Source organism: Frigoribacterium sp. Leaf415, assembly GCF_001424645.1.
In the GTDB taxonomy this organism is placed as follows: Bacteria; Actinomycetota; Actinomycetes; order Actinomycetales; family Microbacteriaceae; genus Frigoribacterium.
In genome coordinates this window covers 112373-167112 of sequence record NZ_LMQR01000001.1, presented here as the reverse complement: position 1 = coordinate 167112, position 54740 = coordinate 112373, and the positions used below count along the sequence as shown (strand labels likewise).

58 protein-coding genes (2 of these 58 running past the window's edge) are annotated in these 54740 nt (G+C 72.5%); 29 read left to right on the top strand and 29 right to left on the bottom strand.

Annotated features, from left to right (window positions below):
- Positions 1 to 1042, bottom strand: the 5' portion of a protein-coding gene (locus tag ASG28_RS00835; RefSeq protein WP_162235689.1) for a glycosyltransferase. Its footprint begins 176 nt before the window's first position; only the first 1042 of its 1218 coding nucleotides appear in the window; the start codon lies at positions 1040 to 1042; its stop codon lies beyond the left edge, outside the window.
- Positions 1043 to 1250: 208 nt separating this feature from the next.
- On the opposite strand from ASG28_RS00835, the gene ASG28_RS00830 reads away from it, so the two are divergent.
- The 6 genes from ASG28_RS00830 to ASG28_RS00805 all read left to right on the top strand — a co-directional run bounded on the left by ASG28_RS00830 (position 1251) and on the right by ASG28_RS00805 (position 6854).
- Positions 1251 to 2198 (top strand): WcbI family polysaccharide biosynthesis putative acetyltransferase, encoded by a 948-nt coding sequence (locus ASG28_RS00830; protein ID WP_055970985.1) that lies wholly within the window; start codon positions 1251 to 1253, stop codon positions 2196 to 2198.
- Positions 2195 to 3436 (top strand): hypothetical protein, encoded by a 1242-nt coding sequence (locus ASG28_RS00825; RefSeq protein WP_157485597.1) that lies wholly within the window; start codon positions 2195 to 2197, stop codon positions 3434 to 3436. Before ASG28_RS00830 ends, ASG28_RS00825 begins: the two co-directional genes overlap by 4 nt.
- Positions 3433 to 5031, top strand: coding sequence for a glycosyltransferase family 2 protein (locus ASG28_RS00820; protein ID WP_235477445.1), 1599 nt, complete (start codon positions 3433 to 3435; stop codon positions 5029 to 5031). The genes ASG28_RS00825 and ASG28_RS00820 overlap by 4 nt, the downstream gene beginning before the upstream one ends.
- Positions 5032 to 5341: 310 nt before the next feature.
- Positions 5342 to 5890: a DUF805 domain-containing protein gene (locus ASG28_RS00815; protein WP_157485596.1), complete on the top strand. Its 549-nt coding sequence runs from the start codon at positions 5342 to 5344 to the stop codon at positions 5888 to 5890.
- 111 nt (positions 5891 to 6001) lie between these two features.
- The gene (locus ASG28_RS00810; RefSeq protein WP_055970979.1) at positions 6002 to 6265 is read left to right on the top strand and encodes a hypothetical protein; all 264 of its coding nucleotides are present in this window, start codon (positions 6002 to 6004) and stop codon (positions 6263 to 6265) included.
- A 61-nt stretch (positions 6266 to 6326) separates the two neighbouring features.
- Complete coding sequence (locus tag ASG28_RS00805) at positions 6327 to 6854, top strand: GNAT family N-acetyltransferase (protein WP_055970978.1); 528 nt, start codon at positions 6327 to 6329, stop codon at positions 6852 to 6854.
- An 831-nt stretch (positions 6855 to 7685) separates the two neighbouring features.
- Here the strand turns inward: ASG28_RS00805 and ASG28_RS00800 are convergent.
- A complete protein-coding gene (locus ASG28_RS00800; RefSeq protein WP_055970976.1) occupies positions 7686 to 8315 on the bottom strand; it encodes a maleylpyruvate isomerase N-terminal domain-containing protein in 630 nt (209 codons plus the stop codon).
- Positions 8316 to 8392: 77 nt separating this feature from the next.
- Here ASG28_RS00800 and ASG28_RS00795 point away from each other — a divergent pair, with 77 nt between their 5' ends.
- A complete protein-coding gene (locus tag ASG28_RS00795) occupies positions 8393 to 9028 on the top strand; it encodes an SRPBCC family protein (protein WP_235477440.1) in 636 nt (211 codons plus the stop codon).
- Positions 9025 to 9708 carry a DUF4166 domain-containing protein gene (locus tag ASG28_RS00790; protein ID WP_055970974.1) on the top strand — a complete coding sequence of 228 codons (684 nt, stop codon included), beginning with the start codon at positions 9025 to 9027 and terminating at the stop codon, positions 9706 to 9708. The genes ASG28_RS00795 and ASG28_RS00790 overlap by 4 nt, the downstream gene beginning before the upstream one ends.
- A 253-nt stretch (positions 9709 to 9961) precedes the next feature.
- On the opposite strand, the gene ASG28_RS00785 is transcribed toward ASG28_RS00790, so the two are convergent.
- Both ASG28_RS00785 and ASG28_RS00780 read right to left on the bottom strand, forming a co-directional pair.
- Positions 9962 to 10648, bottom strand: a complete 687-nt coding sequence (locus ASG28_RS00785; protein ID WP_157485594.1) for a DUF6518 family protein — start codon at positions 10646 to 10648, stop codon at positions 9962 to 9964.
- A 187-nt stretch (positions 10649 to 10835) separates the two neighbouring features.
- Positions 10836 to 11507 (bottom strand): DUF4232 domain-containing protein, encoded by a 672-nt coding sequence (locus ASG28_RS00780; RefSeq protein WP_055970972.1) that lies wholly within the window; start codon positions 11505 to 11507, stop codon positions 10836 to 10838.
- Between the two features lie 208 nt (positions 11508 to 11715).
- Here ASG28_RS00780 and ASG28_RS00775 point away from each other — a divergent pair, with 208 nt between their 5' ends.
- The gene (locus ASG28_RS00775) at positions 11716 to 12921 is read left to right on the top strand and encodes a GDSL-type esterase/lipase family protein (protein WP_055970971.1); all 1206 of its coding nucleotides are present in this window, start codon (positions 11716 to 11718) and stop codon (positions 12919 to 12921) included.
- Between the two features lie 90 nt (positions 12922 to 13011).
- Here ASG28_RS00775 and ASG28_RS16295 read toward each other — a convergent pair whose 3' ends face one another.
- Complete coding sequence (locus tag ASG28_RS16295; protein ID WP_157485593.1) at positions 13012 to 13188, bottom strand: CsbD family protein; 177 nt, start codon at positions 13186 to 13188, stop codon at positions 13012 to 13014.
- Positions 13189 to 13367: 179 nt separating this feature from the next.
- Between ASG28_RS16295 and ASG28_RS00770 the strand changes: the two genes are divergently transcribed.
- Positions 13368 to 14534 carry a LysM peptidoglycan-binding domain-containing protein gene (locus ASG28_RS00770; RefSeq protein WP_055970968.1) on the top strand — a complete coding sequence of 389 codons (1167 nt, stop codon included), beginning with the start codon at positions 13368 to 13370 and terminating at the stop codon, positions 14532 to 14534.
- Between the two features lie 101 nt (positions 14535 to 14635).
- Positions 14636 to 15322 carry an alpha/beta fold hydrolase gene (locus ASG28_RS00765; protein ID WP_055976616.1) on the top strand — a complete coding sequence of 229 codons (687 nt, stop codon included), beginning with the start codon at positions 14636 to 14638 and terminating at the stop codon, positions 15320 to 15322.
- Positions 15323 to 15377: 55 nt separating this feature from the next.
- Here ASG28_RS00765 and ASG28_RS00760 read toward each other — a convergent pair whose 3' ends face one another.
- Positions 15378 to 17084, bottom strand: coding sequence for a RecQ family ATP-dependent DNA helicase (locus ASG28_RS00760; RefSeq protein WP_055976613.1), 1707 nt, complete (start codon positions 17082 to 17084; stop codon positions 15378 to 15380).
- A 205-nt stretch (positions 17085 to 17289) separates the two neighbouring features.
- On the opposite strand from ASG28_RS00760, the gene ASG28_RS00755 reads away from it, so the two are divergent.
- Positions 17290 to 17487 (top strand): hypothetical protein, encoded by a 198-nt coding sequence (locus tag ASG28_RS00755; RefSeq protein WP_055970966.1) that lies wholly within the window; start codon positions 17290 to 17292, stop codon positions 17485 to 17487.
- Positions 17488 to 17548: 61 nt separating this feature from the next.
- On the top strand, positions 17549 to 17791 hold the full coding sequence (locus ASG28_RS00750; protein ID WP_055970964.1) for a hypothetical protein: 243 nt from the start codon (positions 17549 to 17551) through the stop codon (positions 17789 to 17791).
- Positions 17792 to 17808: 17 nt separating this feature from the next.
- Here the strand turns inward: ASG28_RS00750 and ASG28_RS00745 are convergent, their stop codons facing one another.
- Complete coding sequence (locus ASG28_RS00745; protein WP_055970962.1) at positions 17809 to 18660, bottom strand: alpha/beta fold hydrolase; 852 nt, start codon at positions 18658 to 18660, stop codon at positions 17809 to 17811.
- A gap of 66 nt (positions 18661 to 18726) precedes the next feature.
- Positions 18727 to 19851 carry an AI-2E family transporter gene (locus ASG28_RS00740; RefSeq protein WP_055970961.1) on the bottom strand — a complete coding sequence of 375 codons (1125 nt, stop codon included), beginning with the start codon at positions 19849 to 19851 and terminating at the stop codon, positions 18727 to 18729.
- A 174-nt stretch (positions 19852 to 20025) separates the two neighbouring features.
- On the opposite strand from ASG28_RS00740, the gene ASG28_RS00735 reads away from it, so the two are divergent.
- Complete coding sequence (locus tag ASG28_RS00735) at positions 20026 to 20979, top strand: manganese catalase family protein (protein WP_055970959.1); 954 nt, start codon at positions 20026 to 20028, stop codon at positions 20977 to 20979.
- 84 nt (positions 20980 to 21063) lie between these two features.
- Here the strand turns inward: ASG28_RS00735 and ASG28_RS00730 are convergent, their stop codons facing one another.
- The 6 genes from ASG28_RS00730 to ASG28_RS00710 form a co-directional block, all read right to left on the bottom strand.
- Complete coding sequence (locus ASG28_RS00730; protein WP_055970957.1) at positions 21064 to 21663, bottom strand: DUF3618 domain-containing protein; 600 nt, start codon at positions 21661 to 21663, stop codon at positions 21064 to 21066.
- Complete coding sequence (locus ASG28_RS00725; RefSeq protein WP_235477437.1) at positions 21660 to 22094, bottom strand: phage holin family protein; 435 nt, start codon at positions 22092 to 22094, stop codon at positions 21660 to 21662. The genes ASG28_RS00730 and ASG28_RS00725 overlap by 4 nt, the downstream gene beginning before the upstream one ends.
- On the bottom strand, positions 22091 to 23047 hold the full coding sequence (locus tag ASG28_RS00720; RefSeq protein ID WP_055970955.1) for a hypothetical protein: 957 nt from the start codon (positions 23045 to 23047) through the stop codon (positions 22091 to 22093). Before ASG28_RS00720 ends, ASG28_RS00725 begins: the two co-directional genes overlap by 4 nt.
- Positions 23048 to 23287: 240 nt before the next feature.
- A complete protein-coding gene (locus tag ASG28_RS16290) occupies positions 23288 to 23443 on the bottom strand; it encodes a hypothetical protein (protein ID WP_157485592.1) in 156 nt (51 codons plus the stop codon).
- Between the two features lie 37 nt (positions 23444 to 23480).
- On the bottom strand, positions 23481 to 23777 hold the full coding sequence (locus tag ASG28_RS00715; protein WP_082454161.1) for a hypothetical protein: 297 nt from the start codon (positions 23775 to 23777) through the stop codon (positions 23481 to 23483).
- Positions 23774 to 24934, bottom strand: coding sequence for an inorganic phosphate transporter (locus ASG28_RS00710; RefSeq protein WP_055970951.1), 1161 nt, complete (start codon positions 24932 to 24934; stop codon positions 23774 to 23776). The genes ASG28_RS00715 and ASG28_RS00710 overlap by 4 nt, the downstream gene beginning before the upstream one ends.
- A 303-nt stretch (positions 24935 to 25237) precedes the next feature.
- Here ASG28_RS00710 and ASG28_RS00705 point away from each other — a divergent pair, with 303 nt between their 5' ends.
- Positions 25238 to 25921 (top strand): GAF and ANTAR domain-containing protein, encoded by a 684-nt coding sequence (locus ASG28_RS00705; protein ID WP_055970949.1) that lies wholly within the window; start codon positions 25238 to 25240, stop codon positions 25919 to 25921.
- Between the two features lie 43 nt (positions 25922 to 25964).
- Positions 25965 to 26678, top strand: a complete 714-nt coding sequence (locus tag ASG28_RS00700) for a GAF and ANTAR domain-containing protein (RefSeq protein ID WP_055970947.1) — start codon at positions 25965 to 25967, stop codon at positions 26676 to 26678.
- Between the two features lie 255 nt (positions 26679 to 26933).
- On the opposite strand, the gene ASG28_RS00695 is transcribed toward ASG28_RS00700, so the two are convergent.
- Positions 26934 to 28529: a 3'-5' exonuclease gene (locus ASG28_RS00695; protein WP_055970945.1), complete on the bottom strand. Its 1596-nt coding sequence runs from the start codon at positions 28527 to 28529 to the stop codon at positions 26934 to 26936.
- A 155-nt stretch (positions 28530 to 28684) separates the two neighbouring features.
- Between ASG28_RS00695 and ASG28_RS00690 the strand changes: the two genes are divergently transcribed.
- The 7 genes from ASG28_RS00690 to ASG28_RS00660 all read left to right on the top strand — a co-directional run bounded on the left by ASG28_RS00690 (position 28685) and on the right by ASG28_RS00660 (position 35977).
- On the top strand, positions 28685 to 29392 hold the full coding sequence (locus ASG28_RS00690) for an MOSC domain-containing protein (protein ID WP_055976607.1): 708 nt from the start codon (positions 28685 to 28687) through the stop codon (positions 29390 to 29392).
- A gap of 73 nt (positions 29393 to 29465) precedes the next feature.
- Entirely contained in the window at positions 29466 to 29822 is a 357-nt protein-coding gene (locus ASG28_RS00685; RefSeq protein ID WP_055970943.1) for a PRC-barrel domain-containing protein, read from the top strand.
- Positions 29823 to 29944: 122 nt separating this feature from the next.
- Positions 29945 to 30544, top strand: coding sequence for a hypothetical protein (locus ASG28_RS00680; RefSeq protein WP_082454159.1), 600 nt, complete (start codon positions 29945 to 29947; stop codon positions 30542 to 30544).
- 121 nt (positions 30545 to 30665) lie between these two features.
- Positions 30666 to 31337, top strand: a complete 672-nt coding sequence (locus ASG28_RS00675; RefSeq protein ID WP_055970938.1) for a YcnI family copper-binding membrane protein — start codon at positions 30666 to 30668, stop codon at positions 31335 to 31337.
- Positions 31334 to 32839 (top strand): PepSY-associated TM helix domain-containing protein, encoded by a 1506-nt coding sequence (locus ASG28_RS00670; RefSeq protein WP_055970936.1) that lies wholly within the window; start codon positions 31334 to 31336, stop codon positions 32837 to 32839. Before ASG28_RS00675 ends, ASG28_RS00670 begins: the two co-directional genes overlap by 4 nt.
- A gap of 357 nt (positions 32840 to 33196) precedes the next feature.
- Positions 33197 to 34711, top strand: coding sequence for an MFS transporter (locus tag ASG28_RS00665; RefSeq protein ID WP_055970934.1), 1515 nt, complete (start codon positions 33197 to 33199; stop codon positions 34709 to 34711).
- A gap of 96 nt (positions 34712 to 34807) precedes the next feature.
- The gene (locus ASG28_RS00660) at positions 34808 to 35977 is read left to right on the top strand and encodes an acyltransferase family protein (protein WP_055970932.1); all 1170 of its coding nucleotides are present in this window, start codon (positions 34808 to 34810) and stop codon (positions 35975 to 35977) included.
- 91 nt (positions 35978 to 36068) lie between these two features.
- Here ASG28_RS00660 and ASG28_RS00655 read toward each other — a convergent pair whose 3' ends face one another.
- Both ASG28_RS00655 and ASG28_RS00650 read right to left on the bottom strand, forming a co-directional pair.
- Positions 36069 to 36671, bottom strand: a complete 603-nt coding sequence (locus ASG28_RS00655) for a response regulator transcription factor (RefSeq protein ID WP_055970930.1) — start codon at positions 36669 to 36671, stop codon at positions 36069 to 36071.
- Entirely contained in the window at positions 36668 to 37831 is a 1164-nt protein-coding gene (locus ASG28_RS00650; RefSeq protein ID WP_082454157.1) for a sensor histidine kinase, read from the bottom strand. The genes ASG28_RS00655 and ASG28_RS00650 overlap by 4 nt, the downstream gene beginning before the upstream one ends.
- 131 nt (positions 37832 to 37962) lie before the next feature.
- Between ASG28_RS00650 and ASG28_RS00645 the strand changes: the two genes are divergently transcribed.
- Both ASG28_RS00645 and ASG28_RS00640 read left to right on the top strand, forming a co-directional pair.
- Positions 37963 to 38904 (top strand): ABC transporter ATP-binding protein, encoded by a 942-nt coding sequence (locus tag ASG28_RS00645; RefSeq protein ID WP_082454683.1) that lies wholly within the window; start codon positions 37963 to 37965, stop codon positions 38902 to 38904.
- A 34-nt stretch (positions 38905 to 38938) separates the two neighbouring features.
- Complete coding sequence (locus ASG28_RS00640) at positions 38939 to 39727, top strand: ABC transporter permease (protein ID WP_200925230.1); 789 nt, start codon at positions 38939 to 38941, stop codon at positions 39725 to 39727.
- Positions 39728 to 39873: 146 nt separating this feature from the next.
- Here ASG28_RS00640 and epsC read toward each other — a convergent pair whose 3' ends face one another.
- From epsC to ASG28_RS00610, 6 genes are all read right to left on the bottom strand, one after another.
- Complete coding sequence (epsC, locus tag ASG28_RS00635) at positions 39874 to 40428, bottom strand: serine O-acetyltransferase EpsC (protein ID WP_055970926.1); 555 nt, start codon at positions 40426 to 40428, stop codon at positions 39874 to 39876.
- Between the two features lies 1 nt (position 40429).
- On the bottom strand, positions 40430 to 41368 hold the full coding sequence (gene cysK, locus ASG28_RS00630) for a cysteine synthase A (protein WP_055970924.1): 939 nt from the start codon (positions 41366 to 41368) through the stop codon (positions 40430 to 40432).
- Between the two features lie 171 nt (positions 41369 to 41539).
- Entirely contained in the window at positions 41540 to 42037 is a 498-nt protein-coding gene (locus ASG28_RS16285; protein ID WP_157485591.1) for a hypothetical protein, read from the bottom strand.
- A gap of 798 nt (positions 42038 to 42835) precedes the next feature.
- Entirely contained in the window at positions 42836 to 44533 is a 1698-nt protein-coding gene (locus ASG28_RS00620) for an FAD-binding oxidoreductase (RefSeq protein WP_326937848.1), read from the bottom strand.
- A complete protein-coding gene (locus ASG28_RS00615) occupies positions 44530 to 45489 on the bottom strand; it encodes a lysophospholipid acyltransferase family protein (RefSeq protein ID WP_082454155.1) in 960 nt (319 codons plus the stop codon). Before ASG28_RS00615 ends, ASG28_RS00620 begins: the two co-directional genes overlap by 4 nt.
- The gene (locus tag ASG28_RS00610) at positions 45486 to 46265 is read right to left on the bottom strand and encodes an SDR family NAD(P)-dependent oxidoreductase (protein WP_055970919.1); all 780 of its coding nucleotides are present in this window, start codon (positions 46263 to 46265) and stop codon (positions 45486 to 45488) included. The genes ASG28_RS00615 and ASG28_RS00610 overlap by 4 nt, the downstream gene beginning before the upstream one ends.
- Positions 46266 to 46363: 98 nt before the next feature.
- On the opposite strand from ASG28_RS00610, the gene ASG28_RS00605 reads away from it, so the two are divergent.
- The 4 genes from ASG28_RS00605 to ASG28_RS00590 are packed head-to-tail and all read left to right on the top strand — an operon-like array spanning position 46364 to position 50735.
- Entirely contained in the window at positions 46364 to 47185 is an 822-nt protein-coding gene (locus ASG28_RS00605; protein ID WP_055970917.1) for a hypothetical protein, read from the top strand.
- Positions 47182 to 49533, top strand: a complete 2352-nt coding sequence (locus ASG28_RS00600; protein ID WP_082454153.1) for an SDR family oxidoreductase — start codon at positions 47182 to 47184, stop codon at positions 49531 to 49533. The genes ASG28_RS00605 and ASG28_RS00600 overlap by 4 nt, the downstream gene beginning before the upstream one ends.
- A gap of 21 nt (positions 49534 to 49554) precedes the next feature.
- Entirely contained in the window at positions 49555 to 50391 is an 837-nt protein-coding gene (locus tag ASG28_RS00595; protein WP_055970915.1) for a hypothetical protein, read from the top strand.
- Positions 50388 to 50735, top strand: a complete 348-nt coding sequence (locus ASG28_RS00590; RefSeq protein ID WP_055970912.1) for a helix-turn-helix domain-containing protein — start codon at positions 50388 to 50390, stop codon at positions 50733 to 50735. Before ASG28_RS00595 ends, ASG28_RS00590 begins: the two co-directional genes overlap by 4 nt.
- A gap of 161 nt (positions 50736 to 50896) precedes the next feature.
- On the opposite strand, the gene ASG28_RS00585 is transcribed toward ASG28_RS00590, so the two are convergent.
- The 6 genes from ASG28_RS00585 to ASG28_RS00560 all read right to left on the bottom strand — a co-directional run.
- Entirely contained in the window at positions 50897 to 51235 is a 339-nt protein-coding gene (locus tag ASG28_RS00585) for a hypothetical protein (protein ID WP_200925228.1), read from the bottom strand.
- Positions 51232 to 51576: a hypothetical protein gene (locus ASG28_RS00580; protein WP_055970910.1), complete on the bottom strand. Its 345-nt coding sequence runs from the start codon at positions 51574 to 51576 to the stop codon at positions 51232 to 51234. Before ASG28_RS00580 ends, ASG28_RS00585 begins: the two co-directional genes overlap by 4 nt.
- Positions 51573 to 52064 (bottom strand): nucleotidyltransferase family protein, encoded by a 492-nt coding sequence (locus ASG28_RS00575; protein WP_082454151.1) that lies wholly within the window; start codon positions 52062 to 52064, stop codon positions 51573 to 51575. Before ASG28_RS00575 ends, ASG28_RS00580 begins: the two co-directional genes overlap by 4 nt.
- A gap of 56 nt (positions 52065 to 52120) precedes the next feature.
- Positions 52121 to 53329 (bottom strand): GAF domain-containing protein, encoded by a 1209-nt coding sequence (locus tag ASG28_RS00570; protein ID WP_055970906.1) that lies wholly within the window; start codon positions 53327 to 53329, stop codon positions 52121 to 52123.
- 137 nt (positions 53330 to 53466) lie between these two features.
- Positions 53467 to 54081 (bottom strand): hypothetical protein, encoded by a 615-nt coding sequence (locus ASG28_RS00565; RefSeq protein ID WP_055970904.1) that lies wholly within the window; start codon positions 54079 to 54081, stop codon positions 53467 to 53469.
- A gap of 139 nt (positions 54082 to 54220) precedes the next feature.
- Positions 54221 to 54740, bottom strand: partial view of a type 1 glutamine amidotransferase domain-containing protein gene (locus tag ASG28_RS00560; RefSeq protein WP_055970902.1) — the 3' portion only. It continues 47 nt past the right edge of the window; only the last 520 of its 567 coding nucleotides appear in the window; its start codon lies off the right edge, out of view; it ends in the stop codon at positions 54221 to 54223.

Genomic DNA, 54740 nt, shown 5'->3' with positions numbered 1-54740 from the left:
CGGTCTCGTCGACGGCGTGCGGGCTGACCAGGGCGATCACGGCCGCGGCGAGCGAGGCGGGGTCGTCGAGGTCGAACGACGCGGTCGTGCCGGGCTCGGGGTGCTGCGCGGCGGTGTGGCCGACGCGAGGCGCGGCGACTGGCACGGCGAGGTCCCAGCACAGCTCGACCCAGCCGGAGTGCGTGCCGTGGCGGTAGGGCAGCACCGAGACGTCGAGGTCGGCGAGCGACCGCTCGAGCTCGGCGTCGGTCAGGCGCGGGTGCTCGGCGAGGGCCGCCCACGGGCCGGCGGCACGGACGAGCTCGCGGATGCGGTCGGCCTGCTCGGGGTCGCGCACGCGCTCGTTCAGGTCGACCCGCGCCTCCACGGCGGCACCGGTGGCGCGCAGGGCCTCGACCGCGGCGAGCAGGGTGCGGACGGTCTCGACGCCGGCGACGTTGGGCCGCAGGTCGCGCAGGTGGACGCCGACGACGATCGCGGCACCCGGTGCGCCGACGGGCAGCTCGGCGTCGGGGTCGGCGATGGCCGGGTGCGCGATGACGGTCGGGCGGCGCCCCCACCGGGCCTCGATCTCGTCGGCGGCCGCGTCGGTCAGGGTGATCAGCTCGTCGGCGGCCGGGATCAACACGTCGAGGTGCTCGAGGTGGGGCGCCTGGTCGACGAGCTGCGGGTTCGTCAGGTCGTGCACCGTGTACACGAGCGGCAGGCGCAGGTCGCGCAGGGCCTCGACGACGGCGACGAGGTGATCGGTCGGGTACGACTCCGTGCCGAAGTGCACGTGCAGCAGGTCGACCTCGGGGGCGTGCGCCCGCAGCCAGGCGGCGTCGAGCACGACCGGGGGCCACCAGCGGGACGGCTCGGCGGGGTCGGGCAGCGGGTCGGCGAGGTGCACGACGCGACGGGAGGCGTCGAGGGGGTCGAGCAGCGAACGGACGTACGGGTGGCCGGCCGGGACCGACGCGACGCGGAGGGGGGCGACGACGACGGGCGTGGCGGGCGTCGGGGCCGTGGTCGACGGCGACGTCGGGGCGTCATGGGTCATCGGGGCCTCCTCGGCGTGATCAGGTCGCTCGCCGTGCCGGACCGGCACAGGGCCTGTCTCGCGGGACGACGAGCACCCGCGACGATGCGGGTGAGGTGTGCCGGGGCTGGCGGCGGGAAAGGATGACGCGACCGGGGAAGTCGCTGTTGACTCAACATAGGCCCGCGCGACCCCCTTTGTCCGTTCCGAGTGCGGGCCGGAGGGAAGCATGTCCGAACAGCGAACCGAACCCGACGGCCGCACCCGTCACTACGGCGACTTCTACGGTCTGAGCGAGCCCGAGGGCGACGGGGCGATCGCCCTCGTCGTGGGCAACTGCCAGGCCGAGTCGCTGCGCATCTTCCTCGACGGCGCGGGGCTCACGACCGTCCGCATGCCACCCGTGCACGAACTCACGGCCGCCGACCTGCCGCAGCTCGAGCGGTGGCTCGGCCGGGCCGGCCTGCTCGTCTCGCAGCCGGTGCGCGACGACTACCACGACCTCCCGCTCGGCACGGCCCAGCTGGCCGCGATGCTGCCCCGGGAGGCGCGGGTCGTGCGGGTGCCCGTCGTCCGGTTCGCGGGCCTCTACCCCGCGCACGTCATCGTCCGCCCGCCGAGCGACGTCTCGCTCGTGCCGCCCGTGGTCGAGTACCACGACGTCCGGTTCATCGCCGAGGCCGCCGGGCGGCCGCTCCCGACCGACGCCCTGACGCCCGCCGTCGTGCGGTCGGTCGCCGAGCTGTCGCTGGCCGAACTGCGTAAGCGCGAGGTCGCCCACGACACCGTCGTCGCCTCGGACCTGTTCGAGGTCGGTGCGGGCACCGACGGGACCGGCACGCCGCGCTTCGACCAGATGCGCACCCTGAACCACCCCGGCAACCCGGTCTGGACGACCCTCGCCTCGCGCGTCCGCGAGCGCCTCGGCCTGCCCGAGCACGTCGTCGACCCGGGCCGACCGGTGCTGGCGAGCGTGCACGCCCCGCGCGAGCAGGCCGTGATCGACGCCTGGGGACTCGACGACGAGCCGACCGACCACTGGGTCGTCGGCGGCGAGCGCGTCGACGCCGACGAGGTCCGTCGGGCGCACCTCTCCTGGTACGCCGAGCACCCGGACGCGGTCGAGGCCGCGCTGGCCCGCCACGCCGACACGTTCGCGCTGTGGGGTGCGGCGTGAGCGGGGCGGCGGTCGACCCCTCGGCCCGCGCCGCGACCGCGCGCGACTCGGCCCGCTCGACCGCGCGGGACGGTGCGGCGGCGACGATCGACCTGGCCGAGCTGCCCGTGGTGGTCACGCACCACGACCCGCAGCACGGCGTCGCGACCTACGCGGCCCAGATCGCCGCGACGGTCGAGGCCCGCACCGGGCGGCACCTCGCCCTCGACGTCGCCGACCTGCTCGAGGTGCCGGATGTGGACGCAGGCCCGGACGACGCCGACGTGGTCGACGTCACCGTGCCCCGGGCCCACCTGCAGTTCACCGACCGACTCTGGGGCCCTTCCCCGTCGGCCGCGGCCGACGTCGTCGAGCACCTGGCCGACACGACGGCCCTCACCGTCACCCTGCACGACCTGCCCCAGCCGTCGGACGGCGAGCGCAACCTGAGGAGGCGCGGCGAGGCCTACGGTCGCGTGGTCGCCGCCGCGCGGGGCGTCGTCGTCAACAGCGAGCACGAGCGCGCCCTCCTGCGCGAGTGGGTCGGCTTCGACGGCCCGGTCGAGGTCATCCCCCTGCCCGTCGACCGGCATCCGCTGCCGACCGGGCAGCGCGAGCCGGTCGGGCAGACCGAGCCGGCCGGGCAGACCGAGCCGGCCGGGCGACCCGCGCCGGACGGCGCCGTGGCGGTCATCGGGTTCTTCTACCCGGGCAAGGGGCACGCCGAGGTCGTGGCGGCCGTGGCCGGACTCGCGGCCGCGCGGCACGACGCCGACGGGGACCGGGACGGCAGCGGGGCGACGCGACCGGACGCGCGGGCGACGGGCGTCGTGGCGCTGGGCCGCGCCTCCTCGGGTCACGAGGCCGAGCTGCAGCAGCTGGTCGACGAAGCCGCCGCGCTCGGTGTGCCGTTCGGTGCGACGGGCTACCTCGACGACGCGACGCTGCTCGACCGGGCCCGGCGCGCGGCGGTGCCCGTGGCGGCGCACCAGCACGTGTCGGCCTCCGGGTCGATCGCGACTTGGATCGCGGCCGGGCGACGCCCGCTGGTGCCCGACACGAGGTACTCGCGCGAGATGGCGACGCTGCGGCCGGGCACGCTCACGCTCTACCCCGACGGCGGGCTGGCGGCCGCGATCGCCGAGGCCCTGGCCGACCCGGCGTCGACCTGGCTCGACGACGACGCCCGCACCCTGCCCGGCCTCGACGAGGTCGCCGACGCCTACGCGGCGTGGTGGGCCGAGGGGGTGCGCTGGTGAGCCGCGACGCCGGGTCGCCGGTGTCCGACGCGACCGGCACCGCGCCTCCCGCGGGCGGGCGGTTCGTCGTCGGCAACGCGTGGGACGCCCTCGACGGGGTGTGGCCCGAGCTGCCTCCGCTCGTGTCGGTGGTCGTCGTGCACTACCGGCAGCAGGCCGAGCTCGACCGGACGCTGGCGGCGCTCGCCCGCCAGAGCTACCCGGCCGAACGGCTCGAGGTGATCGTCGTCGACGACGGATCGCCGACCGCGCCCACGGTGCCCGACGGGGTGCGGCTGATCGTGCAGGAGGACCTCGGGTTCCGTCTCTCGGCCGCCCGCAACGTCGGGGTCGCCGCGTCGTCGGGGTCGGTGCTCTGCTTCGTCGACGCCGACACGTCGCCCGAACCGGACTACGTGCTGCGGCTGACCCGGCTGCCGGCGCTCGCCCCCGAGGCCGTCACGGTCGGACAGCGGAAGCACGCGGACTTCGCGGGCGTGCTGGGCGGTGGCGGTGGGGCTGGCGCCGGGGCTGGCGCTGGGGTTCAAGCTGGTGGCGACGGCGCCGTGCCGGTGTCCGAACCGGTCGAGGTGGCCGGGCCCGCCCACGAGCTCGAGCAACCGCGCTGGCTCCAGCAGGCCTACGGCTGGTCGGCCGACCTGCTGCACGCCGACGACCGGTCGTACCGCCACCTGATCGGGGCGGTCACCTGCTGCACCCGCTGGTTCTTCGACCAGGTCGGCGGCTTCGACGAGTCGTTCACGAGCTACGGCGGCGAGGACTGGGAGTGGGCGCACCGTGCCTGGCTCGCCGGCGGCGTCTTCGCGCACGTGCCGGGCGCCGTGGCGTGGCACGACGGGCCGGACTGGGCGGGGCGCGCGGCGGGTGCCGGTTCCGGTTCCGGGGCGGCGGCCTCGGTGGCCTCGGCGGCATCGGTGGCCTCGGCGGCCGATCGCGAGGACGAGGAGGCGCGGCGCCAGGCCGAGAAGAACGGCGAGACCCTGCGCCTCGCCGACCTGATCGCGGTGCGCGGCTCCCGCGGGTTCGGGGTGCGGAGTCGCGCCGTGGACGTGTGCGTCGAACTGGTCGCCGCCGCCGGGACGCCGATCTCGGCCGGGGCGGCGTTCGTGGCGGTGGACAGCGTGCTGGCGGCGATGCCGGACGTGACGGTCGTGGTGCCGGACGACGTGGCGTCGGTGTTCGAGGCGGATCAGCGGGTGCTCGGCCGGTCGACGGGCGCTGCCGCGGCGGGGCTGGGGAGCGCCCGGGTGGTCGTGACGTTCGACGGGCCCGTCCGGGTGCTGCCTGCGGTGGAGGCCGGTGGCTCGGACGACGCCCGGGTGCAGGCGCTGGCCGCGGCGGTCGGGCTCGGGGACGACGTCGCCCGCGACCTGCGGACGGCGACGGACGCGGTCGGCGTGGGGTCCCTCGGCACGGTCGAGTTGGTGGACCGGTCGGGCCGCGTACTCGTGACGGTGGAGTCGCGTCGCGCCGCCCTGCGCGCCCGACGCTGGGGGGCGGGCGTCGCCTTCGTCTCGCACCGCGCCTCCGTGGACTGGCTGACGCCCGTGACGGGTGAGCCCAGCGTGGCGGCCTACCTCGGCGGCTGGGGCTGATCCCGCACGCTCGTGCGCGAACCAGGTCGAGTGGTCACGAATCGTCCTTCGTCAGCCGAGCAGGGACGATTCGGGACCACTCGACCGTCGTTCCGGGGTGCGACGGGGCGAGGTGGCGCCTCGGTAGGGTGGCGGGGTCGCGGTGGGCGGCACGGACGAGGGGGATCTCATGACCGATCGGAACGACGGAGCGTACGAGCAGGGCGGGCCGGTTCCGCCGTACGGACGGCCTCCGCAGGGCGGACAGCCGCAGCAGCCGCCTCAGGGGCAGCAACCGCCCTACGGGCAGCAGGCACCGTACGGACAACCCATGCCGCCGCCGATGAACTACCCCCAGCAGCCGACCGGGTACCAGCAGCCCGGGTACGCACAGCCCTCGTACGGCCAGACGCCGCAGGGGCCCGCCTCCGGCCAGGGCGGGGCCGTTCCCCTCTGGGCGCCGCTGTACGGTGCGGGTCCGGTCGTCGCGGTGAAGCGGTTCTTCCAGAAATACGCCGACTTCACGGGGCGCGCGAGTCGCAGTGAGTACTGGTGGGTCGTCCTCGCGAACACGGTGATCTGGTTCGTGCTCGGGATCGTCGGGTTCCTCGCGGGCCTCCCGGGAAGCACGACGGACTACGACGGCACCCTCGAGCCCGGACCGGGTTTCATTCCCTTCGGCTTCGTCCTCACGGTCTTGCTCTTCGGGACGATCGTGCCGTTCCTGTCCCTCGGAGCCCGTCGACTCCACGACGTCGACCTCAGCGGGTGGTTGCTGCTCATCAACCTCTTCCCGTACCTCGGGGGATTCGTCATCTTCATCCTGTCGCTGCTCGGCCCGAAGCCCGGCGGCGCCCGGTTCGACCGACCCCGGGCCTGAGGGCCGGGTGCATCGACCGTGGTGAGGGCCTTCCGCGGATTCCCGGGTCGACGGGACGCGAACGTCGGCGAACCGCGCCGCAGTCAGGCCTGGCGGGACCTAGTCGACCGGGTGCTCGTCGCACTGAACGACCTCGACCCTTACGGGCTCGAGCCTGGCGCCGAGGACGGCGCGCCCTGGGACGAGTACGAACTCGAGGCCGTCCCGATGGTGCGCGAGCTGATCACGGCCGGGAGCATCACGGGCGACCAGATCGACGCGATCTGGTCGGCGTGGTTCGGCGAGACGTTGAGCGGGCGCACGGACCCGTCCCGGTTCGAGGCGTTCGTCGCCCGCGTGAACGCGGTGGGACCGTGGCCTGACGAGCGCTCGTAGCGCGTCGACTTCGGCGGCGTCGAGGCCCGTCGCCGTCCGTCGCCGGCGGTAGCGTGAACCGGTGTCCTCCCACCTCCGCCTGATCGACCCGCGAGACGCCCCCGAGCTGGCACGAGCGTTGACGCGCAACCGTGAGTTCCTGGCTCCCTGGGACCCCGTGCGCGGTGACGCCTACTTCACGCCCGAGGGGCAGCTGTCGGTGATCTCGTCGCTGCTGGCGCAACGGTCCCGCGGCGAGGCGCAGCCGTTCGTCATCGTCGACGAGGGCGCCGTGGTGGGCAGGCTGACCCTCAGCGGGATCGCCCGCGGCCCGTTCCGGTCCTGTGACCTCGGCTACTGGCTGTCGGAGGACCGCAACGGGCGGGGCATCACGACGTCGGCCGTCGGCGAGGCCGTCGACTGGGCCTTCCGAGAAGCCGGCCTCCACCGCGTCCAGGCGGGGACGCTCCGCCACAACGTCGCCTCACAACGGGTCCTGCGGAAGGCCGGCTTCGAGCAGTACGGCATCGCACCGTCCTACCTCGAGATCGAGGGACGCTGGCAGGACCACGTGCTGTTCCAGCGGGTCGACGACTCGTCGAGCCGTTGATGCATGCAGGACAAGCCCAGCGGTCCCGTCGATGATGCGACCCGACATCCGTTCGCCGGCCTGATCCGTTACGGACCGGATCAGGCGACGAGCGAGGTCCCCAGGGCCGAAGAGCCGACGCAGCCGACAGGGCAGACAGGGCAGACGCAGTTGACGCCGCCGCCAGCATCGCGGTGATCGCACACCACGCCCGCACCCCGAGCCTGGCTCGCCTCGCGCTGCTGCGGCGTCAACCCGTCGGCAAATCCTGACCCTCGTCGCGGTTGCTCCCCTCCCACGGCGATCACGGCACCCCGCCGCCGCACCGATCCGGAATTGCCGACACCGACGCCGAACCTGACACCCGCTCTGGCCTATACGTCCGACGGCCCAGCCCGCCGAACGCGGCCCGCGTCCCACCCCCGGGTCGGCAAATCCTGGCTCCTGTCGCGGCCGCGCCCGTTCCACGCCGATCCAGGCACCCGGCCGCAACGCCAGCCCGTAATTGCCGACACCGACACCGGCACCGGCACCGGCACCGGCGGCGGCGGCGGCGAATGTGACACCCGCTCCGGCCTGGACGTCCGACGGCCCAGCCCGCCGCACGCGGCACGCGGCACGCGGCACGCGGCACGCGGCACGCGGCACCCCGCAAGCGGCAAGCGTCCCACCCCCCGGTCGGCAAATCCTGGCTCCCGTCGCGGCCGCTCCCGTTCCACGCCGATCCCGGCACCCGGCCGCGACGCCAGCCCGGAATTGCCGACACCGACACCGACACCGGCACCGGCACCGACGTAGAACCCGAACCCTCGAGGGCCCGCTCCGTCGTTCGACGGCAGACCGGCAGCCCCGTCAGAGCACCGTGTACCCGGCGGCGAGCGCCGAGCGACCCGTCAGGGCCGTCAGGAGGCGCGGCGCGTCAGCCGACGGAGCATCGGCCACGAGGGCGCCGAGCACGACCAGCGCCTGACGACCCGCGACCTCGGGGGCCTGTCCGTCGAGCCCGCCGGCCGTCCGGAGGTCGCCCGTGTGGACGACGAGCTCGACGACGCGCGTCGGCAGGTACGCCTCGAGCCGCCACTCGCCCACCGGCGTCTCCACCCGCGCGTCCGCGGTCCGTCCGGCCACCACGCCGGTCACCCGTCGCACGACGGCGTCGACGCTCTCGGGCAGGGCGGTGCCGAGGTCGCGTCCCGCCTGCCTCCCTCTCTCGGCGACCTCGTCCGGATCGGCGCGGCCGCCCCGGACCGCCCGGTAGTAGTCGACGGGGCGGCGGTCGGAATCCGACGACCCGGGCCGCAGGTACTGCTCGACCGTGAGCAGGGCCCTCGACGTGTGGCCGACGAGGTCGCGGCGGCTCCACGCGCCGAGGGCCGGGGCCTCCCACGGGGCCGGCGGCCGGTCGAGCTCGTGCACCGTCTCGGCGAACCATCGCGCCGCCGCCCCGAACGCGTCGCGGACCGTCTCGAAGCTCTCGTCCATGGGGTGAGCCTAGATCCGGCCACGACCCGTGTTCCGGGGCGTTCCGGCGGCCGTCACCATGCCCTAGCCTCCCTCTCGTGGGGAAACGTCAGATCTACGTCGAGACCGTGATCGACGCCGACCTCGACCGGGTCTGGGCCGCCACGCAGGACCCCGCGCAGCACGTCCGCTGGGACGTCCGCTTCTCGAGCATCACCCCCGGGCCGCCGGACGCCGACGGGTCGATCCCGTTCCGTTACGTCCGTCGCACGCCCGTCCACACCGTCGAGGGCACGGGCGTCAGCATCGGCGAGCGCCACGGCGCCGACGGTTCGCGCACGTCCGCGCTGCGGTTCGCGACCGACGACGTGCTCTCGCCGATCCGGGCCGGGCGCGGGTACTGGCGCTACCTGCCGACCGACGACGGGCGGACGCGCTTCCTGACCGGGTACGACTACGACTCGGGCTGGGGTCCGCTCGACCTGGTCGTGCGTCCGCTGCTCGGTTGGGCGACGGCGTTCAGCTTCGACCGCCTGCGCCTCTGGCTCGAGACCGGCCGCGAACCCGAGCGGTGGCCGCTCGCCAGCGCCCTCGCGTTCTGGCGGGCGGACCGGCCCCGCGCCTCCCGCACCCTCCGTGCGCCCGCGGGCGGCACGCGCGCGGGCGACCACCTGCAGGAGGCGCCGGTCACCCTGGCCACTCTGCCCGACCCCGCGAGGCGGTCACCCCGATGACGTCGATCTTCGAGCAGGCCCTCGGCGAGGAGTTCACCCGCCTGCACCCGATGATGCAGCGCCGCTTCGGGGTCGGCCTGGACTCGGGCGAGGCCTGCGTGGGCCGGGGCGTCATGTCGTCGATCCGGCGGGGCCCGTGGTGGACGGTGCCGTTCCTGCAGATCGGACGGTTGCGCAACATCCTGGTTCCCGACGTCGGCCGAGACGTTCCCTTCGTCATCGAGAACTACCCGTACCGAGACGGGCTCGGACGCGAGACCGTCACCTTCGTCCGTTCGTACACCGTGCCCCGCCGCCGCGCGGGCCGACGCCCGGTCCGCTTCGACGCGACGATGGTGCTCGACCGCGGGCGGGTGCTCGACTACCTCGGCACGCACCAGCACCTCGCGGTCGACCTCGACCTGACGGTCGACGACCGCGGCGGCCTCGTGCTGCGCTCCGAGGCGCAGCGCTTCCACGAGGGGCCCGTCTCGTTCCGCTTCCCGATGCTGTTCAGCGGTCGGGCCGAGCTCCACGAGTGGTGGTCCGACGACGACGAGTCGTTCCACGTCGACCTCGAGGTGCACAACCACCGCTTCGGGTTCCTCTTCGGCTACCGCGGCACCTTCACCTGCGAGTGGGTCGCCGCGTCCGACTCGCCCGACCGGCTGAAGCCGCGACGCACCGAGGCCCGCCTCTAGGCCGTGGGCCGTGCCGGTCGGACCCCGAGGCGCGGGCCGGTCGTGAGCCCACCCCGCCCCGGCACCGACCCCGTCGGCAAATCCTGACTCCTGTCACGGCCGCCCCCGTCCGACGCCGATCGCGGCACCCCGCCGCGGCACCGGCCAGGAATAGCCGACACCGACACCGACACCGGCGTCGGACCCGGGCCTGGGCGTCGTCGGCCACCCAGGAGGGGAGGGTCGAGTCCCATCGGAGAAACGACCCGGCCGGTCACATCAGCAGGCGAGGGAGGGCCGTGTACGCGACGACGAACAGGATCGACAGGGCCACCACCGACCCCGCCGTGACGACGGGCACCCACGTCCGGGCGGACGACCGGGTGCGGATCGCACCCCAGGCGAGGAAGGCCGCGCCGAGGACCAGCTGGATCACCCAGTAGATCGCCCCCGGTCCCTGGTCGAGGACGACGAGCCCGTAGAGTCCCTCCCCCACGAGCACCGTCGAGAGCGGTGCGACCGCCAGGGTCCGCCAGGTGGGCGACGACGATCGGAGGAGGGCGGCGGCGACGCCGATGACCGGGCCCACGAGGAGTCCGAGGATCGTGAAGACGTTCTGGAACGGCTCGTCGTAGGGGAAACCGCGCCACCCCGACACGAGGCGGTATCCCTCGACCATCAGCACGAACGCCACGGCACCCAGCACTGCCGACAGGGCCGGACGGGCCCGCGCGGTCACGACCAGCGCGAACACGAGGATCGACCAGCCACCGGACGAGTTCGCGAATCCTCCGAGCCATTCGGGCAGGAAGCCCTGCGCGGGGCTGGTCAGGCCGCCGAGCACCAGGGCTCCGGCCGCCACCACCGCGACCCGACCGGCGGCGCGGGCCGCCGTCCCGGCCCGGGCCCCCTGCCGTCGGGCGGTCGGCACGGTGGGGCGGTCGAGTCGGGTCTCGGTCATGGCAGCTCTCCTTCGAGGAGGTGCCAGCGTACGAACGCCCGGCGTCGCCACGCGTCCTCCGCGGGTCGCAGACCGTGCGCCTCGAGGATGACCTCACCCGTCGAGGGGGCCCCGAGACGTCGAACCGTCGCCCACGGGAGGACGATTCGCGTCTTCTCGGATGGATGCCGGCCTGACTCCCGCGGCGTCAGAAGGTGGCCAGCGCGCTGACCGTCATCTGCTGCACCTGCGCGTTCGCGCACGCCTCGTAGCTCGACCCCGACGCGGGGACGAAGATCGACTCGAGCGAGCCGGGCGGGTAGACACGGAACCCGTCCGTCGCCTGCGGCCGGCACTCGGCCGCGTCGTAGTTCCCCGTCTGGGCGATCCGCACGATCGTCTGCACCTCACCACCGGGGGCGAGGGTGTGGGTCTCGTGCGAGGACGAGCGGTCGAGCGCGGCCGACGCGCCGATCTGGGTCCCGTTCCCGTCGCCGACGAACGAGACGCCCGGCCAACCCTGCAGGGTGCAGGACCGCTGGCCGCTGTTCGTCAGGATGATGGCGACGCCGTAGCTGCCGGCCGCGCCCCCACCTCCGTCGGCGATCTCGGCGGTGAGTTCGCCCACGGTGCACCGCGAGGACGCGTCGCCCGTGGCGTCGTCGCCCAGGTCGCCGCCGCCTCCCGAGGCCCCGTCGGGGCCCGGCGTCGCCGTGGTGGCGGCGGTGGGAGTCGACGTGCCGGGCGTCGGTGAGGCCGTGACGGTCACGGTGGGGGTCGCCGTCGTCTCGGGGCCGCTCGACGACGAGCAGCCCGAGACGACGACGACGGACGCCATGACGACCGCGGCGGGGACGAGGGAACGGATCGAGCGGTTCATGCCTCCACCGAAGCACGATCGGCGTGCGTTTTGCACACTCTGCACGATTCTCTCGCGGTCGGCCTTGTCAAGCCCCCGGCGTTCAGGGGCCGCGGTCGGCGACCGGTGCCTACGCTCGGTCGGACCAGGCCAGCATCGTCGAACGCGTGACGGGGGTTTCTTCGAGCCGTCCCCGTGACGGCATCTCTCCCGCCGATGCGAGGCCTCCATGCTGTCCGCCGTCACCCACGCTCTCGCCCGCCCTCTGATCCGGACCTGGCTCACCGCGAGCCCCCACTCGTGGGAGCGCCACGTCGTCGCGACCGATTCGCCCCACCTGCACGCGCCGGGCACCGACCCCGATCGCGTGCTGCTGGTGGGTGACGGAGTCGCCACAGGTCGTGGGGTCCGGACCCACGAGCTCGGCCTGCCCGGTCATCTGGCCCGCAGCCTGACGGCACTGACCGGGCGGGCGACGGACGTCGACATCGTCGTCGACGGTCGGATGACCGTCCGGCAGGGTCCGGCGGCCGTCGCCGAGATCGACCTCGCGCGCTTCGACGCCATCGTGTTGTCGTTCGGCGCGAACGAAGCCCTGTCGCTGATCGACGTCGCGACCTGGGCCGACGACCTGTCGGCACTGCTGACGGACATCGCGAGCCGTGCTCCCACGGCGACCACCACCTACGTGCTCGGCATCCCGTCCTTCACCGTGAACCCGCACTTCCCGCCGCGACTCGGTCGGCTCGTCGACCGGAACTCGGCCCGCCTCAACGACGTGATGCGGCGGGTCGTGGCCAGCCATCCCTCGATGGTCTTCGTGCCCGAGGCCGAGGGCCACGCCTTCGAGGCCGAGAGCGCTCCCGTCTACGCGCGGTGGGCCGCCCCGATCGCCCTGCACATCAGCGACGGGCTCGACCCGGCGCGCCCGGCGGCCGAGGACACCGTGCAGGCGGACGAGAAGGCACGCCTCCGCTCACTCGACCGTCTCGAGCGACTCCGCGGAACCGACGACGACCCCGAACTCGACCAGCTCACCGACCGGGCCCGACAGCTCTTCGGCACGACCCTCGCGGCGGTCACCCTGATCGGCCGCGACACCCAGGAGATGAGATCGGTGTCGGGGACGGACGCCCTGGCCTTGCCCCGTTCCGAGTCGTTCTGCGACACGACCATCCGCCGCACCGGCCATCTGGTGATCGAGGACGCCAGCCTGGACTCGCGCTACGCCGACTACTCGGTCGTCGCAGGCGAACCCGGCATCCGGTTCTACGCCGGCTACCCCCTCGAGGCCCCGGACGGTCAGCGCGTCGGCGCGCTCTGCGTCATGGACACGGAGGCGCGGCGCTTCTCGACCGAGGACGCCACGGCCCTGAGGGCGCTCGCCCTCGCGATACAGCGGCACCTCTTCCGGCACGAGCCGGATGCCGGCTAGGCCCGCGTCCAGGACGCGGGGGGACGACGAAGGGCCCGACATCCGCGGATGTCGAGCCCTTGGGTGTGCCGACCGAGGTCGGCGGGACGATCAGCTCTTGCCGAGGTCGTCCTTGGCCTTCTCGGTCTCGAGACGCTCTTCGCTCATGTGCTGGTCCTTGTGGCCCTGCTTCGTGAGCTCTTCGTCGTCCGTGCGCTTGCCGACGGCCTCTTCGGCCTTGCCGGCGGCCTTCTGGACGAAATCTTTTGCCTTGTCGCCAACGGACATGACGTACCTCCTGGTTGTGGGTCGACCGGACTGACCCGGTACCACCGTGACGGTAGGCCGGGTGTCCGACCACCGCCGGGGTTCACAGGCTGTTCCAGGCTCGTACCCGCCCCGGCGCCGGACCGATCGGTCTCGACCCGGCCCACCCCGTCCCCTAGGATCATCGCCGAGGGGGCACCATGGCACGACACACACCGGGGGCGGACGGCGACGACGAGGTCACGCCCGGTCACGAGCTCTTCGCGCCCCGCGCGTCCGACACCGGCGACGACCCCGCCGCGGACGACGCGCCCGACGGTGCCGAACCCCGGCTCGTCGCGTGGTCGCACCGCGGCACCACAGGCACGGCCGGTGCCGCGACCGCGGCGTCGGCCGACCCGGCGAGCGCGACCGACGACGACCCGGACGACGAACCCGCACCCCGGTCCGGCCGCCGCCGCCTCGCGATCGTCGGTGGCGTCGTCGCCGCCGCGGCCCTCGTCTCCGTCGTGGTGAGCGCGGTCCTGTTCACGAGCGGCTCGGCCCCGCTCGCGGCCGGTGCCCCGACCGAGTCCCCGCGCCCGACCACGGTCGCCCGCACCTCGACGCCCACCCCGAGCGCGACCCCGTCGCCGACGCCGACGGCCCCCGCCACGCCATCGCCCCGGGCGGCCACCCCTCCGCCTCAGGACGCCGCCGTGCCGGCGCCCTTCATCACCCCGGTCGCGGCCGGCACGGTCGTCGCCGAGGGCGACGTCGCCTCCCCCAAGGGCAGCATCCACCTGCACTACCGCGTCGTCGCCGGGGGCGACGACACCTACGCGGCCGAGGTCACGGACGCCACCTCGAGCCTGCCCGTCCCGGTGGGGGTCGCGTTCTACCAGGTCGCCCCGTCCGTCGGCGACGGCGTCACGTACGGCGGCGACGGGGGCGTCGAGCTCGGGGCGTCGGTCACGACCCCGACGGGTGCCTCGGGCAGCTTCGGCTCGATCAGCCAGCCGTCGTACCTCTCGACGCTCGTCGTGTACTCGACCAGCACCTCCTCGGACGTCCCCGTCGAGATCTCGACCGGGAAGGTGCTCGCCGTGGCCTCGGTCGCCTGGTCGGTGCCGCCGCGGCAGACGAACATCGTCCCGGTCGACTCGGGTGCGGTGGCCTTCGCCTCGGGGACGCTCGAGGCGACCACGGCGTCCGGGGCCCCCAAGCGGTACACCGTCGCACCCGACGACCTGATCGACGTCGTGGCCCAGCGCTTCGGCATCTCGGTCTCGGCGCTCCTCTTCATGAACCAGGGCCTCCAGGTCATCGACGACGCGCAGCACCTGTTCGAGGGCACGACGCTCGTCCTCGACCCTGACAGCGTCTGACCCGACCGGTCGAGATGTCACGACGTGCCGCTCACCTCCAGAGGTGAGCGGCACGTCATGACATCTCGGCACGCGGCCTGCTCCGGGCCTAGGGTCGGGTGGTGCCCCACCTCCGCGTCCTCGTCCGTCACGCCGCGTGGTGGGTGCAGGACTACGCCTACGCCGCCGTCTGGCAGGTGCGCGCCGTCACGAGTCCGCGCGACCCCGACCGCTACCTCGGCGGCACCGGTCGGCCCGTGCTCGTGATCCCCGGCGTGTGGGAGACCTGGTCGTTCCTGCGACCGATGATCGAACGCCTGCACGCCGAGGGCCATCCCGTGCACGTGTTGGACGACCTGCGCTGGAACAGCCGCCCGGTCGAGGCCACCGCGCGCGACGTCGCCGCGTACCTGCTCACCCACGGACTCACCGACGTCGTGATCGTCGCCCACAGCAAGGGCGGCCTGATCGGCAAGTACGTCATGGCGCTGCTCGACGAGACCCGCCGGGTGCGCTCGATGGTCGCCGTCTGTTCGCCGTTCTCGGGGTCGCGCTACGCCACCTGGCTGGTGCTGCCCGCCCTGCGGGCCTTCTCGCCGCGTGACGCGACGACGATGCTGCTCGCCCGGGACGAGTCGGTCAACGGTCGCATCACCTCGGTCTTCGGCGAGTTCGACCCGCACATCCCCGAGGGCAGCGAGCTGCCCGGCGCCGTCAACGTCCGCCTCCACGCGGGCGGGCACTTCCGCGTGCTCGCCCACCCCCGCACGATCGCGACCGTGCTCGCCGCCGCCGCCGAGCCCGCCTGACCGCCGGTCCCGCCCGACCGCCGACCCCGCCTGACGGCCGAGCCCGTCGAGCAGGTCAGGCCGGGGTGAGCAACTCGTGCGCGATCACGTCGGCGACGGCCAGCACCTTGTAGCCCTCGCTCTCGAAGAACACCGTCATGCGGTCGGCGTCCGTGCTCATGACGGTGCCCTCGCCCCAGGTCGCGTGCACGACGCGGGCGTCGGTCGCGAAAGCAGGAGGCGCGGTGTCGGTGACGTCGTCCTGCCCGCCCTGGTGCGCCTCCTCGGGGTCTCCCGCCTTCTCGGCGGCCCGGCAGCCGTCGCAGTTGCCACAGCGCTCGGGCGACTCCTCGCCGAAGTAGCCGAGCAGGAAGTGCCGTCGGCAGCCGGGAGCCTCGGCGAAGGTGCGCATCATCTCGATGCGCGAGCGCTCGACCCGGTCGCGCGTCTCGGCGACCCCGCGCGCCGCCTCGGCCGCGCTCCGGGCGTCGAACCCGTCGACCGGCTCGAACCCCGTCGACGACTCGGACAGGGCGCCGCCCTCGAGAAGCAGGTCGATGAGGCGCGAGACCGTCCGGGCACCGAGCGAGAGCTGGTCCGACACCTCCGACCGCCGGACGGGTCGACCCGCCGCCGAGAGCGCGGCGAAGACGCCCCGGAGGTCCGCGCGCCCGGGCAGGCCCGAGGCGAAGAACGATCGCAGGGACAGGTCCTCGGGCCGGTAGTGCAGGGTCGCGGTGGCGGGGTCGCCGTCCCGCCCGGCCCGACCGATCTCCTGGTAGTACGAGTCGAGCGAGTCGGGCACGTCGGCGTGCACGACGAACCGGACGTCGGGCTTGTCGATGCCCATGCCGAACGCGCTCGTCGCCACGACCACGTCGACCTCGCCCGCGTGGAAGCGCTCGTGCAGCTCACCGCGCTCGGCCGACCGCTGGCCGCCGTGGTAGCCGACGACGGCGCGGTCGGGGCAGCGCTCGGCGATGGCCGCGGCGTGGTGCTCGGTCGCCTTGCGGGTGGCGACGTAGACGATGCCCGGCGTCGTCGAGGCCGCCACCTGCTCGACCACGGCGCGGGCCTTCTCGTCGTCGTCCTCGTGCCGCACGACCTCGAGGGCGAGGTTGGGCCGGTCGAAGCCGTGGCTCAGCACGAGCGGGTCGTCGAGGCGCAGGCGTTCGACGATCTCGTCGCGCACCGGGCCCGACCCGGTCGCCGTCAACGCCAGCACGGTCGGGCCGCCCAGGCGCTCGACGACCTCGCCGAGGTGCAGGTAGTCGGGCCGGAAGTCGTGGCCCCACGACGACACGCAATGCGCCTCGTCGACGACGACGAGGGCGACCCCGGCGTCGCGCAGGCGGTCGACGGTCTCGTCCCGCGCGAGCTGCTCGGGGGCGAGGAAGACGTAGGTGACCTCACCGGCGGCGAGCCGGCTCCAGCCCTCCTCGTTCTCCGCGTCGGTGTGGCCCGAGTTGATGGCGACGGCCGGCGGGGCGTCGGGGCGTCCCACGAGGCCGGCGACCTGGTCCGCCTGCAACGCGATGAGCGGCGAGACGACGGCCGTCGGTCCGTCGAGCACGGCACCGGCCACCTGGTAGATCGCCGACTTGCCGAAGCCGGTGGGCATGACCGCGAGGGTGTCCCGTCCGGCGACCACCGCCTCCAGGGCCTCGAGCTGGGCGGGGTGCAGGTCGGTCCAACCGAAGAGGTCGGCGGCGGCACGGGTGATGTCGTCGGTGCGGTCGGTCTCGCTCGTGCGGGTGGGTGCGGTACGCGTCGTGGTGCTCATCTGGTCCTCGGTTCCGGTGGGGCAGAGGTCCATCCCAGGCACGTGCGGGGCGACACGCGCGGGCCTGCCAGCCGATGCCCGGCCCCTGCGTACCCCACCCGTCGCGGGTCGCGCATGGTACCCCCGACGTCCGTGTCGAGTCGTCGATCACGGCAGGAGGCGCGGGTCCAGCCCACGCGGACCCCCGGGGCGTAGCGTCCGGTCCATGAGCGACGACAAGCAGACCGAACCCGTCATGGACGGCGCCACCGAGGCCACCGACCACGAGAAGCTGAGCGGCCTGATCGAACAGGTCGAGGCCGACCACGGCGACGAGGGCGCGGCCTCGATGGCCGACCACCTCCGCGACCGCATGGACGAGACCGCGCAGGCCGACGAGAGCCCGGCCGACGCCGAAGAGTGAGCCCCCGGGCTCCATCGCGAGGTGGAGCCCTCGGGTCTCGGTCGTGACCTAGCGTCGAGGGATGTTCTCCAACGGCTTCTCCCTCGTCGGTGTCCTCTACCCCGTCTTCTTCGTGGTGGTGTTCGCCCTGGCCGTCACGCTGGCGGTGCTCCTGATCCGCACCCTGCTCTGGGTGATCCGGGCGTTGACTGTCTACACGCGTGAGCGCGAGCTGCGCATCGACCTGTTGCTCGCCGGCGACGACGGCCCGGCCGGCCCCGTCGATCCATCGGCACCTGGCGTGCCGGGCGGCCCCGTCGCCTGAGGACCAGGAGGCGCGGCTCAGTTCCCGGGGGCTCCGACCACCTCGCGGACGAGGTCGGCCACCAGACCGGGTCGCTCGAGCCCCGGCAGGTGCGCGACGTCGGGCAACACCCGACCCGGCCCCTGCCCGAGGCGTCGGGCTGTCTCGGCGTAGAACGGCTCGTCGGCGGGGATGTCGAGCGCGCCCCAGGTCGCCAGGACCGGCGTCGTCACGCTGTCGAGTCGACTCCAGGTGTCGAGCCCGGCGTCACCGGCCCCGTCCGGTGCGGCGACCTCGAGGATGCGTGCGTTCATCCGCTCGAAGAGGTCGTGCGGGGCACCCGTGACCCGACCCGCCTCTGCCACCGGACCGTCGAGCCAGAGGTGGGCCAGCAGGCGCACCTGCGCATCCACGTCGCCGATGCCGGACGCCTCGTCGAGGGCCTGCATCAGCGGACCCGACGCCGGGTCGGGCGTCCAGTCGAAGGGCGTGTCGTCGTCCGTCATGCCGCTGACCGCTGCGCCGATCAGCAGGACGCCCGCCACGCGCTCGGGTGCGGTCACGGCCAGGTCGAGGGCGAGCGCACCGCCCATCGAGTTGCCGACGAGGAACGCCCGCTCGACGTCCAGCCGCTCGAGCACCTCGACGAGGTCGCCGAGATGCGTGGCCGGGCTGCCCTCGGGCGCGGCCGGGCTCTCACCGAACCCTCGTCGGTCGTAGGCGACGAGGTCGAGACCGTCGGCCGCGAGTGCGTCGCCGACGCCCGTCCAGCTCCGTCGGTCGGCGACCCCGGCGTGCAGCAGCACCACCGTCGGCCCGTCGCCCGGCCACCGCGTCCCGGCCAGGGTGGTTCGGTCGGACAGGACGACGTCGACTCGTTCGGCACTCATGCCGGCCACGGTAGCGCCGCGCCGTGCGGCTGCCTAGACCCGCGGCTGCCTGGACCCCGCTGCTGCCTAGACCCGCTGCTGTCGCGGCACGACGACGCGTTCGAAGACGACCACCCCGGCCGTCGCGATCGGGATCGCCACGAGGGCGCCGAGGATGCCGCCCAGCGCCCCACCGCCGAACGCCGCCACGATGACGAGGGCGCCCGGCACGGCCACGGCCTTCGACATCACCCGCGGGGTCAGCACGTAGGCCTCGACCTGCGCGTAGACGAGCAGCACGATGCCGACGACGATAGCGGTGACCGGTGAGACGGTGATCGTGGCGGCGATGATGATCGCGTAGGCCACGACGGTGCCCACCACGGGGATCAGGGCGCCCAAGAAGGCGAGGGTCGCGAAGAGCACCGGCACCGGCCCGCCGGCGATCGTCAGCACGACGAAGACGAACACGGCGTTGACCGCGGCGAGCGCCACCTGCCCGGCGACGTAGCGGCCGACCGACAGGAAGATCTCGTCCGAGATGCTCATGACGTTCTCGCGGTGGCTGCGCGGCACGGCGCGGCTGAGCGAGCGCAGCATCTGGGGCAGCGTGATCGCGAAGTAGAGGGTGAGGATCGCGACGACGATCACCGCGGTGATGGCGTTGGTGATGCCCTGACCGACGGCGAGCAGTCCGCCGCCGAGCGCGAGCAGCTGGTCGGGGTCGAGCAGGTACGAGGTGACGGCCCCCACGGCGTCGTCGACGTCGACGTCGAACCCGACGGTCTCGACGGCCTGCTGCACCCACGGTTGGCGGGACAGGTCCTGCAGGGCGCCGGGCGCGGTCTGCACGACGTGCCCGATCTGCTCGATCAGCGCGGGCACCACGGCCGCGACGATGCCCACGACGATCCCGACGACCAGCACGACGGCGACGATCACGCCGACCCAGCGCGGGGCGCCGGCGCGCGCGAGGCGTCGGACGACCGGCTCGAAGGCGAGTGCGAGGAAGAACGCCAGGCCGATGTAGACGAGGATCGTCGACAGGGCCATCAGGGCGACGATGATGCCGACGCCGAGCCCGCCGCCGAGCGTCGCGATCAGGCCGAACCGGAAGGCGCCGGGGCGCTGCATCGGGCTGGGCGGGGTGTCGGACGTCGTGGCCGTACCGGCCGATCGACGCACGAGACGGGCGCGGGGTGACGAGGGCATCCGACCATCCTGACGCGTCGGGCGCGCCGAGGGCCGACACGGCCGAGGAGGCGCGGGTGCAGACAGAGGGGTACATGTCATCTGGCAAGGTGGCCGGTCCGCGACCGTGCCCCCCGAAGAGGGCGCAGCCTGAGGTCGACGGCATCGCGTCGCCGGAACACACGAGGAGGCTCCATGTACTTCCACGCACAGACCTGGATCAACGAGATCGCCGACGGCGAGCCCGACCCCGCTGCCGCCAACGCACTGCAAGAGGGGCTCGGCGGCCAGTTCGGCGAGATGCGCACCATGATGCAGTACCTCTTCCAGGCCATGAACTTCCGGGGCCCGTCGGCCAAGCCCTACCGCGACCTGATCCAGGGCGTCGGCACGGAGGAGATCAGCCACGTCGAGCTGATCGGCACGACCATCTCGCGTCTGCTCGACGGCAGCCCCGAGTACACCGGCAAGCTGACCGACCCGCTCGACACCCCCGGTGCCGGCGGAGCGACCCCGCTGAACATCGCCCTCGACACGGTCAACATCCACCACTACCTCGTCGGCGCCCAGGGCGCACTGCCGGTCGACTCGGTCGGCAACCCCTGGAGCGGCAGCTACGTCTACAACTCCGGCAACCTGCCGCTCGACCTGCTCTACAACGTCATGCTCGAGTCGACCGGCCGTCTGCAGAAGTGCCGCATCTACGAGATGACCGACAACGCGGTCGCCCGCAGCACCCTCGCGTACCTGATCGTCCGCGACCAGGCGCACGAGAACGCCTACGCCAAGGCGCTCGAGTCGCTCGGGGTGAACTGGAACAAGCTGCTGCCGATCCCGAAGACGAACGCCGAGAAGTTCCCCGAGGTGAAGAAGCTGCTCGACCTCGGTCTGCAGAGCAAGCAGTACAGCTTCGACCTCGACGGCAAGAGCGAGGCGAGCAAGATCTTCCGCGGCCCGTCGCCCTCGAACGACGGCACCGAGCTGACCGCCACCGAGCAGGCCCCGCAGGGCGTGCCGTCGACGATCAGCCCCGAGCGCCTCGAGGAGTTCTCGCCCGGCCTCGACACCGACCTGCTCGAGCTGATCCAGGCCACGGCCGACCTCGAGCTGCAGGAGATCGAGTCGTACTACGGTCCCACCGCGAGCTGACCCGACCCGTCACACGGGAAGGCCCGCCCCGACTCTCGTCGGGGCGGGCCTTCCTGCGTCCGGGTCGACGCGTGCGGGGTGAGGTCAGGCCCCGTGCACGTTCTCCTGCGACTGCTGGGCACTGTCCTTCACGTCGCCCGCGGCGCTCGAGGCGTCGTCCTTCACGGTCGAGGCGGCGTCCTGTGCCGTGCCCTTGACCGACGCGAACGCCTCCTGGGCCGGTTCCTTCAGGTTCGACGCCACGTCCTGTGCCGCACCCTTGACCGAGTCGAGCGCCGGGCCCGCCGCGTCCTTGGCGTCGGAGACGAGCTCCTTCTCCTTGTCCGTTGCGGGGATCAGCGACGACACGAGCCAGCCGGCACCGAAGGCGATCAGGCCGACCGCGAGCGGGTTGCCCTTCGCCTTCCGCACGGCCGCCGACGAGGCGTCCGAGACGCTGCCCGCGGCGTCGTGGCCGGCACCCGAGGTGGTCGACGCGGCGTCGTGCGCCGCGCCCATGACGGACTCCTTGACGCCCGAGAAGCGGCTCTTCACCTTCTCGGTCTGGCGGTGGGCGATGCTCGACGGGTTCACCTTGTCGGCGAGCGCGTCGACGTCGTAGCTGAGGCCGGCGCGGGTGCGCTCGATCTCGGCGCGGATCTCGTCGGGCGTGCGGCTGCTGCCGTTCTGGTCGGTGGTGCTCATGCGGTGCCTCCAGGCGTCACGGTCTCGGGGATCTTCTTGAGGGAGTCGACCGTCTTCGGTGCCCCCTTGATGCTCTTCAGTTCCTTCCGCCCGCGCAGGAAGAGCACGAGGGCGACGATCGCGTAGACGACCGCGATGATCAGCGACGACCAGCCGAGGCCGATCAGCGAGCCGAGGCCCCACATGGCCGCCAGCGAGACGAACAGCAGGGCGAACAGGCCCGTGAGCCCGGCCCCGCCGAACATGCCAGCGCCCTTGCCGGCCTTCTTGGCCGACTCGGTCAGCTCGGCCTTGGCCAGCTCGACCTCCTGGCGGAACAGCGTCGAGATGTCGCCGGTCACTCCGGTGAGCAGGTCGCCGAGCGACGTCGTCGCGGCCTTCTCCTCCGGTGCGGGCGGCGTCGACACGGGCTCGCGGAACGGGTCGCTCACGCGCGCGTCCCCGAGGTGCCGGGCCAGGTGGTGGGCACGCTGGTGTCGGGCGTCGCCGTGCCGAAGCCGGGGACGTCGCCCTCGGTGACGACGTCGTACTCGCCGGCCACGGGACCGACGTCAGCGACGAGACGGCTCGGCGTGGTGGACGACGCAGGAGGCGCGGGCTGGTTCGTCGCGCCTCCTGCGTTCTCGACCGTGGCGGCGTGCTCGTCCTTGGCCTCGGCCGTCAGCGACTTGACGACGCGTCCGGCGAGCAGGCCCGAGACCGCGGCGATGGCGATGAAGGTGCCGGGCTTGCGGGCCGCGTACGACTTCACGTCGTCGAGCAGGCTGCCCGGGTCGCGACCTTCGAGCCAGCCGGCGACGCCGTGGGCGCGACCGGACAGGTTGCGGACGAGCTCGCCCGCGACACCGCTGTCGGCTTTGTCGGCCATCGTGCCGAGCTGCTCGCCGACCTGACGGAGGCCGGCCGCGGCCTTCTCCTGCTGGGCGCCGGCCTGCTCCTTGAGCTCGCCGGTCGCCTGGCCGAAGAGCTGCTTGGCCTGGCCGGTGGCGTCGGAGGCGACCTTCGAGGCCTGCTCCTTGGCGCTGCCTGCGACGTCGGACGCCGCGGACTTCGCGTCGTCCGCGACGCCTGCCGCCTCGTCCTTCGCGGCGCCGGCCTTGGCCTTCGCGGTGTCGGCCGCGCCGGAGCCGGAGCCGGAGCCGGTGGACTCGTGGGCCGGGTGCTCGACGACGACCGGGGCCGCCGTCGCGCTGAAGTCGCTGGCCGTGGCGTCGGGGTCGGTGATGTCCGAGTACGCCCCGACCTGGTCGCCCAGGTCGGTCACCGCGTCGTCGCGGCGCAGGTGGTCGTGGCCCGAGGCGACGCCGGGCTGCGGCTGCCCCTCGGTGGTGCGGTCGAAGACCGGGGTGGACGGGTCTCCGTCGTAGCGCTTGTCGTCGCTCATGTCGTGCCTCTCGGATCGTCGGCGATCGGCCGGGTGACGGTCGCGATCGGGGTCGGACCTGTCACTCTGTCCCCCTCCCGGGGGACGGAGGCCGCACATGGTGAGAACGACTCAGGGGGTTGACTTCCGTGGCCGGAGAGGGAGCGGCTCGAGGGCGAGCCCGCCGAGAAGACACGACATGCCGCTCACGTTCGTTCGTGAGCGGCATGTCGTGACATCTCGGGGCCGGAGCCCGGGCGACTAGCTGTCCTTGCCGTCCGAGACCTCGCTGTCGTCGCTCTCCTCGGAGTCGTCGACGAGACCCTGCTTCGACCCGTCGGCCAGGTCTTCCGTGTACTTCTTGTCGTCCTCGGTGATGTCGGTCGAGCCGTCGGGGATGCCGTTGTCGTTGGTCATGCCCGCACGCTACTCGCCGAGCCCGCCGTCCGGGCCGTCAGTGGAACTGGGGAACGATCATCCAGAGTCCGAAGAGCACGGCCGCCGTCCCCACGGCGAAGCACAACCCTCCGGCGATCGTGGCCGTCAGCGGTCTCGACCGCGACGGGTGCGTGTTCGAGGCGACGGCACCGGGCCCGGCCCCGGCCCCGGCCCCGGCGCCGGACTCGACGGCGCCGTCGGCGAACAGTCGGATGCCCAGCGCGAACGAGGTGACGATGACCGCGGTCGCGGCGAGCGCGGTCGCGAACACCACCACGAAGGCGCCCCAGTCGACTCCCAAGAACATGGTCATTCCCCTCGTCCGCGGCTCGCGCCGACCCGTTCGGCGGCCGGGGCCTCGTCGCTGTCGTTGACGGTCTCGTGGGTCACGGGATGCCGCCGGGCGAGGAGGGCGAAGGCGAGTCCGCCGGCCAGGGCGAGCACCGCGACGACCACCAGGCCCGCCGTGCTCGAACTGGCGAGCCAGGCCGAGACCCCTCCGACCAGAGCGGCGGCCGGCAGGGTCACCAGCCAGGCCGAGGCGATCTTGCCCACGACGCCCCAGTGCACCGTGGCGAGCTTCTTGCCCAGCCCTGCCCCGACGATGGACCCCGACGTCACCTGGGTCGTCGACAGGGCGAACCCGAGGTGGGACGAGATCAGGACGGTCGCGGCCGAGCTCGTCTCGGCCGCGAACCCCTGGGGAGCCTGGACGTCGGTGATCCGCTTGCCCACGGTCCGCATGATGCGCCAGCCCCCGAGATAGGTGCCGAGTGCGATGGCGAGGCCGCAGGCGAGGACCACCCAGAGGGGCGGGGCGGTGCCGGCTCCCTGGTAGCCCGCGGCGATCAAGGTCAGCGTGATGACACCCATGGTCTTCTGGGCGTCGTTGGTGCCGTGCGCCAGCGAGACCAGGGAGGCGCTGACCGTCTGTCCGTGCCGGAATCCTGCCGTCGACCCCCGCAGGGTGGCCTGCCGGGTGACCCGGTAGGCCGCGTACGTGGCGACGAGCGCCACGACGCCGGCCACGACGGGCGAGATCAGGGCCGGCAGCACGACCTTCGACAGGACCACGCCGAAGTCGACGGCCCCCACGCCGGCACCGATCACCGCCGCACCGATGAGGCCGCCGAAGAGGGCGTGCGACGAGCTGGAGGGCAGCCCGAGGTACCAGGTGGCGAGGTTCCAGATGACGGCACCCACGAGACCCGCGAAGATCATGACCGGTGTCACCTGGACCCCGCCGTCTCCCTCGCGGATGATGCCGTTCGAGACGGTGCTCGCGACCTCGGTCGAGAGGAAGGCGCCCACCAGGTTGAGGACGGCCGAGATGAGGACGGCGACCTTAGGCTTCAGGGCGCCGGTGGCGACCGAGGTCGCCATGGCGTTGGCCGTGTCGTGGAAACCGTTCGTGAAGTCGAAGACCAGCGCGATCACGATCACCAGCATCACGGTGACGAACACGTCCATCGGTACCGCCCTCCGGGACGACCGCCGGTCACCGACCGGTGACCGCGGCACGATCGCCCCGCTGCGACGCTAGGCCTCGCGGGCGACGACGAAGATGAACGGCGAAGGAATCTTGCGCACCATGCAAATCACCCCGGGGGCATCGGACCCGGCCGCCAGGGACTCGGTCACGGCTCCCAACCATCCCCCCTCCCCCGGCGTCGACCCACTAGAGTCGTCGCGATGACCTCAGGGTCCTAGTGGAGGAATCCGTGTACCCGTCTCCACCTCGCCCCTCGGCGTCCGACGTGCCGAGGATCAGTCGTGGCTGAGGCGAGCGCCGTCCGGACGGCCGCCGCCTCACTCGCTCGTGCCACCGCACCGGGCACCGACCTGTGCCGCCCGTTCCGCGAGACGTTCGGCGTGACCGGCGCTGCGGTCTCCACGCTAGGCGGCCCCCTCGGCACCGGCACGGTGTGCTCGAGCGACCCCGTGTCGGCGCGCCGGGACGAGATCCAGTTCGACCTCGGCGAGGGGCCCTGCTGGCAGGCGCACGGCACGAACCGTCCGGTGATCGAACCAGACCTGGTCACCGCCCCTCCGGAGGCGTGGCCCGCCGCCGCCGCCGCCCTGACCGAGGCCGGCGTCGCGAGCGTCGCCGCCTTCCCGCTCTCGTACGGTCGCCTCGACCTCGGTGCCGTCGACCTCTACAGCGACGAGCGCCGCGACCTGACCGACGACGAGGTCGACCAGGCCACGACGCTCGCCTGCATCGCCGGCAAGAGCGTCCTCACCCGGGCGCTCGACGCGCTCGAGGCCGGGGACGACAGCCTCTTCCCGACCACCTTCCCCCGTGAGGTGCACCAGGCCTCGGGCATGGTCATGGTCCAGCTCGGCGTCAGCGTCGACGAAGCCCTCCTCGTCATCCGCGGCCACGCCTGGTCGAGCGGTCGAGCGCTGCGCGAGATCGCCAGCGAGATCGTGCTGCGACGGCTGGACTTCTCGTGAGGCAGGACGACGGTCGTCGGCAACACGGCCTAGGCTGACGCCCGTGACCGACCGCGACAGAGAGACCCAGCTCCTGAAGACGTTCGTCACGCTCGCGGACTCGCTCGTGACCGGCTTCGACACCATCGACCTGCTGCAGATGCTGGTCGAGCGCACCACGGCCCTCTTCGACGCCGCGGACGCCGGCATCATCCTCGCCGGCTCGACCGGCGAGCTCGAGGTGATTGCCTCGACCAACGAACGCAGCAAGCTCGTCGGGCTGCTGCAACTCCGTGCCGGCGAGGGTCCCTGTGTCGAGTCCTACACGACGGGCTCGGTCGTCTCGGTCCCCGACCTCGGCGAGATCGACGATCGCTGGCCGGTCTTCGCCGACCTCGCCCGTGACTCGGGCTACGGCTCCGTCCACGCCATCCCCCTGCGGCTGCGTGACCAGACGCTGGGTTCGCTCAACCTGTTCCGCGACACCACCGGCGCCCTCAACGAGGACGACGCGACCGCGGCGCAGGCCTTGGCCGACGTCGCGACCATCAGCATCCTGCAAGAGCGCGCGCTCCGCGAGATCGACTCCACGCGCGACCAGTTGCAGCGCGCCCTCGACAGTCGCGTCGTGATCGAGCAGGCCAAGGGCGTCGTGTCGTACACGCAGTCCGTCGACATGGACGAGGCGTTCCAGCGCATCCGGCGGCACGCCCGGGCGAACCGCCTGCCGTTGGTCGAGGTCGCGGCCGACGTCGTGGCACGACGCCTGACCATCTGACCGGTGCGCTAGGCGCAGCCGTCCGAGGCGCGTACGGTGGGACCCGGCAGCCCCAGACCCCGGTCGCCTTCCTCTCGCACATCGCGGAGGCGCCCCGAGCGGAGCCCCATGCAGCCTGACCCGATTGAACCGATGCCCCACAATCCGCTCGACGAGACAGCCCCCGACCAGCTACCCGGGTGGCCGTCACTCGACACCCAAGACCATCTCGAGGACGATCCCGCCCTCTAGGAACGGTCTCGTCCCGCCAGCGCGTCAGGCCGCGGTGCGCGAACGCCGCGAACGGGCCAGCACGAACGGCAACTGCGTCTCGTCGACCACGGGCACGCCGTAGCGCAGGGCCTTCCGCACCTTGCCCGACGGCCAGGCGACGTCCGCCGCGACGACCAGGGATGTCTCGGTCGTGACCGCCGGCCAGACCACCAGTCCGGCCCGCTCGAGCGTCCGCGCGAGGGCGTCCCGCCCCTGAGTGAGCGATCCCGTGAGCGCGACGTGTGCGCCGGGTGCCAGCGGACCGACGTCGGGTCGGGCGAGGGTCGGCGTGCGGGGCTCGGACGGTGCTCCGAGGGACTCGTCGAGCCCCTCGATGACCTCGAACTCGTCGAGCTCGTCGTCGTCCGCCGGCCGGGGTGCCCGCTCGAGCACCGACGGCACGAGGGCCGCGTCGCGGCGGTGCGGGGCGATGCCGAGCATCTCGGCCACCGCGTCCACCTGCCGACGCTCGTCGTCGGAGAGCACGTCGTGCGCCCACACGGTCGAGACGAGCGAGGCGAAGTAGCGGTCGTGCAACACGACCCGCGACGGCTCGTCGAGGTCGAGCTCGGCGGCGAGGGTCGCGAGGTTGCCGGCCTCGTCCGTCGAGAGGTAGCCGTCGGACAACGCCTTGTCGAGCATCGCGGCGTACTGGTTCTGCCGACGGTCGAGGTCGAGCTGGGGCAGCAGCTCGGTCGCCCGCTCGAGGAACCGCGGCTCGGCGGGCGCCGGCTCGACGGACAGGCCGTACACGTCGCGGTCGAGGTCGAGGTCGACCGGGCCCGTGAGGTGCGTGCTGCCCGTGGGACTCGCCGGGGGCACCGCCGCGGGAGCGGCCGGCGTCACGGCGCCGGAGGCCGAGAGGACCGCGCCTGCCGAGGGGACCGGTGCGAGCTCGGGCACGCGGGCGACGCGGCGCCGGGACCGCCAGGCCGCGCGGCCGGGACCGTGGCCTCCGTCGTCGGCGCCGCCCGCGCCTCCTGCGTACCGGGGGTGCGGGGTGGACCGCGGCGTCTCGGCCGTCGGCCACTGCTGCAGGGCGGCGTAACGGCCCCAGTCCTGCCACCAGGCCGACTGGGCGTCACCCATGCGCAGGTAGGCGGACACCAGGCGGGCCGTCGCGGTCGCGTCGGCGAGCGACTCGTGGGCGACGGAGAGGTCGACGTCGATGGCCGCGCAGCAGTCGGCGAGCGTCCGGCCGGCACCGGGCAGGTAGGTGGGCGCGAGCTTCATCGTGCAGAGGGCGCCCGCACCGTCGGGTCCGAGCGGCGAGACCAACCCGAGGCGCGCGAACTCGGCCGCCAGGAACTGCGCCTCGAAGCGGGCGTTGTGCGCGACGACGACCCGTCCGCGCAGGCGGTCGCAGAGGTCGTCGACGACGTGCTCGAACCGGGGCGCCCCGCGCACGTCGGCGCTGCGGAGACCGTGCACGTGGATGGGTCCGAGGTCGCGCGAGGGGTCGACGACGGTCTCGAACGACGCCTCGACCTCACCGTGGGCGTCGAGGTGCACGATGCCGATCTCGATGACCCGATGGTGACGCCCGGGCCAGAGTCCGGTCGTCTCGACGTCGATGACCGCGTAGCCGCCGTGAACCATGTCATCCCTTTCGTCGGGGTGAGCCTGGCAGGTTGCCCGATGGGCAGCCAGCCCGCAATCGGGTGACACCCGTCGTGGGGCGGTGGGGGGACGCGGGGTCAGGAGGCGCGGGTCGGCGCTTCCCGTCGGTCGCGTCGTCCGCCACGATGGAGGGCATGACCGCCGCCTCCGCCCCCGTCATCGCAGCGACCGCCTCCGCCCCGGCTCCGACCGCCTCCGTCACGGCCGTCTGCTGGGTGTCCGCCCTGCTGCCCGACTCGGGCACGATCGGCGTGACCGCGATCGACAAGCGCCCCGTCGACGGTCCCGTGCACGTGCGCCCGCTCGGCCTCCGCGCCGACGTGCAGGCCGACCGCAAGCACCACGGCGGTCTCGACCAGGCGGTGTACGTCTTCGCCGACGAGGACGCCTCCCACTTCGCCGGGTTGCTCGGCCGCGAGGTGACGCCCGGGCTGTTCGGCGAGAACCTGCGGACGGCCGGGATGGACGTCACCGGCGCCGTGATCGGCGAACGCTGGGCCGTGGGCGAGACCCTCGTGCTCGAGGTCACCAAGCCGCGCGTCCCGTGCGGCACCTTCGCCCGGCGCCTGGGCGAGAGCCAGTGGGTCAAGCGGTTCTACGCCGAGGGCCGTCCCGGCACCTACCTGCGGGTGGTTAAGGCTGGTCCCGTCCAGGCGGGCGACGGGGTCGCCGTGCTGTCGCGGCCGTCGCACGGGGTGACGATCGGAGAGGCCTTCACGGGGCTCGAGCCGGACCGGGCCGAGGCCCTGCTCGCGGCCGTCGACGGACCCGACCGCCTGCGGCTCACCGACGAGGTCCGGGGCTTCGCCGAGAAGGCCCTGCGAGGGCGCGTCCCCGCCTGAGCGCAGGGGGACGCGCTCCACTAACCTCGACGACGAGGGCCCGGACGGGGCCCGCGCCAAGAGGAGGCACCCCATGTTCGAAGCCGAGAACATCCGCGACTGGATCGGCATGCCAGTCGTCGACCCCGACGGTGACAAGGTCGGCTCGCTCGAGAGCATCTACTTCGACACCGCCGCCGACCAGCCCGCCTTCGCCACGGTGACGGCCGGCATGCTCGGGCGCTCGCGCCTGGTCTTCGTGCCGTTGCAGGGCGCGGTCGTCGCCCCGAAGCACCTCAAGGTGCAGTTCGCCAAGAAGCTCGTCAAGGACGCCCCGTCGATCGAGACCGACGGCGAGCTCGAGGCCGCCCGCGAGCCCGCCGTGTTCGAGCACTACGGCCTCGTGTACCAGACCGGCGCGGCCGGCGAACGCCGCCTCGGCCGTCGCTGACCGCGGCACCGTCTCCGCCCGAAGGGCCCCGCCGAGTCGGCGGGGCCCTTCGGCGTCCCCGGCCCGGTCCGGTCGTGCCCGACGCGTCCACTACCGTGGGAGGGATCGTCGGGAGGACGCAGGTGCAGGGACGTCAGGAGCGCATGGCGCGCGCCGTGCTGTCCGCCGGCGTCGGCACGTCCGTGACGGCCGCCGCCCACGCCGCCGGGGGCGGGACGTTCCCGCCGCCCCTCCTGTTCCTGCTCGTCTTCGTGCTCGGCGTCCTCGCGTGCTTCGGCCTGGGCGGGCGCCGGGTCACCCTGCCCCGCCTCGTGCTCGCCGTCGGCGCCGTGCAAGGCCTGCTGCACGCCCTCTTCTCGATGGCTGGCGCCATGACAGCGCCCACCACCTCGGCGACGACGGGCGGTCACGGGCACCTGCACGATGCGGCCATGGTCATGCCCGGCGACCTCGGCGACCACGACGGCTCGATGGTCGGCTCGCACGTCGTGGCCGGTCTCGTGACCATCGCGTCGCTCCGCCTCGGCACGGCGGCGGTCCGGCAACTCGGGCGGGCCCTCCTCGTGCGACTCGTGACGCTCGTGGCCTCCGTCGTCACCCTCGAGGTTCCTCACCGCCCCTCGGGCGTGCCCCGCGTCGACGACGCCCCGCGACGCCCGGTCTCCCTGCGGCTCGCGACCTCCCGCGTGCTGCGTGGGCCCCCGGCCGCCGCGACGACCTAGCACCCGCGCACCCTCCGACGGGCGTGCGCGGTCTCGACGTCCGACTGCGCCCTGCGAGGGTGCGGTCCGTCACCTCCCGCCGCCCGCGTGGTCTCACCACGCCTGCTCGAAGGACTTCCCCATGCGCTCCCGCGCCCTCGCCACCACCTGCATCGCCGGCGCCGCCGGCTTGACCCTCGCCCTGACCGCCCCCTTGTCCGCCTCGGCCCACGTCGAACTCGACGCCTCGGCCACCACCCCCGCCACCCTCAGCGTCCTCACCTTCGCCGTCGGCCACGGCTGTGCCGGCTCGGCCACGACCTCGCTCGCCATCGACTTCCCCGCCGGGGTACAGGCGATCACGCCCACGATCGCGCCGGGGTGGACCATCACCGAGACGAACGACGACACCGGCTCGACGGTCACCTACACCGCCGACGTCCCCCTGCCCGACGGCTACCGCGACACGGTCCAGGTCTCCGCACTGCTTCCCGTCGACGGGGAACCCGGCGACGTCGTCGCCTTCCCGACCCTGCAGACCTGCGAGGTCGGGTCGACCGCCTGGGACGAGCTGCCCACGGACGGCGTCGAGCCCTCGTCGCCGGCCCCGGCGCTGACGCTGACGGCCGCCGAGCCGGCGACGGACACCTCGGCCGCGGACGTGTCCGACACGACCGACGTCGTCGCGGCGGCCGCCGACGCCCCCGTCGACTCCCTGGCGCGCGGTCTCGGCCTCGCGTCCCTCGTCGTCGGCGTGGTCGCCGTCCTGCTGCTCACCGTCGCACTGCGTCGTCGGGGCGGTGACGCTCGATGACCGCCACCGGCCACGAACGGCCCGCGGCGGCGACGACGACGGACCCGACGCGCGAGCCGTCGTCCGCGAACCGGCCCGCGCCTCCTCCGGTCCCGACGAGAACGCCCGCGCGACGTGGCTGGTTCGCGCCGATGCTGCTCAGGTTGCACTTCTTCGCCGGGGTCCTGGTCGGGCCGTTCGTCCTGGTGGCGGCGCTGACCGGCGCCGCCTACGCCTTGACGCCGACCCTCGAGCAGGTCGTGTACGACCGCGAACTGCACGCCCCGGTGTCGGGAGCCGCCCTCCCGCTGGCCGATCAGATCGCCGCGGCCGACGAGGCCGTCGGCGACGGCGGAACGCTCGTCGCGGTGAGGCCGGCCCCCACGCCCGGCGACACCACGAGGGTGATGTACACCGGCGACGACCTGATCGAGGGGCAGACGCGGGCGATCTTCGTCGACCCGGCCACCGCCGAGGTCCGTGGCGACCTGCCGGTCTACGGCACGAGCGGCGCACTGCCGTTGCGCACGACGATCAGCGACCTGCACCGCAGCCTCGGGCTGGGCGATGCCGGACGGCTGTACAGCGAGCTCGCGGCCAGCTGGCTCGGGGTCGTCGTGCTCGCCGGGCTCGGACTGTGGATCGGTCGCTGGCGGTCGGCCCGGAGACGGGGCCGGACGACCCGCGACCTGCTCCGGCCGGCACCACGCAGCTCGGGTCTCCGTCGGATCTCCTCCTGGCACGCCTCGACGGGCGTCTGGCTGACGGTCGGAGCCCTCTTCCTGTCGGCGACCGGCATCACCTGGTCGCAGTTCGGCGGCGCGAACGTGACCTCCGTGCGGTCGGCGCTCAGCTGGACGGCACCGACGCTGCCGACGGCGGTGGGCGGTTCGGATGCGGACGCAGCAGCCGGGGGTGCGAGCGACCCGCACGCAGGACACCACGATGCCGCGACACGTGGCACGGGAGCCGTCGACCCTGCGTCCTTCGACGCCGTGCTGGCCGTGGCCCGCACGGTCAACGTGAACACCGGTCTGGTCGAGATCGAGCCGCCGGCGGACGCCGCGAGCGCGTGGACCGTGACCGAGATCCAGCGGAGCTTCCCGACCGAGGTGGACGCCGTGGCCGTCGACGGCGCGACCCTCGAGGTCGTGGGGCGCACCGACTTCGCCGACCACCCGTTCATGGCGAAGCTCGCCCGGTGGGGCGTCGACACCCACATGGGGTCGATGTTCGGCCTGCCGAACCAGCTGCTGCTCGTCGCCACGGCGCTCGGCATCGCGGCCATGGTCGTCTTCGGCTACGTGATGTGGTGGCAGCGGCGGCCGACCCGAGGTGGCTCACGGGCGCTGGTCGGTCGACCGGCCCCCGCAGGTTCGCTGACCCGGGCGCCGTGGTGGGGCCTGACGCTGGTCGTCGCCGCCGGGGTCGCGGTCGGGGTGTTCCTCCCGCTTCTCGGGGCGAGCCTGGTCGCGTTCGTCCTGCTCGACGCCATCGTCGTGGTCGCGCGCACCCGGGGCTGAGCGACGCCGGCGCCGACCGGGGGCGCCGTTCCCGACCGGCACCGCGCCTCCGCGCGTGCAATTCCCGACATCGAGAGGGCGACACGCCGCCGGTCTCGCCCGCCGTGCGGCGTGTCGCCGTCGAGGTGTCGCGATGTGCACAGGTGGACGGGGAGGCAGCCGGTGACGGCGGTGCGCGCTCGAGTGCAGAACGTGCAAAAATCAGGAGGCGCTGGTCGGTGACCAGCGCCTCCTGCGTCCCGCGCACGCCCCGACGCCGCCGTCACGCGCTCCGGCCTCGTGCCGCCCCACGCCCCCGCCTCGCCCCACGCCCTCGCCTCGCCTCACGGCCCGTGCCGCTGCCCGAAAGGCTCCCCCATGACCGACGCCTCCGCCGCTCCCTCGACCCGCGCCTCCTCGGCGTCCTCGCCCGGGGCCGGCCCCGGCCAGCCCGCCGGCGTGCCACGTCACGCCTGGTACGCCCTCGTCGCCCTGCTGCTCGGCATGTTCATCGCCCTGCTCGACACGACCATCGTCAACGTCGCCCTGCCGACGATCCGCACGACGCTCGACGCCTCGGAGTCGACCCTGTCGTGGATCATCTCGGGGTACGCGCTCGCCTTCGGTCTCGCACTGATCCCCGCCGGACGCATCGGCGACCGCATCGGCCACAAGTGGGTCTACTTCACGGGCGTGCTGCTCTTCACGCTCGCGTCTCTCGCCTGTGGCCTCGCCCAGGACGACACCCAGCTCGTCGTGTTCCGCGTCGTGCAGGGACTGGCCGGCGGAATCTTCGTGCCCGCCGTGACGGCGTTCATCCAGTTGCTGTTCCCCGGTCGCTCGCGCGGCAAGGCCTTCGCCATCATGGGTGCCGTCATCGGCGTCTCGTCGGCGCTCGGCCCGATCATCGGCGGCCTGATCATCCAGGCGTTCGGCGACGAGAACGGCTGGCGTCTCGTCTTCTACGTCAACCTGCCGTTCGGCATCATCACCCTGATCGCCGCCGCGGTGCTGCTGCCCAAGCGCGACGAATCGGTGCCCCGCCCCGACCGCGGGCTCGACTGGATCGGCCTCGTGCTGGTCTCGGGCGCCTTCGTCGCCCTGCTCGTCCCGCTGATCCAGGGACAGGACGAGGGCTGGCCGCTCTGGACCTACCTGACGATCGCCGCCGGCGTCGTGCTGCTCGCCCTGTTCGGCCTGTGGGAGGTCGCGTACACGAAGCGCGGCAAGACCCCCCTCGTCCCACCCAAGCTCTTCGCCCACCCGTCGTTCACCGGCGGCGTCGTGCTGGCGCTCGTCTACTTCGCGGCCTTCACCAGCATCTTCTTCACGATCTCGCTGCTCTGGCAGTCCGGACTCGGCCACAGCGCGCTGGCCTCGGGCGCCGTGGCGATCCCGTTCGCGGTCGGCAGCATCATCAGCTCGTCGCAGAGCAACCGCATCGCCGCCCGACTCGGGCGCGGCGTGTTGATCCTCGGCACGGCCCTCGTGACGATCGGCCTCACCTGGATGTGGCTCGTGCTCGTCACGGTCGACGCCTCCGACCTGACGAACTGGATGCTGCTGGTGCCGCTGCTGCTCGCCGGCCTCGGCAACGGCTTCTTCATCGCGCCGAACGTGCAGTTCATCGTCGCGACGGTCGACCGGCAGGACGCCGGCTCGGCCAGCGCCGTCATCTCGGCCATCCAGCGCATCGGCTCGGCCGTCGGCATCGCCATCATCGGCAGCGTGCTCTTCGGGACGCTGACCATCTCGGGCCGCACGCCCGCCGACGTCGCCACCGGGTTCACCGACGCGGCCGCCCACGCCATGCTCGTCAGCGCGATCTTCGCCTTCGCCTCGTTCGTGCTGGTGTTCGCCCTGCCGCGTCGCGTCCCGCGGCAGCGCGGGTAGCGCCCTCCTGATGCTGCCCACGAGCGGGTGGGGCCGGGATGCGAACCCGGCCTCCTCGTTCGGGCGGCACCAAGAAACGTGAGGCACACTGCAACGATGCCCTCAGCCCTGCCGACCACAGAGCCGACCGTCCGCCCCGTCTCGACCACCCGTCGAGACCGGGTCCTGCCGCTCGACGGCCTGCGAACCCTGGCCATCGCCCTCGTCGTGCTGTACCACCTGCACGTGCCGGGCTTCGGCAGCGGATTCGTGGGCGTCAACGTGTTCTTCGTGCTGTCGGGCTACCTGATCACCACCCTGCTGCTGCGCGAGCACGCGTCGACGGGACGCATCCGGCTCGGCCGGTTCTGGGTCCGTCGCCTGCTGCGGCTCTACCCGACGTTGCTCGCCGTCGTCGTGGTCGGCATCTCACTGTGGTGGCTCGTCGGCGACTACCAGGGCTCGACGCTCGGCCCGGTCGGTGCCGCCGTGATCGCCCTGACCTACTCGGGCAACATCGCCCGGGCCTTCTTCGACACCTCGCAGGGCGTCTTCGCCCCGATGTGGAGCCTGTCGATGGAAGAGCAGTTCTACCTCGTCTGGCCGCCGGTGCTCGTGCTGCTGCTCGCCGTCGCGGTCAAGCGCAGGGCCCTCGTCGCCGGTCTGTCGGTCGTCGTCGTCGCCTCGGCCGTCGCGACCTGGTTCCTCTACGACCGCCCGTCCGGCAGCGCGACCCCCGACATCTACTTCAGCCCCGTCCTCAACGTGGCCCCCCTGCTCATGGGCTGCGTCCTGGCGGTCGTCCTGCGGTCCGATCGCGTGCGGGCCGCCCTGGCCGGCCGCTGGGGGGCGCTGGCCACCTGGCTCGGACTCGCCGGGGTCGTGGGCTCGTTGTTCGTCATCGGATCGGGCTGGCAGCAGAACGTCCTGACCTTCGCGGTCGCCCTGCCCGCCGTGGGCCTCGCCTCGATGCTGTTGATCGGCGGGCTCGTCACGGCGTCGTCGCCCGTCGCCTGGGTGCTGTCCCTGGCCCCGGTCGCCTGGTTCGGACGTGCCATCTCGTACCCGCTGTACCTCTGGCACGTCGTATTCATCGCGCTCCTCGAGCCGTACGTGCAGGGCGCCCTCGGCATCGTCCTCGTGCTCGCCGCGGCCGTCGGCACGTCGGTGCTCTCGCACCACGTCGTGGAGAAGCCCGCCCTGAAGCTCAAGGGGCGCTTCGAGCCTCGAGAGCCGCGCCGCGCCTCCTCGGCCGTCTCGCGGGACCGCGAGCTCACGAACGCCTGACCCGCGGGCCTCACCGCGCGCCGAGATGTCACGACTTGCCACTCACCTTCGGACATGAGCCGCAAGTCGTGACATCTCGGCGGTGACGGGGTCAGAGCCAGCCGCGTTCGCGAGCGACCCGGGCGGCGGTGTGACGGGACGAGCTGCCCGTCTTCTGCATGGCCGACGACAGGTAGTTGCGCACCGTGCCCGACGCGAGGTGCAGGCGGGCGCTGATCTCGCGCACCGAGAACCCGTCGGTCGTCAGGCGCAGCGTGTCGAGCTCGCGCTCGGTCAGCGGGCAGTCGTCCATCATCGCCGACGCCGAGATGTCGGCGTCGATGTAGCGACGGCCGCCGTGCACCTGCACGATCACCCTCTCGAGTTCGTCGGGGTCGACCGACTTCGGCAGGAAGCCCCGAACGCCGGCGCGGAGGGCCCGCCGGAGCACGCCCGGACGACCGTGACGAGTCAGCAGCACGACCGCCTGGTCGGGTCGTCCACCCAGGATGGCGATCGCCGCGTCGATGCCGTCCATGCCGGGCATCTCGAGGTCGAGCAGCACCACGTCGGGCTGGTGGAGGGCCGCGAGCGCCACCGCCTCGGTGCCGTCGACGGCCTGGGCGACGACCTCGACGGTCTCGCTCAGGTCGAGCAGGGCGGCGATCGACCGCCGGAGCAGGGTCTCGTCGTCGGCGAGCAGCACCCGGATCACGAAGCACCCCCACGCAGCGCCGCGGCGGGTGTCCCGGCCGCGTGGGCCTCGACCCGGAACTCGGCGTCGATCTGACGGGTGGTCACGGTGCCGCCGACCGCGCCGAACCGTTCGCCGAGGCGGGCCAGGCCGCTGAGCCCTCGCATCGGTTCGGCCGCGCCGTCGTTGACCACCTGGACCGACTCGGGGCCGAGCACGATGGTGACCCGCTCGGCCTGGGCGTGCCGCAGCAGGTTCGTGGTGGCCTCGCGCACGACGTGACCGAACAGGTCGTCGGCCGGGTGCCCGACGGGAGGGACGCCCGTGACCTCGAGCTCGATGCCCGCAGCGCGGATGAGCTCGGTCGAGTTGGCCAGTTCGCCGGCGAGCGTGAGGGTGCGTTCGCCGTAGGCCAGACGGCGGGTCTCGGCGATGGTCTGCACGATCAACTGCTCGGCCTCGCGGAGGTGCTGGCGCGCGGCGACGGGGTCACGGTCGAGCGTCTTGTCGGCCAGTTGCAGCTGCAGGCGACTGACGTGCAGGGCCTGCCCCTGGATGTCGTGGAGATCGACCGAGAAGCGGTAGCGCTCCTGCATCACGGCGAGCTCGGACTGCGTCTCGCGGGCCGCGTCGATCTCGAGGTAGAGGTCGAACCCGTACCGGTTCAGTCGACAGACGCCGTACATCGCGAGCAGGGCGAGCACGACGGCCACGACCTGCGCCGTCAGCACGGGCAGATCGTCAGCCGAGGTGAGCACCACCGGCAGCAGGGCGAGCACGAGGCCGACGATCAGCCAGCGCGGAGCGGCGAGCGGCGCGGTCGTGGTGACGTAGCCGAGCGAGATGCCGAAGAAGAACAGCACCACGAAGTTCTGCCCGCCGAGGGGCACGATCAGCCAGAGACCGTACGACGTGACCAGGGTGGAGGCGGTCAGCCACCACGGGCCTCGGCGCTCCCAGAAGAACGACTGAGCGGTGACCAGCGCACCCACGACACCGACGGCGGCCACGAGCGCGGGCGAGGCCCCCTCGACGACCAGGATCGTGCCGAAGACCACCGTGTAGAACGCGGCCAACCCGACGAACGACCAGGTCACGTAGCGCCGCATGCGCGCCAGGGGTGGCAGTCGGGATCCCGTGACGAGGCTCGCGGAGCGGGCGGGCAGCGTGCGGCGGGGCATGGAACCACGCTAACGGAGTGCCCACGCGGACGGGCCTGCCCGATGTCACGCCTGCACGTGACCGATGTCACACGGAACTGGTGGCGCGGTGGCACTACGACGGCCGCGCCGAACGCGAGATCGTCGATGACATGACGAACTCCACCGACACCACGCCCCGCCCGGCCGTCACCCGTGATCAGGCGGAGGAGGCCGACACCGTGATCTCGACGCGGGGCCTCACCTGCTCGTACGGGTCGTTCACCGCGGTCGACGGCGTCGACCTCACGGTGCGTCGGGGCGAGTTGTACGCCCTGCTCGGCACCAACGGAGCCGGCAAGACCACCACGCTCGAGGTGCTCGAAGGTCATCGCGAGGCCTCCAGCGGCACGGTCCAGGTGCTGGGCAGCGACCCGGCCGACCGTCGCCGCACGCGCCCCCGCATCGGCATGATGCTGCAGGACTCCGGCCTCGCCCCGGAGCTGACCGTGCGCGAGAGCGTCCTGCTCTCTGGGGCCGTCTCGGGCCGCGACGACGACGTCGACCGGGTGCTCGGCCTGGTCGGCATCGACCACAAGGCCCGCGCCCGGGTCGCCCAGCTGTCGGGCGGCGAGCGCCGCCGCGTCGACTTCGCCGCCGCGGTCTGGGGCACCCCCGAGCTGGTCTTCCTCGACGAGCCGACGACCGGCCTCGACCCGGCCGCCCGCGACGCCCTCTGGGCCGTCGTCGCCGAACTGCGGGAGGCGGGGGTCACCTTCGTCCTGACGACCCACTACCTCGAAGAGGCGGCCGAGAACGCCGACCGCATCGGCCTGATGCACGCGGGCGCGATCCGCCGCGAGGGCACGGTCGCCGACCTGACGGCCGGGAGCACGACGAGCATCCGGTTCGTCGCCCCCGCCGCGATCGACGACCTCCCGTTGCCGATCACCCGCACCGAGAACGACGTCGTCGTCGTCGAGACCGACGACGCCCAGCGCGACGTCGCGACGCTGCTGCGCTGGGCGGCCGACGCCGACCACACCCTGGCCCGCTTCACCGTGCACGAGTCGGGACTCGACGACGTGTTCCGCGACCTCAGCCGCGCCTCCTGACCCCCTCGATCCACCGTCCTCGAAAGGACCCCTCATGACTTCCGTCGTCACCTCCTCCCCCGCCTCGACGGGTCCGACCGGGCCCGGCGGCACCTCTCCCTCCGGCTCGAACCGGTCGGGACCCGTCGCCATCGGCGTCGCCGAGTTGCGCATGCTCGTGCGCAACCGCACCGTCGCGCTCTCGGCCCTGCTGTTGCCCCTGGCGTTCGGAGCCGGCACCTTCCTGTTCGGTGTCTACGGCACGGGCGGCATGCTCGCGGGCGTGCAGATCGTGGGCATGGTGGGCCTCGGGGTCTACATCACCGCGACGACGACGCTGGCGGCCCGTCGACAGTCGCTCTACCTGAAGCGACTGCGCAGCGGTTCGGTCAGCGACGCGGGCATCATCGGAGGACTCGTGCTCCCCGCCATGGCCGTCAGCCTCGCGCAGATCGTGATCGTGCTCGGCGTCCTCGCCGTGCGCGAACCACCGGCGAACCCGGCGTTGGTGATCGCCGCCGTCATCATCGCCGAGGTCATGTTCGCCGGATTCGCGTTCGCGACGGCCGGCTTCAGCACCTCACCCGAGCACGCGCAGTACACGACCATGCCGATCTTCATGGTCACGCTCGGCGTCGCCATCTGGTGGACGCTCACCGGTGCCGACGACCTGCTCTGGCTGAAGCGGGTGCTGCCCGGAGGCGGACTCATGGAACTCGCCGTGCTCGCCTGGAACGGCGGCGACCTGTCGGTCGTCCCGGTGCTGCTCGCCCCCACGCTGGTCTGGGCCGCGCTGGCCGTGGTCGCGGGGATGCGACTGTTCCGCTGGGAGCCTCGCCACTGAGGCGGGCTCGCCGAGGAGTCACGACATGCCGCTCGGGTCCACGGTGACCGGCACGTCGTGACTCCTCGACGTGCCGGGCCCGGTCGGGGCAGGGCCCGGCCCGGCCCGGTCGGGGCAGGGCCCGGCACGGCCCGGTCGGGGCAGGCTCAGGCCTCGGCGCGCGGCCGGGCGATCGCGGGCACGCCCACCGCGACGGACCCGGGCGGGACGTCCTTCGTCACGACGGCGTTGGCCCCGACGACGCTGCCGCTGCCCACGGTGACGCCGCCGAGCACGGCGGCCCCGGCACCGATCATCACGCCGTCACCGACGGTGGGGTGCCGGCGGCCGAGCGCGCCTCCTCGTCCCTTGCCCCCGAGGGTCACGCCGTGGAAGATCGTGCAGTCGTCGCCGACCACCGCGGTCTCGCCGATCACGACGCCCATGCCGTGGTCGATGAAGAGGCGGGCCCCGAGGCGGGCCCCGGGGTGGATCTCGACGCCGGTCAGCGTCCGGGCCACCTGCGAGAGAACCCGCGCGGCGAACCGCGACCCGAGGAGGCGCGGTGCCGGCCCCGCACGCCACAGTCGCGAGGTCACGCGGTGCGCCCACACCGCGTGCAAGCCCGAGTAGACCAGAGCGGTCTCGACGCGTCCTCGGGCCGCCGGGTCGCGCCTCCGGACGGTGTCGAGGTCTTCGCGGAGGCGGGCGACCAGCTGCACCCTAGGCGTCCGCGAGGTCCTGGAAGAGCACGGTCGACAGGTAGCGCTCTCCGGTGTCGCAGACGATCGCGACGATGCGCTTGCCGGCGTTCTCGGGTCGCTTCGCGATCTCGAGTGCGGCGTGGATGATGGCGCCCGACGAGATGCCCGAGAGGATGCCCTCTCGCGTGGCCAGGTCGCGCGCGACGCGCAGGGCGTCGTCGAGCTGCACGGGGAAGACCTCGTCGATCTGCGAGCGGTCGAGCACCTCGGGCACGAAGTTCGCCCCGATGCCCTGGATCTTGTGCGGCCCGGCCTTGCCCTCGCTCAACAAGGGCGAGTCGGCGGGCTCGACGGCGACGACCTTCACGCCGGGGACCTTCTCGTGCAGCACCTGGCCGACGCCCGTGATCGTGCCGCCGGTGCCGACGCCCGCGACGAAGAAGTCGATCTTCCCGTCGGTGTCGCGCAGGATCTCGGGCGCGGTCGTGCGGCGGTGGATCTCGGCGTTGGCCCGGGCCTCGAACTGCTGCGCCCAGATCGCGTTCTCGGTCTCGGCGGCGATCTGCTTGGCACGCTCGACGGCGCCCTTCATGCCCTCGGGGCCGGGGGTCAGGACGATCTTCGCGCCGTAGGCCTTCATCACGGTGCGTCGTTCGACGCTCATCGTCTCGGGCATGGTGACGATCACCTGGTAGCCGCGGGCGGCACCGACGAGGGCCAGCGAGATGCCGGTGTTGCCGCTCGAGCCCTCGACGATCGTGCCGCCGGGCTTCAGGTCGCCGGACGCCTCGGCCGCGTCGACGATGGCGACGCCGAGGCGGTCCTTCACGCTGGCACCCGGGTTGTAGAACTCGAGCTTGGCCAGCACCTCGGCCCCGCCCTCGGCGGGCAGCGAGTTGAGCTTGACGAGCGGGGTGTTGCCGAAGGCCGAGGTGATGTCGGCGTGGATTCCGGGCATGCGCGGGTCTCTTCCGTGAACGGGGTCTGTGCGGACGGATCGATGCTCATCTTAGGCAGCCGCCCTGCGCCGTCCCCCTGTGCGTCCCCCGCCACCCCGCCACCCCGCCCACCCGCGCGCCACCCCGCCACGATGTGAGCACGCCGCCAGGATGTGGTCACAGCACCACGCCTAAACCTGGCGGTGTGGCCACATCCTGGCGTTCTGCCGTGGTCTGAGCTCGACGTCGAGGTCTCGGAGAATTCTGGCGAGCGGAAGGCGCAATGCGACGTCCTCGGCGTCGCATCGTCCGATCACCGAGACTCCACCCGACCTCACCAGGCGGCGCTCGCGCGCCTTCTCGGCCTTGACCACGGCAGACGGCACCTTCCCTGCCCGGAAGGCCGCATCGTCGTACTTGGCCTTGCCGTCGAACTCGAGCGCCGCGTCACCGATCACGAAGTCGCATCGTCCGGCCAGCCCCTCGTCGTCGAAGAACTCGACCTGCATGGAGGGCTCCGGAGCGCCGAGCTCGAGCAGTGCCAGGCGACACAGGGATTCGCCGCCGTTCTCTGCCCACGGCGTGGCGAACGCCACGACCCCGCGGGCCGTCGACAGCCCCCGCGTGCCGGATTCACGGTCAAGCCGCTCGAACAGCAGCCGGCGCATGCCGTCGGCCGCGGCGTCCACGAGCGACCGGTGACCAGCGGACCGACGCGGGTCGCGTCGGTCTGACGCCTCGAAACACCCCGCCCGAGCCGCGGCGCGACGAAGGACGGCGTCGACACAGAGCACCCCGTCGGCGAAGGACGCCGTCCTCGACCTGTCGACGGCCGTCCGCCCCTCGCTCGTCACGACGAGCCCGTCGATCTCGACCGTGTCGTGTGCATCGATCGGCCCCGGGTGGCGGACGACTCGTGCGGTCGCCTGTGTCCGGTCGCGGCCGGGATCGATGACATGCACCGGCCCTCGCGGCCAGTCGACGCTCGGCAGACGGTGGAGGGCGACGGCCGAGCCGTGCGACACGACGACCCGCGGCGACAGACCGGCCATTACCGCCCGCGTCGTCAAGACGTGTCGTCCACGTCTGTCGAGACGCGCCTAGTCGGCGGCTTCGACGTAGACCCCAGGGTGCACCCGATGCAGCAGGCCGCGTCTCGCGTCACGTCTCAGAGCAGTGCCGTGCCTGCTCTGGGAACCGTAGGTCGCGGCGAAGACGAGGGGTGGAAGCGCAGTGGTCACGCTCCCACCCTGTCCACGCCCACCGCCCTCGAGGCCCGACCAGCGCCTCCCTGTGGACAGCGTTCACGTCGTCACCCCTGTGCACGAGACACGTTCAGTCGGAAAACACCGTGAGATGGTCACCGCACCAGGACTAATCGCGGTGCTGTGACCATCTCGTGGCGCGGTGCGGCGGTGCGGCGGCAGCGGCGGCGGCGCGGCAGCGGCGCGGCAGCGGCGCGGCAGCGCGGGAGGCGCGGCGCGGGACTACGCGCCCGTCACCTTCCCGGGGTTGAACACGCGTCCCGGGTCGACCGAGTCGAACAGCCCCTGCATGACGGCCACGCCTTCGGGCGAGACGTCCTGTGCGAGCCACGGCTGGTGCTCGAGCCCGACGCCGTGGTGGTGCGAGACGGTCGCCCCGGTGTCGATGAACGCCTGCTGGATGGCGTGCTTGACCACGTCGTACTCGGCCTCGGCGTCGTCACCGTGCTCGAACGCGAACGTGAAGTACAGGCACGCCCCCGAGTGGTACGAGTGCGACAGGTGGCCCATGATCCAGCCCTGCTTGCCGATGCTGTCGAACGCCTGGTTGGCCGCGGCGTAGACGCGCGACGAGACGAGGCGCAGCTTCGACCAGGGGGCGGCGGTCTCGGAGACGTCCGCCGCGCCTCCGTGGTCCATGAAGAAGTCGCGCAGGTAGGGCGTGTCGAACTTCTTCTGGTCGTAGAGCTTGCCCGGCCCCTTGCCGACGCTCATGCCCTTGTTCGCCTTGACGATCTTGGCGACGGCCTTCTGGGTGTGGGCGACGTGCTCGGGGCTGCCCTCGTAGCCGATGAACGACAGGCACATGGCGTCGACGTCCCAGCCCTTCGCCTTCAGGATCGTCGGCAGCAGGTCGGTGACCTTCTGCGAGATGCCCTTGCCCGGCTTCGAGGTGGCGAACGAGAACGCCGTCTCGTGGGCGTCGCTGACGCGGGTGACCGACGGGTGCGCGTCGCTCTCGGCGATGGCCTGCATGGCGGCGAGGCCGTCGTGCCACGACGGGAACAGGTAGGCGAGGATCTCGCGCTTCTCGGGCAGGCGGTGCACCTGGGCGGTGACCTCGGTGATGACGCCGAGGCGTCCCTCGCTGCCGATGATCATCTCGCGCAACGACGGACCGGTCGACGCGCTCGGCACGGCGCGGATCGAGAGCACGCCCCCGGGGCGCACGACCCGCAGGCCCTTCGTGATGTCGGCGATGTCGCCGTACTTGTCGCTCTGCATGCCGGACGAGCGGGTGGCGACCCAGCCGCCCATGGTCGAGTGGGTGAAGCTGTCCGGGAAGTGCCCGAGGGTCCAGCCACGGGCGTTCAGCTGCTCTTCGAGGTCGGGTCCCTGGCCACCGGCCTGGATGCGCGCCAGCCCACCGTCCTCGTCGATGTCGAGCACCTTGTCGAGGCGGCCCATGTCGAGCGAGACGACCGTGCGCTCCTCCGCGGGCAGGGGCTCGAGGCTGCCGACGATGTTGCTGCCGCCGCCGAACGGGATGAGCACGACGTCGCTGGCGACGGCCAGGTCGACGATCTGCTGGATCTCGTCCTCGTCGGCCGGGTAGACGACGACGTCGGGCACGCGGTCGAGACGCCCCGCACGGATGCGGATCAGGTCGCGGATGCTCTTGCCGTAGGTGTGGACGACCCGGTCGTGGTCGTCGGTGACGACCTGGCCGTCGCCCACGATCTGGACGAGCGAGTCGAGCACCTCGGCGCCGGCCCGGGAGGCGGGAACGTCGAGGTCGTCGAACGAGAGGCCGGTGTCGTGACCCTGCGACAGCTCGACGCCCACGATCTTCTTGACGAAGGGGGCGAAGGCGGGCTTGTCGTCGTGGTGGAAGGCGACGCCCTCGACACCCCAGCCCCACCACTTCATGTGCTTGACGCCGTCGACGGCGGCACTCTTCTTCTGCTGGACGTCGGTCACGGGCGTTCTCCTTCGAGCGGGTCTGACGGGCCCAGGATGCGGGCGGTGTTGGCGTCCTTCAGACGCAGGATCTCGGTGCGCACGCGCGTCGAGAAGTCGGCGACGGACTCGCCGTCGTGGGGCCGCATCGGGTCGCCGAACGCGACGCCGACGGGAAGTCGGCCGGGCCGGGGCCAGCTGCGCCCCCGGGGCTGGGCGATGTTCGCACCGATCAGCGCGAGGGGGACGACCGGCACGCCGCAGGCGGACGCGAGCGCGGCGGCACCGGGCTTGAACGCGGCGACCGTGCCGTCCTTCGAGCGGGTGCCCTCGGGGAACACCAGCACGGGGTAGCCCCGCTGCAGCAGCGACCGAGCGCTGACGGTGGGCTGCCCCTGGCGCCCGCGGGCGGCCGCCTTCGCCGCGGCACGCCGTCGAGCGGAGCTCTGCGGCGTCGACCCGGCCGACGCACCGGACGAGGAGGCGCGGGTCGCGTCGACCGCGGAGGCCGGCGTCCCCGAGCCCCGCTGCACCGGGAACGCGTTGAAGAACAGTTCGGTCAGCTGTCGGCGCCAGGGCACGTCGAAGAAGTAGTCGGCCGCGGCGCCGGTGGCGAGGTAACGCGCCAGCTTGCGGGGCAGGGCGCCGAGGATGAGCGGGGCGTCCAGGTGGCTCGAGTGGTTGGCGACGACGATGAAGCCGCCGGTGAGCCCCTCGACCCGGTCGCGGTCGATGACCGTCACGTCGGTGATCGACCAGATCGTCGGCTTGAGCAGCATGCGCTGCGCGACGTAGCGGGCCATCGCGTGTCGCCGCGAGCTGAAGCGGTCGCGCACGTCGCTGGCCACGCCGCCGGCGCGCTGGGCGACGTCGCCGGCGCGGTGGGCGACGTCGGCGCGGACGTCGTCGACCCGCTGGGCCACGGCGTCGAGGCGGGCGTGCTCGCGGCGCCGCTCCCCGTCGTTCTTCGCGCTCACTGCTCCACCGGCTTGCGGCGGCTCGACGAGATCGCACCGGACGCGGCCCGGACGGCGCCCTTCGGAGCGTGCCGGACCAATCCCATCAGCACCTTGTACCGAAGCGTGGGCATGGAGATCACCTTGCCTTTGTCGACGTCGCGCAAGCACGCGACGACGAGTTGTTCGGTGCTGAGCCACAGGGCGTTGGGTATGGACGACGACTTTATGCCGGCCCGCTGATGGAACTCGGTCCGCACCCAGCCCGGCAGCAGGGCCGTGACGCCCACGCCGGTGCCCTTGAGCTCGACCGAGAGACCTTCGCTGTACGAGGTCACCCACGCCTTGATCGCCGAGTAGCTGCCCATGGCCATCAGCCCCGCGGTGCTCGACACGTTGACGATGCGACCCCGGCCGCGCTCGCGCATGGACCTCGCCGCCGCACCCGAGAGGACGAGCACGGCCCGGCACATGACCTCGAACGCGAGGTCGTGTGCGGCGACGTCGGTGGAGGTCAGCGGGGTGTGCATGCCGAAACCGGCATTGTTCACCAGCAGGTCGACGGGGCGGGTCGGATCGGCCAGCCGCTCGGCCACCCGGTCGACGTCACCACGGTCGCCGAGGTCGGCCGCGAGCACCTCGACGTCACGGCCCAGCGCGCGCAGCGCGGTCGCCGTCTCGTCGAGTCGGGTGAGGTCACGCGCGACCAGGACGATGTCCCAGCCGCGCATGGAGAGTTGGCGGGCGAATTCGGCTCCGATGCCGGACGTACCCCCGGTGACGAGCGCTACAGCCATGCCGCTTACGATACGGTGCTGAGAGCAGACTGCGCGCATCGAGACACGTTCGAGGCCCTTCTCGCCTCGTCCACTTCTGCCCCGGAGGACCCCCTGTCATGACGACCAGAGATGCCCCGCGCGCCGCCCCCGACTTCGACATCCGCGAGTTCACCAAGACGGCCCAGGGCAACTGGCGTCCCGACCTCGACCTGTCCGGCTTCGCCGACGCGCCCCTCGGCCCCGACGCCCTGCGCCTCGTCCGCCACCTCGGCCGACTCGAGAGCGCCACGATGGAGAACCTGCGGAACCTCCTGGTCACGGCCACCCACAAGGACACGAGGGTCACCGCGTTCCTCGTGACGTGGGCGTTCGAGAAGTTCTGGCTGGCCGACGCCCTCGACGCCGTCCTCGAGGCCCACGGCGAGCCCCGCAACCGCGACGTGCCCGAGGGTCCGAAGCGGCACGCCGCGTCCGAGGCCGTCGAGCGCCGTGGCCCGATCACCAGGGCCCTCCAGGCCATCACCGTCGGGTCCCCCATCGTCGCCGTGCACACGACGACGGGTGCCGTCGACGAGTGGGTGCTCCGAGAGGCATACGACCGCCTCGACGAGCTGGCGGCACACCCCACCCTGACCACCGTCGTCGACCGTGCCCGGGTCGTGAAGGCCCGCCACGAGCAGTTCTTCGCGAGCGAGGCCGACTGGCGTCTGCGCGACTCGCGCCGCTCGGTGAAGATGACCCGCGCCTCCTTCGTGACGGCCGTCTGGCCGATCGGCGCCGTCGAGCGCGCCGACTCCGAGCGCACCTTCTTCGACGCCACCGTGTTCGGCGGGGCCGAGGGCCACCTGCGTGCCGACCGCGTGGGGGCGCTCGTCGCCGACCTGCCGGGCCTGGACGCCACCGTCGGCGCGGCCGTGACCAGAAAGCTGACCGCATGAGCTCCTCCCCCGGCCTCGCGCTGCCCGACCAGACCCCGGGCGCCACCCGCGTCGACCTCGGCGGCGCGCACGTCCTGCTGACCGGCGGCACCGGTTTCGTCGGTCAGGCGATCCTCGAGCGTCTGCTCTCGTCGCACCCCGGCACGACGGTCACGCTCCTCATCCGTCCCAAGGCCGGCACCTCGGCCGAGGGGCGCCTGCGGCACCTGCTGAAGAAACCGGTCTTCTCGTCGTGGCGTGAGGCGGTCGGGCCCGAGGGCGTCGAGAAGGCCCTCGCCGAGCGGCTCCGGGTGATCGAGAGCGGTCTCGGCGACCTGCCCGACCTTCCCGGCGACCTCGACGTCGTCATCCACAGTGCGTCCACGGTGTCCTTCGACCCGCCGATCGACCAGGCCTTCGAGACCAACGTCGGTGGAGCGGTCGGGCTGTACGAAGCCCTGCGGAGGACGGGCACCGACCCGCACGTCGTGCACGTGTCGACCGCCTACGTCGGCGGCATCCGCAAGGGCGTGTTCCCCGAGGCGTCGCTCGGCCACACCGTCGACTGGCGTGTCGAACGCGCCGCCGCCGGCGATGCCCGCGCCCGTGTCGAGGCCGCCTCGCGCCAGCCCGAGACGCTGCGCACCTTCCTCGCCCAGGGTCGCGCGGCGCACGGCAAGACCGGCCCGCAGGCGGTCGCCGCAGCCGCCGAGGAGGCACGAGTCGCCTGGGTCAAGGCCCGTCTCGTCGACTACGGGCGCACCCGGGCCGAGACGCTCGGCTGGACCGACGTCTACACGCTGACCAAGGCCTTCGCCGAGCGCGCCGCGGAAGAACTCTGGGCCGAGGCCGGGCATCGCCTGTCGGTGGTCCGACCGGCGATCGTCGAGAGCGCCCACCGACACCCCTACCCCGGCTGGATCGACGGCTTCAAGGTCGCCGACCCGCTGATCATGTCGTACGCCCGCGGACTGCTGCCCGAGTTCCCCGGGGTGCCCGACAGCGTGCTCGACGTGATCCCGGTCGACTACGTCGTCAACGTCATCCTCGCCGTCACCGCGAACCCGGTCGAGGCCGGCAGCCCCCAGTACTTCCACGCCAGCTCGGGCGGGAGCAACCCGTTCTCGATCCTGCGCATGTTCGAGAACCTGAAGGCGTTCTTCACGGCGAACCCGCTGCCCCGCGACGAGCACTCGTCGATCGAGGCGCCGCACTGGAACTTCCCGGGCGTGCGCAAGGTCGAGGGCGCCATCCGCACCGCGAACCGCGTCAACGACGTCCGCGAGGCCGTGCTCACCCGGCTGCCGAGCACGCTCCGCACCCGCACGGCGCTGGCCGGGGTGCAGACCCGTCGGGCCGACCTCGAATCGCTGCAGAGCCTCACCGACCTCTACCGCCACTACGTGCAGTCCGAGATCATCTTCGACGACCGCCGCACGCGGGCCCTGCACGCCGGACTCCCGGCGGGCTCCCCCGCCGACATCGGCTTCGACGTCACCGACGTCGACTGGGAGGACTACTTCCAAGAGGTGCACTTCCCGTCCATCACCGCCATGACCCGGGCGTTCTCGGTGCGACCCGCCGCGTCGGCCGCCGTCGCCGACACGCGGGCCCTGCCGCGGCGCGACGACGTCGTGGCCGTGTTCGACCTCGAGGGCACGGTCCTCGACAGCAACATCGTCGAGCAGTACCTCTGGGTGCGCTCGGCCGGGTTCCGCAAGGCCGCATGGCCCGGCGAGGTCGCCAGCCTGCTCACCTCGCTGCCGCGCTACCTGCGGGCCGAGGGTCGCGACCGCGGCGAGTTCATCCGCACCTTCTCGCGGCGGTACGAGGGCATGCCCGTCGCCCGACTCTCGGGCGTCGTCCGGTCGCGCGGCTACGCCGACACGGTCCTGCGCCACACCCTCCCCGACGCACTCGCCCGCCTCGCCGAGCACCGCGCCGCCGGGCACCGCACCGTGCTGGTCACGGGCTCGATCGACACCTTGACGACTCCCCTGGCGCACCTCTTCGACGACGTCGTCGCCAGCACGATGCACCAGCGCAGCGGCGTCTACACCGGCTATCTCGCACAACCCCCGCTGGTCGACGAGGCCCGCGCCGCCTGGCTGCGCCAATACGCCCAGGCGAACGACATCGACCTCTCGGGGTCGTACGGTTATGGTGACTCGTTCGCCGACCTCGCCTGGCTCGAGATGGTCGGGCACCCGAACGCGGTCAACCCCGACAGCAATCTGGCACGCGAGGCGCTCCGAAGAAGGTGGAGCATCCGCGATTGGACTCGCAGCGGCCCCCACGGCAGAAGCGGCACCAGCACCACGAGCGGCACCAGCAGCACCACAGCGAAAGGAGACGGAGGCAGGGTCTGAACCCGCGCCTCCTGACATCACATGGCCTTCGACATCGACAAGTTCGCCGCGACCTCCGAACGACTGAGCTGGGACGACCTCGACCTCGACCACTTCCGCAAGAACCCGCTGTCGGCGGACTCGCTGCGGACGCTGCGCTACATGGCCGACGTCGAGTACCACACGGTCTGCTACACCCGTGACCTGCTCACGACTCCTTCTCACAAAGAGAACGAGATGACCACGTTCATGACGATGTGGAACCGAGAAGAGTTCTGGCACGGCGAGGCCCTCGCCGCCATCCTCGAGGTGCACGGCATCACGGTCGACTACGACCAGCTGCGGGCCAATCGCCTCAAGCTCGGCTGGCGCGAGCGCCTCGACCCGGTCAAGCAGGGCCTGCTCGGCAAGATCGTCGGCTCGGACTTCGTCGCCGTCCACATGTCGTGGGGCGCGGCCAACGAGTACTCGGCCGTGTCGGCCTACAAGCGCATGGCCGAGCTCGAGCAGGACCCGGTCCTCGCCGAGTTGCTGAAGCGCATCGCCAAGCAAGAGGCCCGCCACGTCGCGTTCTACGTCTCGCAGGCCCGTGAGCGTCTGCTCGCGAGCAAGAAGGCGCAGAAGCTGACGCGCTTCCTGCTGTCGAAGGTCTGGGCCCCCGTCGGCTCGTCGATCATGGAGGTCGACGACGTCAAGTTCGTCTTCGGCCAGCTGATGAGCGGCGAAGAGGGCCGGAAGGCCGCCGTCAAGCTCGACCAGAACATCTCGAACCTGCCGGGCATGAGCGGTCTGACGATCTTCCAGAAGGCCCTCGACGGCCTGGGCATCCGCGCGGACTCGGTCGGCGGCTCCTCCGCCGGTTCGGTCGCCACGGCGTGAAGACGAGCCACCTGAGACACTTCCTCGTCGCGGCCGAGGTGCTGCACTTCCCGGTCGCGGCCGACAAGCTCGGCATCTCGCGGCAGAAGCTCGAGTCGTCGATCGAGGCGCTCGAGCTCGAGTTCGGTGCGAAGCTGTTCGACCGCGACGCCACGCCCTACCGGCTGACCAAGGCCGGCAAGGCCGCGGTGGTCGTCGCCGAGGACGAACTGGCGAGTCCGTCCACCCCGACGCCGCCGCCACCCCCGCCGGCCGGCGGCAAGGCCAAGGCGTCCAAGGGCAAGGGTCGCACTCCCGCCGTCAAGGGTCAGCCCAAGCCGTTCAAGAAGCGCCAGGGCCGCTAGCCGCGCCCGCGGCGGGCTGCCCGCCCGCCCGCCCGCCCGCCACCGCATCACACGGCACCACACCACGAAGTGGACACCGCACCGCGTCTTATCCGGGCGCGGTGTCCACTTCTGGGTGCGGTGTCCATCTCGTGGTGCGGGGGCATCTCGCGGCGCAGCGTTCAGCTCGTGGCGGCGTCGGCCTCGACACCCGCGAACCACTCGGCGTAGCGCGTGTTCCGTGCCATGCGGCGGGTCTCGTCGGGGGCGTCGTCGTCCCACCACACCGGGCCGCGTTCGCCCAGCGACGTCTTGGCGGCGTCGACCCGGGCCCGGGCGTCCTCGACGGCGGCAGCGTCGTCCGCGGCCAACGCCGTCTTCTTCGCGCGCCACGCCTCCATCAGCTCGTGGACCAGGGAGGCGCGGGTCGCCTCGTCGAGGCGAGGGTCGGTCCGGCGCCACAGCCGGCCGCGAACCACGAGGTATCGGCCGTCGGGCGTGACCAGGGGTTCGGCGCTCACGGTTCGACTCGATGACGCTGCACGAGGGAGTGCAGGAGGGGGAAGCTGCGGGTCACGGTCTGCCAGAGGGTCTCGCGGTCGAGGCGGTCGTCATGATGCACGACGAAGTCACGGTTCTTGGCGGCGAGGGAGAACTCGACCTCGTGGAACCGCCCGCCGTCGCATGCGACCAGGCGCTTGCTCAGGTCACCGACCCGGTTGGCCAGCGCCTCGAATGCCAACGGAAGCGCCGGGTCGCCGTCGAACGCCTCGCGACCACGGGACACGAGCTCGGCCGAAGCCCTCAGGGTCGCGTCGAGGTCGGCCAGCCAGCGCTCGGCGCGGTCCGGGGAGGGGATCACACGGGCACCGCTTGTGCCAGGATCTCGCGGTCAGTCTCGGGGTCGAGCGCCCGCCGGGACACGACGTCGACCTGACGCTGGAACACGGCTTCCATGTCGAGTTCGAACTGGGCGAAGTCGAAGTAGGTCGCCTCGGCACCCGGGTCGACCAGGAGGTCGATGTCGCTGTCGTCGGTCTCGGTACCGCGAGCGACCGACCCGAAGACGCTGACGGCGTCGATGTGACTCAGGCCCGCCAGGCGCCGCACGAGACCGGCACGCGAGGTGATCTCGTCCAGCAGTGAGGCGACCGCGCGACCCGACGTCGGGCGCTCGGACATCTCGACGAACCGGCTCCACGGCACGATGACGACCTCTGGGCGTCGATGCGGACCCACGGCGACGGCAGGGCGGTCGGGGTCGAGCCGGAAGTCCCGCATGAGGCGACTGAAGCCACTGCGGGCGTCGGCCACGGCGAGGACTTCAGAACTTCCGACGGATGTCTCCATGCCGACGAGACTAGCGCGGAGCGTCAGATCGTGTACATCTTTCTGTACATCGGCCGTCACGCCCGTGTGACGGCCTGTTTCGCGAGCTCGCGCTGCACGCTGAGGGCGAGCTCGCGCAGCATGACGAGGTCGACGCTCTCGACCGTGCGGGGTTCGGGGTCGGCGACGCAGAGCGCGCCGATGCGGACGCCGTCGGGACTCTCGACCGGGTAGCCGGCGTAGAACCGGGCGGGCGCCTCGACGCCGAACCGTTCGTCGGCCCAGGCGTCCTCGACGACGAACGGCTGGCCGCCGGCGACCGTGTGGGCGCAGAACGACAGGGCCATGGGCATCTCGCGGTCGCCGCCCCCGGCGAGGGCCTTGTTCCAGTGTCGGTCGGCGGTCACGAGCGAGAACGCGGCCCCGCTCGCGCCGAGCAGGGTCCGAGCCCGTTCGACGATGTCGTCGAAGCGTTCCTCGGGGTCGGTGTCGAGGAGGCCGAGGGCCCTGATCGCCTCGATGCGATCGACCTCGGCCTGCGGGGCGTGTCGGCGCGCCCGCGCCACGCCGCCGCCGGCCGACATCTGCGCGTCGAGCATGGGCGCGAGCACCTCGGCCTGCGCCTCGCCCCAGCGGGCGTACTTGGCGATCAGCTGGTCGCGGTCGTCGTGGCCCGAGAGCGGCGACGGGGGCATGAGCACGTGCACGCGGGGATGCGTCGAGCAGACGTCGCGGATGATCGTGTTCACCGCGGCCGCATGGCGGTCGACGAGGCCACCGCCGGCGATGCGGAACACCGTCACCTCGCTGGGCGCCTGGACGCCCGTGACGAGGACGGGGCTGCTCGCGCCTCCGGTCTCGGTCTCGATGTGCACGAGCAGGTCGACGAACGCCCGCCGCCACTTCGTGACGTCGGTCATCTCGAGGGCGTCGTTGATGCCGGTCACCACGACCACGGCGTCGTAGCGCGTGAGGTCACGGTCTCCGAGCACCCGCCGGGCGTCCGCCGTCCGCATGGCGGGGTCGGCCACGACGTCGACGTCGACCCCACGGCCGGTGGCCTGCGAGACCGCTCGCGCGAGATGGCCCGCGAGCCCCAGGTCGTGGCTGCGGACACCCCACCCGACGGCGGGCCCGCTGCCGAACAACAGCACGCGATCGGGGCTGACGCCGGGAGCGTGCGCACGGGCGACGCCCTCGGGCCGGGGCAGCCCGAGGCGCCGGTCGAACCAGCGGTTGCGCTGTCGGATCATGCCGCGGACGAGCGGACTCACGAAACGGTTCATGCCGGGTTCCTCCCACAGCGGTGGCCTGATCGACGAGGGCTCCACGTGGTGAGGGCCGAGCGGTGTCCCTCAATGTTCTCGTTCCGACGCACGCCCGGGACAGCCCCAGGTCGGGGGCCGACGGACGAACGCACCCGTCAGGTCGAGCGCGGAGCGTCCGACCCCGGCGGCGGCGGCTGCTGCGGCTGGGCGAGCAGCCCCGCGAGGTCCACCTCGACGAGATCACGGAGGCGCTGGTCGCGTTCGTCGGGATACGCCGGGTCGACCGCCTCGACCGCCGACACCTTCGTGACGATCGCGGCCCCGACGTCACCCCAGGCCCGGTCCACCGCCGCCGCGACGATCCCGCCCACGAAGTCGTCGTCGGACTGCAGTTCGTCCAGCCGCTCGGCCACGGCCGTGTAGGTCTTCTCTCGGAACCACAGGGTGTCGTCGTCACCGCGGCGGTAGTCGTGCTGGTGTCGCGACCGTCCCTTGGCCTTGAGTGCCTTCGCCCGTTCGCCGCCGATGCGTTCGTTCTGCTCGCGTTGTTCCGCCGCGAGGCGACCGAGGACGGTCCGCACGGCCTCGCGGGTGCGCTCGTGGTCGAAGTGCTCGTCGTCGCGGAGGGCACGGATGACGATCGAGTTGGCCACCGAGACCACGGCGGCCGCACGCGAGATGAGGACACCCTCGGCGACGGCCCGCTCGAGAGCAGCGGGATCGGGCGTCGCGGGTTCCGCGGGGCTCTTGCGCGTCTTGCCGAGCTTCACCGCGCCTCCTTCTCGACCGGATGGGCGCCGGAGCGCCGGGGACGGACCGACGACGGCCCGACGTCCCATTAAAGACCCGCGGCGGGGTCCGTCGCCCCGGAGCGGGACGACGGACCCCGCCGCGACGGAGGACGACGGATCAGGCCGTGGCGGCCAGGGCCGTCGACGTCTCGCGGACGAAGTCCTCGAGGTCGTCGGGGTCACGCGACGTGACGAGGGTGAAGCCCTGCTCGACGTCGGTCACGACCGAGCGGTCCACCCACGTGCCGCCGGCGTTGCGGACGTCGGTCTGCAGCGAGGCGAACGAGGTCAGTTCCTTGCCCGTCACGAGGCCCGCCTCGATGAGCGCCCACGGGCCGTGGCAGATGGCCGCGATCGGCTTGCCGGCCGCGGCGAAGGCCTTGACCAGGTCGACGGCGTCGCTCTCGGTGCGCAGGGTGTCGGCGTTGATGGTGCCGCCGGGCACGAGCAGGAGGTCGTGGTCGGCGGCGTCGACCTCGGCGATGGTCGTGTCGGGGCGGACGGTCTGCCCCGGGTCCTTGTCGCCGACCAGCGTCTCGATCGGCTCGGTGGAGACGCCGGCGACGACGACGGTGGCGCCCTGCTCGCGCAGCTTCGCGACGGGGACGACGAGCTCGTCCTGCTCGACGCCGTAGTTG

What these genes read in the sequence shown, in the direction of transcription:
- ASG28_RS00830 (WP_055970985.1), top strand. Translation starts at nt 1,251, where the DNA reads ATGTCCGAACAGCGAACCGAACCCGACGGCCGCACCCGTCACTACGGC.
- ASG28_RS00815 (WP_157485596.1), top strand. Translation starts at nt 5,342, where the DNA reads ATGCCGCCGCCGATGAACTACCCCCAGCAGCCGACCGGGTACCAGCAG.
- ASG28_RS00800 (WP_055970976.1), bottom strand. Translation starts at nt 8,315, where the DNA reads ATGGACGAGAGCTTCGAGACGGTCCGCGACGCGTTCGGGGCGGCGGCG.
- ASG28_RS00790 (WP_055970974.1), top strand. Translation starts at nt 9,025, where the DNA reads ATGACGTCGATCTTCGAGCAGGCCCTCGGCGAGGAGTTCACCCGCCTG.
- ASG28_RS00785 (WP_157485594.1), bottom strand. Translation starts at nt 10,648, where the DNA reads ATGACCGAGACCCGACTCGACCGCCCCACCGTGCCGACCGCCCGACGG.
- ASG28_RS00780 (WP_055970972.1), bottom strand. Translation starts at nt 11,507, where the DNA reads ATGAACCGCTCGATCCGTTCCCTCGTCCCCGCCGCGGTCGTCATGGCG.
- ASG28_RS00775 (WP_055970971.1), top strand. Translation starts at nt 11,716, where the DNA reads ATGCTGTCCGCCGTCACCCACGCTCTCGCCCGCCCTCTGATCCGGACC.
- ASG28_RS16295 (WP_157485593.1), bottom strand. Translation starts at nt 13,188, where the DNA reads ATGTCCGTTGGCGACAAGGCAAAAGATTTCGTCCAGAAGGCCGCCGGC.
- ASG28_RS00770 (WP_055970968.1), top strand. Translation starts at nt 13,368, where the DNA reads ATGGCACGACACACACCGGGGGCGGACGGCGACGACGAGGTCACGCCC.
- ASG28_RS00760 (WP_055976613.1), bottom strand. Translation starts at nt 17,084, where the DNA reads ATGAGCACCACGACGCGTACCGCACCCACCCGCACGAGCGAGACCGAC.
- ASG28_RS00755 (WP_055970966.1), top strand. Translation starts at nt 17,290, where the DNA reads ATGAGCGACGACAAGCAGACCGAACCCGTCATGGACGGCGCCACCGAG.
- ASG28_RS00750 (WP_055970964.1), top strand. Translation starts at nt 17,549, where the DNA reads ATGTTCTCCAACGGCTTCTCCCTCGTCGGTGTCCTCTACCCCGTCTTC.
- ASG28_RS00745 (WP_055970962.1), bottom strand. Translation starts at nt 18,660, where the DNA reads ATGAGTGCCGAACGAGTCGACGTCGTCCTGTCCGACCGAACCACCCTG.
- ASG28_RS00740 (WP_055970961.1), bottom strand. Translation starts at nt 19,851, where the DNA reads ATGCCCTCGTCACCCCGCGCCCGTCTCGTGCGTCGATCGGCCGGTACG.
- ASG28_RS00735 (WP_055970959.1), top strand. Translation starts at nt 20,026, where the DNA reads ATGTACTTCCACGCACAGACCTGGATCAACGAGATCGCCGACGGCGAG.
- ASG28_RS00730 (WP_055970957.1), bottom strand. Translation starts at nt 21,663, where the DNA reads ATGAGCACCACCGACCAGAACGGCAGCAGCCGCACGCCCGACGAGATC.
- ASG28_RS00720 (WP_055970955.1), bottom strand. Translation starts at nt 23,047, where the DNA reads ATGAGCGACGACAAGCGCTACGACGGAGACCCGTCCACCCCGGTCTTC.
- ASG28_RS16290 (WP_157485592.1), bottom strand. Translation starts at nt 23,443, where the DNA reads ATGACCAACGACAACGGCATCCCCGACGGCTCGACCGACATCACCGAG.
- ASG28_RS00715 (WP_082454161.1), bottom strand. Translation starts at nt 23,777, where the DNA reads ATGACCATGTTCTTGGGAGTCGACTGGGGCGCCTTCGTGGTGGTGTTC.
- ASG28_RS00710 (WP_055970951.1), bottom strand. Translation starts at nt 24,934, where the DNA reads ATGGACGTGTTCGTCACCGTGATGCTGGTGATCGTGATCGCGCTGGTC.
- ASG28_RS00695 (WP_055970945.1), bottom strand. Translation starts at nt 28,529, where the DNA reads ATGGTTCACGGCGGCTACGCGGTCATCGACGTCGAGACGACCGGACTC.
- ASG28_RS00690 (WP_055976607.1), top strand. Translation starts at nt 28,685, where the DNA reads ATGACCGCCGCCTCCGCCCCCGTCATCGCAGCGACCGCCTCCGCCCCG.
- ASG28_RS00685 (WP_055970943.1), top strand. Translation starts at nt 29,466, where the DNA reads ATGTTCGAAGCCGAGAACATCCGCGACTGGATCGGCATGCCAGTCGTC.
- ASG28_RS00675 (WP_055970938.1), top strand. Translation starts at nt 30,666, where the DNA reads ATGCGCTCCCGCGCCCTCGCCACCACCTGCATCGCCGGCGCCGCCGGC.
- ASG28_RS00670 (WP_055970936.1), top strand. Translation starts at nt 31,334, where the DNA reads ATGACCGCCACCGGCCACGAACGGCCCGCGGCGGCGACGACGACGGAC.
- ASG28_RS00665 (WP_055970934.1), top strand. Translation starts at nt 33,197, where the DNA reads ATGACCGACGCCTCCGCCGCTCCCTCGACCCGCGCCTCCTCGGCGTCC.
- ASG28_RS00660 (WP_055970932.1), top strand. Translation starts at nt 34,808, where the DNA reads ATGCCCTCAGCCCTGCCGACCACAGAGCCGACCGTCCGCCCCGTCTCG.
- ASG28_RS00650 (WP_082454157.1), bottom strand. Translation starts at nt 37,831, where the DNA reads ATGCCCCGCCGCACGCTGCCCGCCCGCTCCGCGAGCCTCGTCACGGGA.
- ASG28_RS00645 (WP_082454683.1), top strand. Translation starts at nt 37,963, where the DNA reads ATGACGAACTCCACCGACACCACGCCCCGCCCGGCCGTCACCCGTGAT.
- ASG28_RS00640 (WP_200925230.1), top strand. Translation starts at nt 38,939, where the DNA reads ATGACTTCCGTCGTCACCTCCTCCCCCGCCTCGACGGGTCCGACCGGG.
- cysK (WP_055970924.1), bottom strand. Translation starts at nt 41,368, where the DNA reads ATGCCCGGAATCCACGCCGACATCACCTCGGCCTTCGGCAACACCCCG.
- ASG28_RS00610 (WP_055970919.1), bottom strand. Translation starts at nt 46,265, where the DNA reads ATGGCTGTAGCGCTCGTCACCGGGGGTACGTCCGGCATCGGAGCCGAA.
- ASG28_RS00605 (WP_055970917.1), top strand. Translation starts at nt 46,364, where the DNA reads ATGACGACCAGAGATGCCCCGCGCGCCGCCCCCGACTTCGACATCCGC.
- ASG28_RS00600 (WP_082454153.1), top strand. Translation starts at nt 47,182, where the DNA reads ATGAGCTCCTCCCCCGGCCTCGCGCTGCCCGACCAGACCCCGGGCGCC.
- ASG28_RS00595 (WP_055970915.1), top strand. Translation starts at nt 49,555, where the DNA reads ATGGCCTTCGACATCGACAAGTTCGCCGCGACCTCCGAACGACTGAGC.
- ASG28_RS00575 (WP_082454151.1), bottom strand. Translation starts at nt 52,064, where the DNA reads ATGGAGACATCCGTCGGAAGTTCTGAAGTCCTCGCCGTGGCCGACGCC.
- ASG28_RS00570 (WP_055970906.1), bottom strand. Translation starts at nt 53,329, where the DNA reads ATGAACCGTTTCGTGAGTCCGCTCGTCCGCGGCATGATCCGACAGCGC.